This window comes from Streptomyces sp. NPDC007929, from assembly GCF_042959065.1.
Lineage (GTDB): Bacteria > Actinomycetota > Actinomycetes > Streptomycetales > Streptomycetaceae > Streptomyces.
In genome coordinates, this window is the sequence record NZ_JBIBKD010000007.1 from 575,791 (window position 1) to 625,759 (window position 49,969).

Below are 49,969 nucleotides of genomic sequence, written 5' to 3' on the forward strand. Positions count from 1 at the left end.
CTCCGAGGCTAGCATTCCGCTGGCTGTGGTGGTGCAAACCGCTCTTTCGAGTGTCTTCTTCGTGACGCTGCGACTGAGTTCTCTCCTGGTGGCCGGTATCGCCGTCCGGTTCGTGTGGCAGCCTGACGACGTGCCGGCTCACTTGCTGTGGTGGGTGAGCGCCACAGTGCTGGCCGACCGCAGTGCGGTGGCGTACTTGAGGATCCGCAGGAACTGACGCCCCGGCCCGTGAGCCATTTCGGCACCCTTCGCGCCGTCGAGCGGCGCGAAGGGTAGCCCAACCCTCGGCATGCCCAGGCAAGCAAGTGACTTCTCTGTTCCGGTCTGTTGACGGGCGCGGTGGCAGGGGTCGCGCTGTGAGAGCGCTGGTCGGGAGACGAACCGTCAGCGCCGTCGTCGCGGCAACTGTGCGGTGGGCGGGAAAGGTAGGAGACGTGCGAACACCTGTGAGGTCAGGCCAGGTTCGTCGGGCGCCGACACCTGTCCGCACCTGGTCGGAGCTGGATGATGGCTGGATCGCTCGAGCCGGGCCGTCCGGGACCTATGAGGTGTTCTGTAGCGGTTGCTGGCCGGTCTACTGGCGCTACGGCGCCGCCTGCGCCGGATCCGCTGATGTGGGGGTGGCGGTCGCGAGGGCGGTCATGAGGGAATTGGAAGAGCGGTGGCTTGCAGTGCTGAGCAGCCCCTCGGCAGCCGCTGTGGCGTGGGAGCTGCTGGTGGAGCAGACGAGTTCGCGCCGTACCGTGTCCGTTGGCCGGCTGTATCACCTTCTCGAACGCCGGGAGGCGGACGCGTTGCTGCTCCGACACAAACTGGGTTTGTCCATGCTGCAGGGCGGTGAGGTGATGGGGCTCGACGATACGGAGTTCGCCCTGCTGAGCCGACGTGCGCTGCGCAAAATGACCAACCAGATGTGAGCGAATATGCCAGCGGCTGCTGCCTATCGGGAAGTGCGGGCGCGCGCTGGGGCGTGTGAGTGCGCTGGGGCGCCTGATGTGCGTCGGGAATCCTTCCCTAGAAGGTGGACCGCAGTGGCATTCGGCTGTTGAACGCTTCTAACATGGGATTCGTCCGATGGGGCCCCGCGCGTCCCGGGTCGGGGGCGCGGGCAGGAGCGTGGGGAGCGGCTCATCATTGACCTCAGTAGGCCCAGCGTCGCCCGAATGTACGATTTCCTGATCGGTGGTACCGATAATTATCAAGTAGACCGTGATGCGTGTGCCGAGTTGCTGAAGATGGCCCCCAGTACACGGGAGCTGGCGCTCGTCAACCGGGCTTTCCTCGTGCGTGCGGTGCGCTATCTCGCGGCAGAGTGCGGTGTCCGCCGTTTCCTCGACCATGGATCGGGGCTGCCGACCCGGCCGAACGTTCACCAGGTGGCCCAGGAAGTCGATCCCTCCAGCGCAGTCGTCTATGTCGACAACGACCCCGTCGTCCTGGCGCACGGACGGATGATGCTGGCTGAGGATCCCAGCACGACAGCCGTACTCCAGGCTGACATGAGGAACACGGACAGCATCTTCGCCAGCGCCGAGGTCGAGCGGCTGCTTCAAGATGGCCTGTCGGTCGGCGCGCTGTTCGTGTCCGTGCTGCACTGTATCCCGGACGCCGACGATCCCTGGGCCCTGCTCCACAGGGTTGCGCGGCGCCTGCCGTCGGGCAGTTACATGGTCATCTCGCAGCTCGCCTCCGATGACGCCGAACTCCGGGCGCAGATCACCGGCTTCATGGCCGAGATCACCAACAACACCTGGGGGCAGGTGCGGTCCGTCAGCGAAGTCAACCGGTTCTTCGACGGACTGGAACTCGTGGAGGGCATCGAGCCGGTGGAGGTATCCCGCTGGAAACCGGACAGCGACCTCGCCCCCCGGCAGAAGACTGAGGAGTGGATCGAGTACGGCGCCGTTGCGCGGATCCCCTGACTACCGGGGATCGGCCAGCTTGTCGACATAGGTCTGCAGCAGGTCCAGAGTCTTGCTCTTCTCCCCGGTACGCACCCACAGGTCGTCCATACATGCCTGGTAGGGCTCCACCTCACGGGGATCCACCACGTACTCCCCGCCCCGGTTGGTGTTCTCCAGGTAGAGCAGCTGACCCTCATCACTGTCGTAGGGCTTGAACAGCGTCATCGCCGGATGCCGCGCGCCGCCCAGCTCCTGCGCGGCGTTCGGCAGGATCCGGATGTGCACGTTGGGCTTGTTCTCGGCCAAGTTGAACAGATGGCGCAGCTGCTCGCGCATCACGGCCCTGCCGCCCGTCAACTTGGCGATCACGCCTTCCGCGATCAGCGCCTGGAAGGAGGGAGCGTCAGGTTGGTCCAGAAGGTTCTGACGTAGCCGGCGTACTTCCAGACGCCGGTTCATCAGCTGCTCGTTCTTGCGGCGCGTCGTTTCATCGGCCGCGAGACCGTAGTAGTCCTGCATCAGCGCCCGTGTATAAGCGGCGGTCTGCAGCATGCCGGGGATGTTGAACTCGTGGTAGCAGCGAATGCCCTTGGAGATGGCCTCAGTCGCGAAGACGCGCTTGAGGGTGTCGTTGCCCACCACATCGGGGTAGCTCGCCCACCACGTCTCCTGCCGTGACTGCCGCACGAGCAGGACGGTTTCCTCGACGGTCTCCGGTGGAGCCCCGTAGAAAAGGCACAGGGCGACGACAGTATCCTCGTCGAGCTTGCGTGTGGCGTCCCTCTCGTATCGGCACAGGGTGGCTGTGGAATTGACGCCCCGCACCTTGCCGACGACGTCGCTCTGCCGCAGCCCAGCCTGTTTGCGCAGAAGGCGCAGGTAGTTGCCGACCACGCGGGTTGCGGCATTCGGAGTGGTGGGCGGCTCATGACCACCCACCAGAGCCAGAACATTTCCCGGCACGGGCGCCTCTCTGCAGCGAAACGGGCGACGCGTTCCGCGTCGCCCGCCCAGGATCCATATCCGGTCGCTCGGGAGCAAGCCGTGGCCGTGTCGTTTCAGACAGTCAGTCCGTCGAACTCACCCCGGCCCGCACCGTCGAGAAAAGCAGCGAACTCCGCCCGGGTGAATACCAGCGCGGGCCCCTCGGGGAAGCGGGAGTTGCGGAGTGCGACATCGCTTTCATTCACGTGTGCAACCTCGACGCACTCCCCGATCGCGTCACTCGCCGTCGCCTTCACCCATCGAACACCGGAGATCTCATCGACCCTGCCGCCATTGATGACCATGTCCATATTCGCACCTTTCCTTCACGTCTGACCAGCGTCAACGCTGCCGGGGCAGGTCGCGGCACCTTCCCTCCACTGCCCCCTTTTCACCGTCCGTGAAAATTTCACGTGGGGTGAACATATCTCGGCAGCATAGCGATGTTGACCTTCCTTCGGTGTCCCTCGAAGGTGCATACTCTGCCCGCCTGAAAATGCTTATATGACTAACGGTGTGGGGCTGTTGGTGCTCTTGAGGTAGGGGCGGAAAATGGCCGGAGTCGGACGCGTGGCGAAAGGTGGCGTGACGTGGTGATTTCGCGAGCGTCAGCCACGCTGGGAGGACGGCCTGCCGTCCGCAGTTGGAGAGACTTCCGTGTGCTGGGGCACCGGTATCGTGACCGCCGGGGCCGGGGCCGGGGCGGTGCTGCGCGAAAGCGGTACAGCACAGTGTGGTGCAGTCGTGACCGCGGGATACCCTGCCCCTGGGGGCGCCTCGATGTCTTTCGTCAAGCGAGGCATGGGGTTCGGGGTTCGTAGAAGGTGCCGTCGCGGAACATTGCGAACAGCACGTTGATCCGCTGGCGCCAGGCAGAGCAGGGCCTGGGCGTAGGTCTTCCCGCGGACTCGGCATCGTTCGTAGTAGGTGCGGGAGGCGGGATCGTGCAGGGCGCGGCGAACGCGGACAGGAACATCGCCCGTTTCAACTGCCGGTTGCCGTCTCTGGGTGGGTGTTCGCCCCGTGAAGAGGCCACCGGCAACGTTCAGGAGCCGGAAGAAACCGGCAGCGATCACGTGCTGAGCAGGGGGGGAGTATCCGGCTCGGCGGTAGCAGACGTCCACGAGAGGGGTCTCGCCGGGCCGCGGGCCTGGCCGTCGGCTCACGTGGCGCCCTCGGCCGTCGACCTCCTGGCTGGCCTCGCGCCCACACCGAAGCAGGCCACGCAGACCGTGCGAAGAAGGCGTACGTGATCCTCGACGGCACCGTGCTGCCGATCGACCGCCCCGCCGCCGAGCAGCCGTACTACTCGGGAAAGAAGAAGCACCATGGGATGAACGTGCAGGTCCTCGCGGATCCAGTCGGCCGTCTGATCTGGGCCTTGGACGCATTACCCGGAGCCGTACACGACCCGACCGCGGCCCGGACCCACGGCCTTCCCGCCGCCCTGACCGCCGAGGACATCAAGTGCTGGGCATATCAGGGAGCGGTCCCTGCTGTCCGCGTCCCGTTCCTGGGCCAGAACCTGCACGGCTGGCGTCGGCATCACAACCGCGATCCCGCCAGGATCCGCAGCCTCGGCGAACGCGCCATAGCCACCCTCAAATGCTGGCGCCTCCTGCGAAAGCTCCGCTGTAGCACCACCCGGAGCACTGCCGTCGTCCGTGCCGCCGTCGCACTCGAACTCGCCACCTGATCAGCATGGAAACGGCTCACCGGCCCACACGGCAAGGTCAAAGCTCACAGCCGAATGGTCGCAGATGACGTTCGATCGCAACCAGCAGGCCCTATGACCCAGTGAAGGGGGACCGACGAAATGCGGCTCGTGGGGTGACGGAATGCACGGGGCAGGTCAGTCAGCCGGACGGTCGCCGCGTGTTCGACGGCGCTTGCGCGGGCAGCCGTCTGGATCTCGCCCCGCCTGGACGACGATGGCGACTCAAGAGGAACAAGCAGGCTCACGTGAGCTGTTGCTGCTGCATTGCACGATGAGTACTGCCGCCATGCCGGGTCTACAGCACAGTTGAACCAGTCTGGATCGAAACCACGGAGGTCGAAGTGTCCGCATCAGTGCTCGACATGTCTATGTCACTCGACGGATATATCGCCGATCCCAACGATTTCCTAGGCGGCGACGATGGCGAACGACTGCACAAGTGGGCCGGCCCGGAGGACGAGTCTGGCCCGTCGTCCGGGCCGGCCGCGCAATTCCAGGACGAATGGAACAGAGCCGGTGCGGTGCTCGCGGGACGACGCACTGCCGAGCTCATGGATCACTGGGGCGGTGATCACGGTGGTCTCCCGATCTTCGTGCCCAGTCACCGCCCGCCCGGCCCCGCCGCCCGTTGGGGCTATCCGTTGGTGACCTACGTGACCGACGGGATCGAAAGCGCGATGGCACAGGCCAAGGCCGCCGCCGGGGACAAGGACGTGCAGGTGCGTGGTGCGTACACGGCTCAACGGGCTCTTGAGGCCGGGGTGCTGGATGAGGTGCAGATCCATCAGATCCCGGTGCTGCTCGGTGATGGCCGTCGCCTGTTCGACGTCTTGCCGTCGCAGATCGAATTGGAGATCATCCGGGTGATCGACACGCCGGAGGCTACTCACATCCGCTACCGCGTCCGTCGCTGAGCCGGTCGGCCAGCACCTTCTTGGTTGTGGCGGGTCGAGGCGCGTTGTCGCATCGGGCCACGGGCAAGTCCTGATGCCCGAGCAATGCACCCTCATGCCGTTATCCAGCTCCTACGCGTCCAACTGTGATTCTCAGTGTGGCCAACTGGCGTGCGACCACTCGTCGACGTACGGCGGTTCGCCGGGAATCTCCACACCTCTACGCGGGATCACCAACCGGTGACGGTCGCGTGTCAGCCCATTCCGTCGGTTGGCCTGAGGCGGACTACAACCGGCGTGCTACGGCCTGCCGTCGGTCAGCTGGCGGGCAGAGTTCTCGATCCAGAGCAGCGTCCACTCGACTCCGGCCTGTCGGCCGGGCTCCGCGTCGGCGTACCGGCCTTCGGCGTCAGGCGCGGATGCTGGCCGCAAGCGTGCGCAGGTCCTTCTGCCCCCGACCATGGCTCCGACCACGGCTGGTCAGCGGTTCGTGACCAGGGCCTCCAGCGCTACGAGCCGGGCTCCTGGCGAAGGTCGAGGAAGCAGCGCAGCCGTACGCCGGGCTCGCCGGGCTCCCGTGTCGCACGGTCCGCCGGCGCGATCGCGCACCGCGCGGCGAGCAGTTCCTGGACGGCGAAGGCGGTCTCGTCATCGGCGGCCGCGACCTCCACCACGGCCAGGCCCGGTTCTGCCACGTGCGCTTCGTTGATCGGCTTCATACCCGGCACGACGTGTGAGCGTCCGCCGAGGTTTCCCGATCCTGCGCTCTTCACTCGACCGAGTAGAGGCCCGGCATGACGCCCGCACACTGCCTCCGCGTGGAGCCGGGCCGTGTCCGCGCCGGCAGCACCTTACGATCTCTGCACGTGGCACATACCTTCGAAGAACTCGTGCAGATGCAGCGCGCCGCCGATGAGGCACACACCGCCGTCGAACAGCTCCAGGACCAGTACGGTTCACCGACCCGGACCGCCTGGACCGACGATCAGCAGGCATCGTGGTCGACCGCTTGGCGGTCCTGGCGCGACCTCGCCGCCGACGTCCAGGCTGCGGTCACGGGACATGCCAAGGAGCAGGGCGCACCACGCCACCAGGTCGAGGCGGACGTGAAGAAGGCCGCACGCCACCCGGAGCTCGTGGCCGGCGGCTGACCTATGAGTCCTCAGACCAGCTCGCGAACACCCGCTCGTCATCGTCGGCGCGCTCGGCCAAAACGATCCGGGCGCCCTCGATGCTGCCCCACGAGCCGATCCACCACAGGTGCTGGTGCTCGGCCGTGGGCTTCTTGCCCCACCAGCCGTGCATCACCGGCTTCCCGCCCGCGGTCAGGGGGAGGTGGAACCGCTCGGCATCCACGTCACTCGCCCTCCCACCCGCTCTTGTCGGTGTAGGTGCGCAGCTGTAGCTGCGCGTCGGCCGCTACATCGCGCAGCTCCTCGAGGAACCGCCCCGGCGGCACCCGCAGCGTCAGCGGTGTCGCGAGGAAGCACTCCCGGTACCGGTCCAGCCATCGGTTCCCGTGGTCCGGGTCATGGATCACGCCGCTCGTGCGGGACGGCCGGCGGCAGGCGGAGCAGGGCGGCTCCTGCTGCATCCGCGCCCAGGTCTGGGCGAAGCGGGGCGCGGCTGGGGCGGGGGAGAGGGAGGCCGGTTCAACGCCCAGCTTGCGGGTGGCCTCCTCGCTGTTCATGCGTGCTCCTGGGGGTGGGGTGGGCTGTGGGACGCCACGATCATAGAATCGAACGCGTGAACGATACAAAGTTGTCGCGACTCGCGCTGCTCCGCTTCCTGGAGCGTGTACAGGAGCGCGACCTGGCCCGCACCCGCAGGTGGATCGCCGACGAGGAACGCCGAGAGGCGGAGCGGCGCGTCGTCGAAGATCGGCGCCCACCGGCACCCGAGTGGCTGATCGAGCGCGGCCTGGACCGCAACAACACCGTCGCCCTGCACACGGGCAAATGCTGGGACCCGGGCAAGCGGGCGAAGCCTGCGACCCGAGCGCAGGCGCTCGAGGCACTCCGCCATCAGGTACCAGCGTGCTCGAAGTGCCGGCCTGACACCGCGCTCGAGATCGAGGTCTAGGCGCTGCGCGGCCGGCGCCCGGCCGTCTTCTTGGCCGCGACCTTCTTCGTGGTCTTCTTCGCGGTGGTCTTCTTGGCCGGCTGCTTCTTCGCCGCCTTCTTCGGCAGCTCGTGCACCTCGGCGTCCTCGCCCCGCGACGCCCGGGCCTGCTGCACAGACTTGTTCAAGGCGGCCATCAGGTCCACGATCTGCCCCGGCTTCGACTCCGGCTCCTCAAGCTTCGGAGGCTCGCGATCCTCCCGCTTGGCCTCGATGATCTGCGAGAGGGCCTCCGTGTAGGAGTCCTGGAACTCCTTACCCTCAAGATCCTCGCGGGTCATGCTGTCCATCAGCGCGAGCGCGCCGTCGATCTCCTCGTCGCTCACTTCGACCGGCGGCGGCAGCAGCTCCTCCGGCGACCTGACCTCGTCAGGCCACCGCATCGCATGCAGAACAATGACGTCCTCGCGGACCCGGAGCAGGCCCAATCTCTCCCTGCCGCTCCAGGCGTACTTCGCGACGGCCACCTTGCTGCTCCGGGCCAGGGCCATGCGCAGCAGCTTGTACGGCTTCACGGCCACCTGCCCGCTCGGCGCCAGGTAGTAGCCCTCGCCGATCTTCAAAGGGTCGACCGAGTCCAGCGGCACGAACGCGACGATCTCGATCGCCTTCGCTGTCGGCAGCGGCAGGTCCCGCAGCTCCTCGTCGCTGATCGGGATGACCTGCTCCTTGGTCAGCTGGTAGCCCTTGCCGATCTCACCCTGGTCGACCTCACGGTCCTCGATCTCGCAGTACTTGCGCACCCGCACCCGGCCCATGTCCTCCAGGTGGTACTGATGAAACCGGATCGAGTGGTCCTCGGTTGCGCTGGCCACGGAAATCGGCACGGTGACCAAACCGAAACTGATCGCGCCGCTCCAGATGTTTCGGGGCATGACAGACCTCCGTGGCTACCCCGAGCAACACCAGGCTATGAGCGCAACTGCGCCCGCGCACGTGCACGGGCGCGCAGCCCGCAGCTCTTCCGTCCTGTCGGGCGCCTGACTCGCCTCCGACGTGGCGCTTGCGCACTTGGCCCGGTATGACCATTGCACCCACACGGGCGGCGCACTGAACAAACCGGTGATAGCGCCCCGTCACGGGCCGCTATCAACAGCTCATGCTCAAAGCCGTGCTGCGCGGCCTGGCCGCCGCCTCCCTCACTGTCCTGCCCCTCACCGTCTCAGCGCCCGCCCACGCGGCAGAGACGCTTCCCCTGACCGAAGCAGTCGCCGCCCTCCCGGTGGGGACGGAGTCCCGCGACGGTTACGACCGGGACGCCTTCCGCCACTGGAACGCCGGTGCCAACCCCACCGACGGCTGCAACACGCGCGCCGAGGTCCTGATCTCCGAGGCCGTCGAAGCCCCTGCGGTCGGAGCCAACTGCCGACTTACGGGCGGGAGCTGGTGGTCCTACTACGACCAGGTGCGGGTGACGTCAGCCTCCGGCCTGGACATCGACCACATGGTGCCCCTCGCGGAAAGCTGGGACAGCGGCGCGTCGGCCTGGACGGCGCAGCGCCGCGAGGCGTACGCCAACGACCAGGGCGCGGCCACCAGCCTGGTGGCGGTCACCGCCCGCTCGAACCGGTCCAAGGCAGACCAGGACCCCGCCCAGTGGCTGCCGCCTGCCGCCGAGGCGCACTGCCGGTACGCCGCCGAGTGGGTCGCAACCAAGCTCCGCTGGAGCCTCACAGCGGATGAGGCCGAGGTGACGGCTCTGCACGAGGTGGTGGCCGGCTGCCCAGAGCAGACCGTGACATACGAGCCGGCCGTATAGGAGCCCGGCGCGCCGCGCGGTTCACCTCGCCAGCGCCAGGGCGGTCCGCGTAGACGAGACGCGCCCGGCCGGGAAGGCCGGGCGCGTCAACGTTCTATCGCGGCGTGGGTGAGGTGTTCAGTTCACGCACGCGGTGTCGGGTCAGCGGTGGTGACGGGCCTGCTCGTCGAGTACTTCACCCGACGACGCGCAAGCGGTGACCTGTTCTATTCCGGCGCGCACTTCGAGCGCCTGGGCGGGGGCGGGGACGCCGAGCACGTCGCGGACCGCTTCGACAGCAACGACCTGGTGGCCATCACCACGCTCAGTGTCTCCCTCGCGCCTCACGGGGCAATGAATTTGCTGACCGACCCCGACGGGCACTGGATGCGCCTGCTGTCGCTCATCCCTCGTGACGCAAGTTAGGAGAATCCTGGAAGCGATGCCTTCATGGAGGAGGGCGGACCCGCGTGGGAGTTGTGGGAACGCCTGGCTGGCAGCAAGCAGTACCTCAGCAAGCCCTACGGCAGCGGCCCGGCTGTCGCAGGCAAGTTACTGGCCGTAAGCGTCCTCACCTCATTCCCATCTACGACATCCGCATTAAGCAGCTGTTCGAGCGACCGAAGGCAGACCACTCCTTCTGGGCCGCGCTGGCTGCGGCCCTGCGGGCGGTCAACGGAGCCTTTCGCGATCAGTTGGTCTGTCTCCGCGGCAAGGCGAGTATCGGTGAGGACCTCGGTGTCGTGCGTGTGTTCGACGTCATCGCCTGGATGCATCAAGGCCCGCAGCATCAGGTCGCGACGAGCTGAGCTGTGAGGTGGAGCGTGGAGGGGAGCGCATGCGAGGCCGCCGAGGGCGACTATCCGAACCGCTGTCCTCGAGTTTGATGTGCTTCCGATGACGCATCACGTGGAGTGTGTCGCCATCCTCGAACCGGCCGCGAAGGGCTCCTGACCTGCGGTTTTGTGTGTGCGCATTATGTGCGGTGTGGGCGTTACGGGCGATATCTTGACGCTGAAATGACGCTCGTGACGCTCATTCTGATGGGGTGTCAGGCCGGTTGTGTCGCTGCTCAGGCGCTCTGATGGTCACTCTGTGGGGCAGGTTGGCCGCATGGGTCTGACTGACAGTGCGCTGCTACGGGCGGTGACCGGGAACGCCCAGGCAACACTCTGCCGCCTCGAGTCGTACGATGCAGGCGGCGCAGGTGCCCATCGGCTCCTGGGTAGACCTCTCTCACAGGTAGCTGGCATCGGAAGGGTGACAGGCGTATGGCGGCAAACGCCGAGCACCTGAAAGCTCTCGTGCGAGCCCACGCCGAAGCCAACGACGACCTCTTCTATAGCGTCGCCCTGCAGGTGGCGGCAAAGTCCGCTCGCCAGGGGCAGGGGAAGTTCGCTGTAGAACTGCGTGAGCTGGTTGAGACCGCGCAGCAGAAGCAGAGCAGAGCCGGCAGCCGGAATGCCGCAACCCCGGTCGTGCAGCCCCGCGGCGAGCTCACCAGCCTTCTGACAGCGGGCTACCCAGACACCCAACTTGACGACATGACCCTGGACGCGGGGCTACGAGCGTCTCTGGACCGCGTGCTGCACGAGCAGCGTCAGCGCGCCCGGCTGGAGCGTTTCGGCTTCACTCCAGTGCACCGCATCCTGCTGTCCGGCCCTCCAGGAACCGGAAAGAGCATGACCGCCGCAGCATTGGCCGGCGAGCTGAAGCTGCCGTTGTTCACCATCCGTCTGGACGGACTGATCAGCCGGTTTATGGGCGAGACCGCAGCAAAACTGCGCCTGGTTTTCGACGCGGTCGCCCAGACCCGCGCTGTCTACTTGTTCGACGAATTCGATGCCCTCGGCGCCGAGCGAGCGGCAGGCAACGACGTCGGCGAGGCCCGCAGGATTTTGAACTCGTTCCTACTGTTCCTGGACGAGGCTCCCTCTGAGAGCCTGGTCGTCGCCGGCACCAACCACCACCAGCTTCTGGACCGGGCGCTCTTCCGCCGCTTCGACATGATCGCCACGTACGGCCCCCCCACGCCCGAGCAAGCCGTGGAGGTCATGCGCCGACGGCTAGCCGGAATGGATACAGGCACAGTACGGTGGGACGCCGTGACAGACAGTGCATCCGGTCTGAGCCATGCCGAGCTGGTCAAAGCGGCGGAAGCGGCAGCCAAGCGGGCCATCCTGGCCGGCCGAGACGTGGTGGACGAGCAGCTGCTGCTGGAAGCGCTGAGCGAGCGGCACGCCTCCCACCATGCCTGAGCCCGCAAGAGCGACCCCGCACTTGGTGGTGCCTTGGCGGGCCGCCACCCTGACCCCGCGCCCGGAGCCCTCTGGCGGAGGCGGACCTGACCTGGCCCAACGCGAGGACCGTCACGGGCACGCTGCTGCACTGGTGGACGGCCTCGAGAAAGCCGAACGCGAGTCGGCCCAGCTCATCCACGAGACCCCCGACGCGTTCCAACCTGACGGTTTCGCCGTGCGGATCGAAGCAGCGCGTGACCACCCGCTGTCCCTGGAGCGTCTCGACGGCTCGGGCCTGACCCTCATGAGCAGCCATCCGCAGACCGACGACAGTCCGCAGGATGCGCTGCTCTGGGTCCCATTCGACAAGGTCACCTCGTTCACGCAGCGAATCCACGCCTTCACCGAGGACACCGACGGGGGCAACCCCAAGCAAGCCCCCTTGGTGGCCAACATGGAGCAGATCCACCGAGCGCTTCTGGAGCACCTGTGGCAGGAGCGGCAGGACCTGCCGCCCATGGACGAGGAGCGGTGGTGGGAGCTGTGGTTTGATCCGCGGATCTCGCCGACGGATCCGGTTGTCACCCTGCGTGACCTTGCTGGCGAGCGGCAGTGGCGCATGAGCGACCGGGCGATTCATGTGGGTGAGCGCCTTGTCGCGCATGTTGCGACGACCGGCGAGGAGCTCACGGTCCTGCTGGCCACGAACGCCTGCCCTGCCGAGATCCGCAGGCCGACCTTCGCTGAGGGGCTCTACGCCGTCGACCGCGCTTTCCGCGTGGACCTCGTCGAAGATCTCGCCGAGCGCATTGAGCCCGCCGACCCGCAGGCCCCCGCGGTGTGCATCCTGGACACGGGTATAGCCCAGGAACATCTGCTACTCAAGCCGGCACTGCACGAGCGGGCCTACAGCGTGCTGCCAGGCAGTACACCAGCGGACCGCAGCGGACACGGCACGCAGATGGCCGGGCTCGCCCTGTTCGGGGACTTCGCTGCCGCCCTTGAGTCGAAAGGCCCAGTGGTTCTCAGCCACGGTCTGGAGTCCGTGAAGATCCTCGACGACAGCTACGTGCCGGCAAAGTCACCGCGGACCTGCGCCGAGACGACCGCTAACGCTGTAGCGACCGCCGAAATCGGCAATGGTGGGCCCATGCCGTCCGCCCGGGTCTTCTCGATGGCCGTCACCCGACAGTCCGGGGAAGGTGAGAACGGTGTCGACGGCACAGCAACCCTCTGGTCGGCCACCCTGGATGCTCTGGCGGCGGGCACGGACGTGACCGTGCGAGACGACCGCATCGATTTGATTGGAGCACCGGATCCGGAGGCGTCGCGGCTGATCATCGTCAGCGCAGGCAACGTCCGTGGTGCCGTTCCCCATCAGATGCTCACCGATGAAGGCACGCTGGATCCCCTGCTGCTCTCCGACCTATCGCGTATCGAGGAACCTGCCCAGGCGCACAACGTGCTTACCGTCGGGGCCTGCACGCACCTGGATACCGTCCCGGATACTCCCGTGTTCCGTGGGTATCGGCCGCTCGTCGTCCAAGGCGGCCTGTCGCCATTCAGCCGAACCTCCGTGGCGCTCACAAACGCGGCCATCACCAAGCCCGACATCGTCCTGGAAGGCGGCAATATGCTCGTCGCGCCGGACGATAGTTTCCTGGACCAGCACGAACTGGTGAGCGTGGCAACCACCCACCACGACCCCGCGCGTCAGTTGACCTGGACGAACGCCACCAGTGCTGCCACCGCACAGGCGGCAGCACTGGCCGCCACGGCGATGAGTACCTATCCCGGCCTACGGCCGGAGGCGGTCCGCGCCCTGCTCGTCCATGAAGCCCAATGGACGCCGGCCATGGTCGACCAGGGCCTTTTCAAGAGGACCGGAACTCCCAGACTGGCGAAGGGTGAGGTCATGCGGCAGGTGATCCGCCGCTACGGCTGGGGCGTACCCACCGCCGAACGCATACGCAGCAGCGCCTCCAACGCCGTCACGATGATCATTCAAAACACCCTGGTGCCGTTCAAGAGGGTCAAGGGCGGGCAGGTCCGGCTGGCCGAACTCAAGCTGCACGAGCTGCCATGGCCGCTGGAGCAGCTGCGCGAGCTGGCCGAGACCACCGTGGACCTGCGAGTGACGCTCGCCTACATGATCGAACCCAACCCCGGCCGGCGTGGCATGCTCGGCCGTTACAGCTACGCCTCGCACGGCTTGCGCTTCGCCATCAAGGGCCCCACCGAATCAGGCGACGCCTTCCAGAGGCGGTTGGCTGAACAGGCAGAACACGAAAGTGACGGGATCGGCAACCCGAAAGCGTTCGAGTCCCACAGCCACTGGCTGGTCGGCCCCCGATTCCGCAATCTCGGCTCCCTGCACGCAGACATCTGGCGCGGATCAGCGGCCGAACTCGCCGACTGCGGCACGCTCGCGGTCTACCCGGTGGGCGGCTGGTGGAAGGCGAACAAGCGCAATGACCGAATCGGTCTTCCCGTCAGTTACGCCCTCCTGATCTCCCTGCGCACCCCAGAGGTCTCCACCGACCTGTACACCCCTATCGCAACCCAGCTTGGCGTGCCGGTCGAGGTCACTCCACAAGCACAGACCGAGATTGTGGACGGCATCCCCATCCAGATGGAATTCGGCTGGTAGGTGACCAGGCGGGCCCAGCCCAGCGTCGGCGGCCCTGATGGTAACGGGCGCATGCTTCCGGCCATCTTGAGATCATCGGCCGCAGCCCTGCGGCCCGTCCGGTTTCCGTACGCTAGCCCTGTCAGACCTCTCCAGTACGGTGCGAGCAGCCGGGCCCTCGCAGCGGAACAACACAAGAAGGTGGCGTGTGAGCGACAAGAATCAGGAGCTGGCCGACTTCATTTGGTCGGTCGCCGACCTGCTACGGGGCGACTACAAGCGCTCCGAGTACGGCAAGGTCATCCTGCCGATGACGCTTCTACGGCGCATGGACTGCGTGATGAAGGACACCCGCGAGGCCGTATGGGCACGGGCTGAGTCCTTCGCGGGTCAGAACAAGGATGCGGTCCTGCGTGCCACAGCCGGCCGCGACTTCTACAACCTCTCCCGCCAGACCTTCGCCACCATCGGTGCGGACCCGGACACGCAGAAGGTCGAGAAGAACCTCAAGGACTTCATCGGCGGCTTCTCCTCGGAGGCCACTGAGATCCTCGACCACTATGCCTTCCATCTGCAGATTGACCGCTTGGCCAAGGCTGGACTGCTCTACCTCGTGGTCCAGAAGTTCGCTGGCATCGACCTGAGCCTTGAGGCCGTGGACAACCACAACATGGGTTACGTCTTCGAAGAGTTGATCCGCAAGTTCGCGGACGCCTCGAACGAGACCGCCGGTGAGCACTTCACCCCGCGCGAGGTCATCGAGCTGATGGTCGAGCTGCTGCTGGCCCCGGACGGCGAGCGCCTCACTGGAGCCGCCCCGGTGGTCGACATCCTGGACCCGGCCTGCGGCACCGGCGGCATGCTCTCCGCGGCCCAGGACCACATCAAGACGCTCAACCCCAACGCGCGCGTCAACGTCTTCGGACAAGAGCTGAATGCCGAGTCGTACGCGATCTGCCGATCTGACATGCTGCTGAAGGGTCAGACCGCCTCCAATATTCACTTCGGCAATTCCTTCACCCAGGACGGCCATGAGGACGAGCAATTCGAGTACATGCTCGCCAACCCGCCTTTCGGGGTGGAGTGGAAGAAGGTCGAGAAGCAGGTGAAGCAGGAGTACGAGGATCGCGGCTACGACGGCCGCTTCGGCGCCGGGCTGCCCCGGATCAATGATGGCTCGTTCCTCTTCCTGCAGCACATGATCCACAAGATGCGGCCGCTGAAGAAGGACTCCGAGGGGAAGGAGATTGGCGGAAGCCGTATCGCGGTCGTCTTCAACGGCTCTCCGCTCTTCACCGGCGGCCCTGGCTCCGGCGAGTCTGAGATCCGCCGCTGGATCATCGAAAACGATTACCTCGAGGCGATTGTCGGCCTCCCCGATCAACTCTTCTACAACACCGGTATCTCCACTTACTTCTGGATCGTCACCAACCGCAAGCCGAAGAACCTCAAGAACCGGATCATCCTCATCGACGCGCGCGACCAGTGGTCCAAGATGCGCAAGTCACTGAACAACAAGCGTAAGGAGATCACCGAGGAACGGCGCAACCAGATCTGCGCCTGGTACAGAGAGGCGTACCACCTCACGCGCTCCGGTGATGGGTCAGAGCACTCCGTACCGGACAAGGTCAAAATTTTCGACGCGGACGACTTCGGTTACCAGCGCATCACGGTGGACCGCCCGCTCAGGCTCCGCTTCGAGGTCACCGAGGACGCCCTGGACGCGCTGCGGGTAGCCAAGGCGGTGGAGAAGGAACTCGGCGAGGACGGACCGGACAAGCTGGCGGAGGCACTCAAGTCGCTGCTGGGCAGCTCGTGGAAGACCAAGGCGGAAGCGTGGATCGCCTTGGGCGAGGCACTGGACCAGGCCGGCATCACCTGGCCGAAGAGCAAGCCCTTCGACAAGGCGATGCGTGACGCAGTCGGCGTCCCAGCCTCCGAGGGCGAGGTCCAGTACGTCAAGAAAGGACAGGTCGAACACGACCCGGACCTGCGAGATGCGGAGAATGTGCCCCTACGCGAGGCTATCGACGCGTACTTCGAACGCGAGGTAAAGCCTCATGTCGCAGACGCATGGGTCGCCGAGTTCAAGGACCCGAAGACCAAGGAGACAGTGCGCTCCCGGGTAGGGTACGAGATTCCGTTCACGCGACATTTCTACGTGTACAAGCCGCCGAGGCCGCTCGCGGAGATCGACGCGGAGCTGACGGCTCTGGAAGCAGAGATTCAGGCGCTGCTGGGCGAGGTGGTCCGGTGAACGCCTCGGTCTTCGACCCACGTTCACTCAGGCTTCCCGGGGATTACGTGTTGGTGCGGCTTGGGTACGTCGCTCGCTTGCAGAACGGACTGACAGTCGATGCCAAACGCGACATCACAGGCGACGTCGTCACACGGCCCTACCTGCGTGTAGCCAACGTCCAAGCAGGAAGTCTCGACCTCGACTCGGTCGCAGAAATCACCGTGCCGCGAAGCGTGGCCCGCCGCAGCACACTTCGCCCAGGCGACGTCCTGATGACTGAAGGCGGAGACCTAGACAAGTTGGGCCGCGGGACCGTCTGGCAGGGCGAAATGGAAGAGTGCCTGCACCAGAACCACATTTTCGCCATTCGCCCGGACCCACAGCGCCTCAGTGGAAAGTATCTTGCCTATTTGACCCAGTCGCTATACGGGCGCTGTTACTTTGAGAGCACAGGAACGAAGACCACGAACCTGGCTTCCACCAACAGCAGCAAGATCCAGAGCTTCCCCTTGCCGCTGCCGCCACCAGAGAAGCAGCAGCGTATCGTGAATTATCTCGACAACGAGACGTCACGCATCGACAACCTGGTGCGTGCGCAGAGAGAGTTGCTTGACAAGCTCCAAGAGCGCCGTACTGCTGGAGTCGTAGCTGCGGTCTCGGGTGCCATAGGGCCAGATCGTGACCGACGAGAATCGACCCTCGCTTGGCTTGAGACGGTACCCGCGCATTGGCCCGAGGTGGGGATTGGCCTCGTGGCCAGGATGGGAAGTGGGCACACCCCAAGTCGGTCTCACCCCGAGTGGTGGGTGGACTGCACCATCCCGTGGATCACGACTGGCGAAGTCAAGCAGGTTCGTGACGATCGGCAGGAGGTGATCTCCGAAACCCGAGAAAAGATCAGCCAGCTGGGATTGGAGAACTCGGCGGCAGAGCTACATCCTGCCGGCACCGTCGTTCTTTGCCGCACTGCCTCTGCCGGCTATTCGGGAGTCATGGGTAGCGCAATGACCACAAGCCAGGATTTCGCCACCTGGACGTGTGGGCCCAAGCTCGACCCTTACTACCTTCTGTGGTGTCTGCGGGCAATGCGCGACGACCTCCTAGGTCGCCTCGCCATGGGGTCGACGCACAAGACGATCTATGTACCTGACTTGCAAATGCTCCGCATTCCTCTGCCGCCCGTCGAAGAGCAGCGGGAGATTGTCAGCCGCATTCGTCGTCAGAACACGAAGATCGACAACTTGGTGGATGCCGCGAACCATCAGCTTGCCCTCCTCGCCGAGCGTCGCCAGGCCCTCATCACAGCCGCGGTAACCGGTCAGCTCGACGTGACAACTGTTCGCCGGGACGCCCCCGCGTAGCGACCAGTCGCCCGCCGACCAAGAACGGAGCTTCCCGATGTCCACCATCCCGCCCCGCCCGCACCAGGCCCACACCGAGGGCGCTTTCGAGGACGCCGTCGAAGCGGCCCTGCTCCGCAGTAAATGGGAGCGGGGGTCGGCCACGGCCTACAGCCATGAACTCGGCATTGACACCTCGGACTTGTCAGCTTTCCTGCGTGACTCTCAGCTGGATGCTTGGGAGCGACTGATGGACACGTACGGGGAGACGGAGGAACACGCGATAAAGCGGTTCGCCGCGCACGTGGCCAAGCAGATAGACGAGCGCGGACTGCTGGACGTGCTGCGTCACGGGGTGGTCCAGCGCAACATCAAGCTGCGGCTGGCGTACTTCCGGCCCGCCCACACACTGGCCGCGGGAGCGCTGGACGAGTACAACGCGAACCGACTCACCGTGGTGCGACAGTTCCGCTACTCCGCTGCGGAGCCGACCAAGTCCCTGGACCTCGCTTTTTTCGTGAACGGACTGCCCATCGCGTCGGCCGAGCTGAAGAATCCCCTCACCGGCCAGTCGGTCGAGGACGCCAAGCGGCAGTACCGCACCGACCGTGACCCGAACGAGCTGTTCTTCGCCCGTCGCAGTTTGGTGCACTTCGCGGTTGATCCAGCCCTGGTGTTCCTGACCACGCGCCTGGCCGGGGCGAGGACGCGGTTCCTTCCGTTCAACATGGGCACCGGCGGTCCGGGCAGCATCGGAGGCGCAGGAAACCCGCCGGCTGCTCCCGGGACGGAGTACGCGGTCTCCTACCTGTTCGAGCAGGTGATGCAGCGCGACAACTGGCTCGATCTGCTGCATCGGTATCTGCATGTGGAGGACGAGGCGGCCAAGGCCGGCAAAGCCCCCCGCTACCGTCCCGGCTCCGCACACAAGCAGCCGTTGATCTTCCCGCGGTTCCACCAATGGCACGCAGTGCGGAAGCTGACGAACCACGCGGCCACTCACGGTGCGGGCGAAAACTATTTGATCCAGCACTCAGCAGGATCGGGCAAGTCGAACACGATCGCTTGGCTCGCCCATCGTCTGGCCTCCCTGCACACTCCTGAAGACCCCGCGTTCCTGGACCCGGCCGCCGCCCAGGCAAAGGGTCTCGGGCCCAATCAGCCGGTCTTCGACAAGGTCATCGTTATCACCGACCGGCGGGTGCTGGATAAGCAACTTCAGGACACGATCTACCAGTTCGACCACACTCCGGGCGTAGTGCTGCGCGTCGACGATGATTCCCAGCAGCTTGCAGACGCCCTGACTGGGGCGACTGCCCGCATCGTCATCACGACACTCCAAAAGTTCCCGTTCATCCTGGACAAAGCCTCCGGGCTTGGCAGCGAGCGCCGCTACGCGGTCGTCATCGACGAGGCGCACTCATCTCAGGGAGGCAAGGGCACTGACGCGCTGAAGCGGATGCTGGGCAAGCTGGGCGATGGCTCGGTCGATGAGGACGGGGATCCGCTGACTGCGGCCGCGCTGGCCCGCGGAAAGCAGCCCAACCTGTCCTTCTTCGCGTTCACCGCAACCCCGAAGGACAAGACCCTCAAGCTGTTCGGGACCGAGGCAGCCCTCACGGGCCAGATGGAGCCGTTCCACATTTACTCGATGCGGCAGGCCATCGAGGAGGGCTTCATCCTCGACGTGCTCGGTACCTACGTCACTTATGGCACGTACTTCAAGCTGCAGCAGGCCGCCGCGGACGAGGCTGAGCGGCAGGTTGACCCGCGCAAGGCGAAGGCCAAGCTGGTGCGGGCTGCGCTGATGTCCGCGGCATCCCTGGAGTCCAGGGCGAAGATCATTGTGGATCACTTCCGCGCCCACACCGCGAATCGGCTCGGCGGCCGGGCCCGCGCCATGGTCGTCACTCCCAGCCGCGAGCACGCCGTGCGCCTCTACCAGGCGATCCGCGGCTACGTGGAGCGCTGCGGCTACACCGACTGCGGCACTCTGGTGGCGTTCTCCGGGACCCTCACTCTGGACGAGATCGAGTACACCGAGGCGAAGTTGAACGGCTTCCCAGAAGGCAAGCTGCCCGAAGCCTTCGCCTACAGTCGCCTGGACGACCCCAAGCCGCCGTCCGTGCCCCGGCCCGAGTACCGCATCCTGGTCGTCGCCGACAAGTACCAGACCGGCTTCGATCAGCCCCTGCTGACGACGATGTACGTGGACAAGCTACTCGCCGGCCTCGCCGCCGTGCAGACGCTGTCTCGGCTGAATCGCACGCACCCCTTGAAGTCGGCCGAGGACTTGTTCGTGATGGACTTCGCGAACAAACCCGAGGTGATCGAAGAGGCGTTTCAGCAGTACTACGAGGCGTCGATCTCCGAGCCGACTGACCCGGACTTTCTGTTCACCCGGCACGACGAGGTGATGGCCTATCGGCTGTTGATCGAGGCGGAGATGGACGCCTTCGTCACCGCTTACTTCGCCGCCTTCAAGAACGGCACGGCCACCGACGCTGCGGTCTCCAAGGCACACTCGAAGCTTTACGCCTATACCCAGCCCGCCGTGGACCGGTTCAACGCCCTGGCCGAGGACGAGCCGGACGCAGCACAGGAGTTCCGACGCGCCCTGGACTCCTACGTCAAAGCGTACGGCTGGCTCTCCCACGTCATCGGCTTCGAGAACGAGGACCTGGAGCGTCTCTACCAATACGGGAGGTTCCTGGTACGCCGCCTCCGGCTCCCGGTCGGCTCAGCAAGCGCGGACATTGGCGAGGTCACTCCTAGCCACATGAATGTCCGCAAGACCGGAACGGCCGAGCTCAACCTGAAGGCGGAGGGTCTCCAACTGTTGCCCGGTCTTGTCCCACAGCCCGCTGGCGCAGGCCCGGAGGTCGAGGAGAAGTCCCTCGCCCAGGTCATCGAGTCGGTCAACGACGAGTACGGAATCGGTCTGTCCACCACCGACCAGATTCTTCTCGGCCAGCTTGTCGTCGCCGTCTCGGAGGATCCGGACCTGAAGCGGATCGGCCTGCACAACGACGAGGAGACCTTCCGGCGCGAGGTCGACAAGGACATGGACCGCATCGTGATTGACCAGGCGAAGTCCAACGACGCCCTGCTCGTGCGGTACTACGACGACCCTCTCATCAATAAGATCTTCAAGCAGGTCGCTACCCAGCAGGCGTACGGGCTCATTCGCCGGCCCGCCCGCCGGGAAGCGGAGCGACGAGCCACCGCCGAGCGGGCCGCAGCGATCAAATCTGGCGAAGCGGGAACCACCCTGCCGGCCGATGCGTAACCTGCAACGAAAGTCCCGCCTCATGTCGAACTCCGGTGCTGGGCAGGCACCGTGGCCGAAGGGATCGCTGCAGTGCCGCACGATGGGCTCCATGATGCGCTGACCGAGGGCGCCGGAGGGCCGCCGTCCCGCGTGATCGCGGGACGCTACCGGCTCGACCGACCTATCGGCGCCGGCGGCATGGGCGAGGTCTGGCATGCCTACGACGAGCGCCTCGACCGCCGTGTCGCGGTCAAGATGATGCTCACTGACACCCGCGGTCTGCCCGGCATCCCCGGCCTCGGTGCCGCCGAGATGCTGACCAAGCGCCGCGAACGCTTCCTGCGTGAAGTCCGCACCACTGCCGCCCTGGAACACCTCGGCATCCCGGCCATCTACGACACTGGCATCGACGAGACCACACATCAGCTGTACGTGGTCATGCAGCTACTGCGTGGACGCGAAGTGCAGGCCCTCATAGACGACACGGATTACGACGTCTCACCGCTGGCCATCTCCTGGGCCGCAGCAGCAGGCGTGCAGATCGCCTCCGTACTGGACGAGGTGCACCGCAACGACGTCGTGCACCGCGACATCAAACCCGCCAACCTCATGATCACCCCCGACGGCATCGTCAAGGTTCTCGACTTTGGCGTTGCCGCCCTGCGCGGCTCCGGCAACCACCCCCGCCTGACCCAGGAGGGCATGACGGTAGGCACCCCGCCCTACATGTCCCCAGAGCAGAGCCTTGCCAACGAAGTCGGCCCGGCCTCCGACATCTACGCCTTGGCCTGCGTGCTGTACGAACTTCTCACCGGCCGCCCGCCATTCATTGCGGATGCCAACGGTTCCCACGCCTGGCACCACGTGCGTAGCGCTCCACCGCCGATCCGCACGCGGCGCCGCGATCTCCCCCAGGAACTGGAGGATCTCCTCCTGGGCATGCTGAATAAGGAACCCGAACGTCGCCTGGCCGCTTCCCAGGTTTACGACGCGCTGCTGCCCTGGGTCTACATGCACAACGGCTCCGGCACCATGCGGGCCGAGTACGACCCCCGCCAGCCCTTCCACCGCCCCTTCAGCGGGCCGTCCAAGCGCCCAGCCCCGACGGGCTGCTCACCGATGCAGATCGTGAAGGCCGAACCGAATGCTGTCGCTGAGGCCGTCCCCGCCCTCCTCACCGACGCAGAGGCCAACGAAGCTGCAGATCTCGCCGCACAGCTGGCCCAGGACGGCAAGTTCGTCCAAGCAGCAGACCTCCTAGCCGGTGCCATCCGCCGTGCCCAGGACGGCGTCCTGCACGACGACCTCATGTTCTCGCTGGCCCAGGTCCGATTCCTGGCCGGCGCCCACCGGGAAGCCGCCGCGCTCTTTGACGAGGTTGGCGCTGCCTGGTGTGCCCGCTACGGTGCCAACGACGAACAAGCTCTTCTCTGCCTCTACTACGCCGCCCAGTGCCGCATGGTCCTTGGTGAGGCGACAGCCTCGATCGAAGCGTTCCGCACCTACACCGCCCATGCCCCCGAGCCCGACGACACAGAAGCCGTCGACCGCCACTTGGACGCCCTCGCCAACCTCGCCCGCCTCCATGCCGCCCGCGAACGCTTCCCCGAAGCCCGCCGCGCCGTCGCGGAACTGCGTGAAGCAACCGAACGCCTGCGCGGCCCCAACGCCCCGGACCTCGCCGACATCGACGCATTCGAAAAGCGCCTTAACCGCTTCGCAGCTTGAGGTCTCCCTGGGGCCGCCCACAAAAACACAGCGGTGCTGTCCGTTCGGGCAACAATAATGCGCGGATGGATTGGCAGGACTGTGCAATTGCCTCTGACCAGCGAGAATGAGGGTTATCTAGGTTCTTGTTCCCGCACGCTCCCGAGGTGCATCCATGCGAAGAAGGCTATAGGCCGAGGTTAGCGCGCTCTGCGCCCCGTACCGTTCGCGCTTGCATCTGCCCGCTCATCCTTACGGCTGACTGGCACCTGAAGTCCTCGGTCTTTCGCCGGGGACTTTTTTGTCGTGGTCATCTGCTCCACCGGCTCGTCGCCCACCGGGATGCTCAGCTTGACGTCACGCAGGCCCGCAACGCGCGCACGCGTTGCCTGGCCGGTGTCGTAGGTGAGTACGGTCACCTCGCGACCAGACAGCGGTTCTAGCGCAAGCGCCCTGTCGATGATCTCGTCATCGTTGATCGGCAGCCGCGTGTGCCTGGGTGGGTCGAACATGAGCTGAGCGGTTACTTCGCCGCGTCGTAGGCCGGTATGTCGCTGTACCAGGGCGTTCGCCTCGCGCAGTACTGCGTGCTCGGTGTCCTGCTGGAACAACCGGTCGAATACGGCCAGTGTGTACCCCGCCCGCCAGCGTACGTGCCTGTCCTTGCTCTCCTTGAGCTGGTCGAGCTCGTCCACCACGACCATCGGCACCACGAGGTGAACGGGGTGCTGTGTCACATCCAGCAGCATGCCGAAGTCGACCTGCTCCAACTTGTCGGGGTGCTTGATGTAGAAACTGCTGTCGGCCACCACCGGAACCCCGCGCAGTTGCCAGCGCTGCAATTCCTGCGCGAGCGTTTCGACGGCGGCCCCGAACACTTCCATCCGCTGCCGCAGTTCGGTGTACACCAATTGGTTGACGAGCCGCTGGGTCGTCCCGATGGTGAAGTTGTCCAACCCGGCAAGCAACTGGTCGTGCCGTCTCGTGAGGACGAGCCGGTCCAGGTCGGCGCTGCTGATGAGCGTGTCCAGCCGACCAACGGCGTCGGCCGCCCAGTCGAGGTATGCCAAGAGCCGCTCGTAATACTCACGAGGGCCGCTGGTGAAGAGGTTCGAGACGCTTTCCCGCACAGCGTCGAGCGTCTGGTGCAGGTGCTTCCGGTCGACGCCGGGCAGGGGGCTTACGAGCATAGCCATACTGTGGCACTTCGATGACGGCCGTCGCATGTGGATTTGGCCGGCAACTAGCCCGATCTTGCGTAAGCGCCCAATGAGTGACCAGAAACGCGTAGAGCGCGCCTGACCTGCAGCGATGGGACTCGTCCAGGGCAGATGTGGCGCTCGTGGACCCGCTGGGAGGCTACTGCCTGAAGGAGGCCGACGCGTTGAAGGCGCAGTAGGCGCTTAGAAGGCGCCAGCTGTATCCCACGTTGATCCACTCTGACCTGCGCGTTCCCGGCATCGTGACGGGTAGTCAGGCGTTTTGTGGGACGTATGTGGGATCTGGCCGTTCGAGTGACCCGTGGGACGCTGGAACCTTCCCGTGGTCTCGATAGTGCTTCTCACTCCATCTTCACACCCTCGAAGCCTCCTGCGGAAACAATCCCGCACCTCGCCGGCGTTAGTGATCTCCGAGCCGAGGAGGGGAAGGTGTCGGGCCTGAAACTGTTCCGCGCGGACACGAACAATAGCGGCATGACCGAGGTCATACCGCGTCTTGCTGAGATCGAGGCAGATGTGCAGAGCCTGGTCGAGGCGCATATGGAGACGCTGCTGGGCGTCCGGTTCCTGGCGAGCGAGTACAGCACCGGGCCCGTCCACGGGGGCCGGATCGACTCGGTCGGGCTGGACGAGAACGGCTCTCCGGTCATCGTCGAGTTTACCGACCGCCCGTAGTCCTGCCCGTGATGTCCGTCTGGGACTGTGACCAGCACGTCCTGGGCTTGTTTACCGACCGTGTCCGGGACGTCTGTCAGGTTCTGGAGTCGGTACGGAGGACGAGTGGCACGGCATGTGGTGGTCGGGGACTTGCGGGTCCAGCAGATCGAGCGGAAGGGCGGACGGCGGTCGTGGACGATCCTGTGGCCCGAGGGGACGGTCCATGCGGAGGCGGACCGGTTCCTGCGTCTGCATGATGGTTCGGGAACGCAGAGGACGTACGCGTATCTGCTGGTGGACCATCTGCGGTGGCTGGAGCGGGAGTGCCTGGCCTTCGCTGCGGTCCAACTGCAGGACCTGGAACGGTACATGGGCATGGTCGGTGCCGAGGTCCGCATGCCGCTCGGTGAGCCGTGGCGGGTCGGCAAGCGCCCCTACGGCCGCTCCGCGTTGTCGATCGCGGCGGCTTGTCTGAAGGGCTTCTACCTGCATCAGTCCTCCCTCGGTATCAACGGCGAGCTCGGCAGGAAGCTCGATAAGTCGCGGCTGCCGTCGCGGGTGGACCGGCGGCGTTCGTTCCTCGGGCATGTGAAGTCGTCTTTGCCGACCAACCCGCTGGCGCCGAAGGGGCCGCACCGCCGGCATCCAAAGATGCTTCCGGACGGCGCCCGGGAGAGGCTGCTGGAGACGGTGAACGCCGCCCGGGACCGGCTGGTGGTCACCTGGCTCGCCGACGGCGGGCTGCGCATCGGCGAGCTCTGCGGGCTGCACCTGGTCGACCTGCACCTGCGGGAGAACGCGGCCTGCGGCGAGTGCCGCACCCCTCACCTGCACGTCTGTCACCGGCCCGGCAATCCGAACCGGGCCGAGGCCAAGACCAAGCACCCCTGGCGGGTCGAGCACGGGATCGTGACCGGGGGGCTGATCAAAAGGGTCAGCCCGGCGATGGTGCACACCTACTTCGAGTACGTGACCACCGAGTACCCGCGCGGCGCCGGGCACGGCATGCTCCTTGTCCAGTTGCACGGCGCCGATACCGGACAGCCGTGGGCGCCGGTCGGGGCCCGGCGGATGCTCGGCCGGGCCGGGAAGCGCGCTGGACTGGGGGAGGTGAAACCCCATGCTTTCCGGCACTCGTTCACTTCCGCGGTTCTCGACGCCGCCGACGGCAACACGCTGATCGCCCGGGACGCCGGTGGCTGGGCCTCGGCCGCGATGGTGGATGAGGTCTACGGACACGTCGATGTCCACGACCCGGTCTTCGACGCCGCCCTGCGCACGGTCTGGGGTGAGACGAAGTGACGGCGCCATGGCTGCTGCCGCAGCAGGATGCCCGCACGCAGCGGGACCGGCTGGAGGTGCTCTCCGCGTTGATCAACGGGCCCGAGTTCGACCCGGCGCTGCGCGGCGGGGTGCTGAAGATCCCGCCGACGCACCCGGTCTATCCGTGGAGCTGCACGGTCGTCCACTGCGCACGGCCCCGCTGGCGGCGCTACGCGATGTGCTCGGTCCACGCCGAGCAGTGGCAGGAGGCAGAGGCGCGCGGCGCGAGCCGGGCTCAGTTCCTGCGGACCGCTCAGCCGCTGCTGGCTACGGAGATGCCGGAGGCGATGATGTGCCGGATCTGCCCGCAGCGGCCGGCGTTCAGCCTGCAGCTGGCGCTGTGCTTCCGGCACCGCAACCGGTGGCTGAGCCACCTGAAGCGGCACCCCGGCGGGGGTGAGTGGGAGTTCGAACGGTGGCTGGCCGACCAGCCGGCGCTGCCGGGCTACGGTGAGTGCCGCGCGGACGTGTGCGACGAACTGGCCGCCTCGCCGCTGGGGTTGTGCGGTACGCACGAGCGCGGCTACATCCGGGCCGGTCGGCCGGGCGGGGCGACGCTGCCGAAGAACTTCTTCGCCACCTACGAGCGACGCGATCGCCCCGTGCCCGTGACGTGCGAGGACGAGGTCGCCTTCCGCGCCTGGTGCCGCGCACAGCTGCCGGTGCACCGCACCGGAACGGTCAATCTGCGCGGGCTGCGGCCTTTGCTGCGGGCGGAGTTGCAGTGGGGCATGTATGTCCATGGCCTGCAGCCCGTCGCCGTGTGGCACCTGACGTGGGTGCAGTCACTCGCGGACGAGTGCCAGCGCCGCGACGTGGAATCCCTGGCCGGCCTGGATGCGTCCGTCTTCCACCGCGCCTACCACCAGCGCATGGTCCAGGAGATACAACAGGCCCTGAGGAAGATCTACTTCACCCCCTCCGACACCCGGGACACCGGCTACATCGAGACCGAGCACTTCGGAGTGCGCTTCCCCCACCGCTCCAGCTACATCGACCTGACCTGCATCACCCAGCGGTGGCTGCGCGACCTCTTGTGGGACCACATCGCCGACGTGCTGCGCTCGCCCACCTGCCCGCGCAGCGCCCAGCCGGTGGACTTCGTACGCCGTGCCGGCGCCGAACTGTCCGCATTCTTGGAGGCGGAGGCGCCGGGCGGCGGCCACGACCCGTCCGTGCTGCGCGGCGAGCACGTCCACCGCTTCGTCGCGGACCTGCGCAACCGCGAACGCCTCGGCCTTACCTTCCGTGGCCAGGCCCGCCTGGACGGCAAAAAGGCGAAGGTCACCGAGAACTCGCGCCGGATGGTGTTCAACTACGGCCGGGCCCTGCTACGCGGCGCGCTGGACCGCGACAGCGCCGAGAAGATCGGCCTGGACCGCACCTTCATCGCCGCCATGCCACCCGGCGGCCCCGGCACGCCCCGCAGCCGCAACCCCTTCCCCGACGAAGTCGCCCGGGCGCTTGCGGACGAGGCCAACCTGCAGCAGCTCGCAGACGGCTACGACCCGCACGACCGCGGCCTGAGGGACATGTGGGAGACCATCATCGTCACCGGCCGGCGCGCCAGCGAGGTCATCCAGTTGCGCCTGGACTGCGTCGGCCGCTACGGCGGGCTGCCCCTGCTCTGGCACGACCAGACCAAGGTCGGCAACCTGAACGCGGCCGTCCGCATCCCCGACCATCTCCTTCACCGGCTCGAAGAACGCCGCCAAAAGACCCTGACCCACTACGCCGACCGGCACGCCGGCCGCCCGCCCACTGCTGCCGAGCGCGCCCGCCTGGCTCTGTTCCCCACCGACATACTCAACCCCGACGGCCGCCGCCCTTTGTCCTACACCTGGTTCCACACCGGCTTCCGTGCCTGGCTCACCGAGCTTGACCTCGGCGGTCACTACGTCGCCCACCAGGCCCGGCACACGCTGGCCACCCGGCTGCTGCGGCACGGCGCGAGCCTGACGCACATCCGCCGCTACCTCGGCCAGGTTTCCGACCGCATGGCCGAGCACTACGTCCACCTGACCCAGTCGGACCTGGACAACGTCCTCCAGCACGTGTGGGTCGCCGGCCCCGGCACCGCCCACCCCGGCGAACTCCTCACCAGCGACACCACCCCGCTCACCCGAGAGCAGGCTCAGGTCCTGGCCATCGACCTCTCTCGCCGCAGCACTCCCGCCGAGGGCGGGTTCTGCACCTTCCAGCCCGTCGTGAACGGCGGCGCCTGCCCCTTCAACCTCGACTGCCACAACTGCGACAAGTTCGTCCTGTCCGGCGCCGACCTCCTCTACTGGCGCCGCAAGCGCGAGCAGTGGCGACTGCTGGCGGAAGGCGCCCCCGACGATGCCACCGCCGACTACCTCCACCGCTATTTCGAGCCCACCGCCCGCGCCATCGACGGCCTGGAGAGGGCGCTGGCCGGGCTCGGCCTCCTCGACGACGCCCTCGCCTTGGACCTGCGCAAACCTCAGGATTACTTCCATCGCGTGTGGTCCACCGCCTTCCGCGCCGCCGACCTCGCCGAGGCGGGCAGCGACGAGCCGGACGAGTGCAGCGATACGTGCACAGCCGACGGCGACGTCCCCGAACAGGAAGCCGCATGAACACCGTCACTGTTCCCGAACCTCGCACCGCGGCGGCCCTGGCCGCCCGCCGACGCAAGACCGACGCCGCCCTTGAGCGCGTCCACCAGGCCATCGCCCGGCTCCGACGCGAGAAAGCCCAGGCCAGCGTCGCCGCCGTCGCCCGCCAAGCGGACGTCTCGCGCACCTTCATCTACGACAACGCGCAGGCCAGAGCCGCAGTCGCCGCAGCAATGGACCAGGTCGGCGAACAGCGGTCCCGCATGCTCGCTGAACAGGACGACGAGCGAGAGGCGACCTGGCGCGAACGCGCCCTGAACGCGGAAGACGCCCTCAAGGCCGCCCACTCCGAGATCCTTGCCCAGCGCACCCGGATCAGCGAACTCCTCGGCCAGATAAGCGACTTGGAAGCCGAGTGGACCGAGGAGGCCTTCCAGCGGATCACTACCGAGAACACCACCCTCAAACAAAGAGTCCGCCAGCTCACCGCTGACAACCGCACCCTCGACGAGCGACTCAAGGCTGCCCGATCCAACCTCCGCTTCCAGGACCGACGCATCGCCGACCTCGAAGCCCAAATCACCGACCCGTTGCACAAGAGCTAACCGCCGCCGGCCCCGAACTGCCCTCGCACCCCTGCAGATGCCCTCTGCAGGGGTGCACCAAAATGTCGGCGTGGAATCAGACCTGGGAACCGCTCTCATCGCCTTCGTCGCGACACTCGCGGGTGCGATCGTCTCTCTCATCGGCGTCATCTGGCAGCAGAAGCAGAACGAGAAGGCCGCCGAAACGAACCGCCGGACCGCTTTGCGCGAGGCCAGCCTTGAGCGCATCGCGGAAGAGCTCTTCGCTATCGTCCGCGATCAGGAGTCGATTCCGCATCAACACACCCCAGCGCATGAGCACTTGGCCTGGGAGAAGACACTGCGTGAGCACCTGCTCCGCATCCAGCTGACAGCCCTGCGCTTGGATCCTCCAGAACTCCGAGCCAGGATCCGCGACATGTGTTCCTTGCTCAGCGACTGGGACCGTCTGCAACCACACGCCTGGCCGCATGAAGTTGTGACTGGTGCTACCCAACATGCGATCGACAGCATCGAGGCATTCCTACTGAACCCAACCGGGCCCTTGTCCCCGCCAGGCCCTGTCATTCAGAAGCTTCATCAGGCCCGAGAGCGCGCCAACGAGGACGAACGGAATGCCGCAGAAGAGACACGCGCGAACCTTTCAACATGATCCCCCTGCGTTGGCCGACGGAGCCGCTACACAAGGGGGCACCGACGGAATGCGCTGGTGAGCGAAGACGCAGAGACTCCGAAGATCGTTTCCCATGCTCGGGGTGATCGTTTCCCACCGCGCAGGTAACCCCACGTTGGCTCCCGCAGGCGGAGGACCTCCTAGACAGCTGGCGGTCAGAAGCGGCTGACCATCCCCGGGAGGCCCGCCAGTGTCGGGAGCGGCAGCCGGTTGGGGGTGTGGCGTTCGTCCGCGGCCGGAGCGGCCTTGCAGGTCACGTCCTTCGCGGGGAGCTTGCCGGTGGTCAGGTAGGTGGTGGCCGTCTTGCCGGCGCACGACTTGGTGCCGTAGATGCCGTGGCCGACACCTCCGGCGACCGTGACCATCTTTGGAGCCCTTCATGGCGCGGCGCAGGCCCTGGCTGCTGGTCAGCGGCGTCTGCGAATCCCAATCGTTCTGGAGGATCAGCGCGCGCACCTTGTTGGCGATCCTGGTGGCGGGCTCGCTGCCGCTCTTCTCCCAGAAGGCGCAGGGCTTGATGTGGGAGGCAAAGTCACCGTACAGCGGGTACCCGGCGTCGCCGTTGTCCTCGGGCACGGTCCGGCCGAAGGCCGGTGGAACGGGCTCGGGCGTCCTGAGTTCCCGGTCGGCGGACTGGGGAGCTCCGGCGGCGGCCTTCTTCACCTCGGCGACCGCTTCAGCGGCATCGCGCGTGCCGAAGAACATGCCCCGCTAGCCTTGGCGGATGTCGCCGCCGGTCAGCAGCGTGCCGTCGAGGTCGATCGGCTTCGTTCGGCCTGGGCGACCAGGTCGTAGAAGGTTCTCCCGCGCGTGATCAGGGCGCGCGTGGTGACCACGGACGCATCTAAATATCCTGTTATCGATCCTGCGTTAGGGTTAGCAGTTCAGCAAAGAGACCATTAGCGCTAACGAGGGAGTTGTAGTCGCCCTGCTCGACGATGCGGCCGTCCTCCATACAGATGATGCGGTCGGCCATCTTGGTGTTCTCCAAACGGTGCGTCACCACAATTGTGATGCGGCCGTCGGAGTGAGCCTTGATTCTTTCGAAGATGCTGTGCTCTCCTCGCGGGTCCATGTTGGAGGTGGGTTCATCCAGAACGAGGAGCGCAGGCTTGCGGTAGAGCGCTCGCGAGCAAGCCAGGCGTTGCCACTGGCCGCCGGAGAGCTCCACTCCGCCGTAGACCTCGCGGGCGAGGAGCGTATCGAGGGCGTTAGGGAGCTGCTCGACCACCTCACGCATACCGACGGCGTCGATCGCTTCCCACACGCATGCATCGCCGGAGGTGCGAGGTTGACCGAGAGTTACGTTCTCGCGGACCGTCAGCGGCCACTGTGCGAAGAGCTGGGGCACCAGGCCTGTGTTCCGCCATACGCTCGAGGGGTCGGCGAGAGCTAGGTCAGTGCCGTTCCAAGTAACGCGCCCCTCGCCAGCCAGATGAATGCCAGCGATTAGACGGGTCAGCGTCGACTTGCCGGACCCATTCGTTCCGACGATCGCGAGGATCTCACCCCGGCGCAGGGTCAGTGACACTCGGTCGACGGCTGGTGCGCTCCTGCCTGGGTACTGGTAGGACACGTTCTCCAGCCCGATTTTCTCCAGTGGCACAGAGACGTTTAGCTCGCCCCGTCGGGAGGCATGCTGCTCGGCAATGTCCAAAAACGTTTGCATGTCGTTCAAATACAGGCTCGTATGGAATACAGCCGCTCCATTAGTCACAATCTGAGACAGAGCGGCCAGGATCGTCTGTACAGCGACGACTGCCGTGGCGGCGATTGCCGGCGCCACGCGCCCGGTCACCGCCAGCCAGCCGAGCACGGTCCAGGTGGCTATGAGGAGGAGGCCGCCGACTGCCGAGGCCACCAGACCAATGCGCAGCGTGCGGGGAGCAGCGGTGATGGTGCGATGGTCAACCCGCTCGGACAGCGACCGATGCCAGAACAGCAGGTAGTCGGCCATATTGTTGGCACGCACTTCATCGGCGAAATTCGAACTCGTCGCCCACCAGCGCATCATGCCGCGCACATTTCGATCTGCCACATTCGCATAGTGGATCTCGTAGTCCACCCGAGCGGACCGTACGGCCCCTATGCCGGCCGGGAGCACCGCGAGAACCAGCAGCGGGAGCATCAGCGGATGCAGCACTGATAGCACCCCGCTGGCCGTGACCAGACGAATCAGAGCAGTCATGAATCGCTGGGCGTCGTTGATCATGGCATGAGTGCGCGTCACACCCATCTCGGCCGCTTCCTGCCGGTCCGCAAAGCCGTCGACCGCATATGCGTCGGCCTCAACACGGCAGATTGCCTCTACCAAGGCGGCATCCGCTTCAGTGACGAGCCTAGGGGTAATGCGACGCTCACCGTACATCGCCAGGGCGCCGGCGAGACGGGCGAGAGCGGCGGCAGCCGCAACGATCAGCAGAGCGGGCACCGCGTTCCGCAGCCGCTCCTCGACCGGGCCGGAACCGAGGAGAGGCTGCATAACATCGGCCGTGGCGGACAGCAGGACTCCAGCGGCTACGCCGGTCGCTAGCTGGCAAGCTAGCAACAGCAGTACGCCCCACGGATCAATCCGCCAGGCCATCCGCGCAATGCTCCGCATTACAGAGGGAAGTTTCGAGCATAGGTGCTTGAATGACACCTGTTCGAGAGGGTTCCTGAGGTGTTCACTGCTGTACTTGATTTCGGCTGGGGGCGGCGGGGGAAGCGATTCAGGATAGGTTGTGACTGGCGTTGCGGCCTCGGCGTTGACAGGCATCAAGTGGGCTCCTGAAATGGGTTGACTGCGTAGGCTTACGTGTGAAAATGGGCTAGGGATTTTCGTACGCGGTGTACTTTCCTCGCTCATCAGCAAGCCAATATGTCTGCAGCGGCAAACAACTGTAAGTACAAGCCATCGTTTCCGGGCCGCCCACTCGAGTACCCAACTCGCCATTCACACCGGACGGCGACTTGACGATGCACACCGCTCGCCATTGATAGGAAACTCTTCGGTTTCCTCCTTTTAGCTCGCTGACCTGCAGTGTCGCGCGCTAATGGCAGGAACCGCAAGAGTTTTCCATCAATAGGTGCTGCCGCTAGTTCCTTGCAAGTCGGGAGCGATCGGCTAGGGCTTCGGTGATGAGTATTTGCCGGGCGAACTCCAAACCAGCGCGGTTCCAGTGGTAGACGGTGAGGAACGCCGCGGCTTCGCGGGGGCCGATGAGAGCGTGCTCGGCGTGGAAGTAGTCAGGAATCCACTGCTCGCACACCTCGCCGACGGATTGGGCAAACTCGGCGAGGAGTTGACGTGCAGGGATATCGAGCAGCGAGTCGAGGCGGTCGGGGTGCGACCAGAGCGCCGCTATCTTGGTAGCGGAGGCGGTGAAGGCGTCCGACGGAGGGCTTGCGAGGCGGCGGTTTGCGGAACGACGGCAGTGCTCCCATACTTCCAGGTCCTCCCAGCCGGTGATGCCCATGGCTTCGAAGAGGGCGTGAAGCATGTTGAGGGAGACAATCCACGGTGAGGTGGAAGATGTGCTGCTGGCATGGTGGCGCAGCCAGGCGAGTGAGTCGGCGGTGAAGAGGCGATGCACGCCGGTCATGGCGCTCTTACCGCCGAAGAGGTGGGTCTCGGGTTCGTAGACGGCGAAATGCCATGCGTCGATTAAGGCGTCGTGCTGTAGGCGCGCCATGTCCCTGCGGAGACGTTTGGTTAGCTGGCGGATTCCTGCCGGTCCGGCGTGAAATCGTATGCGCAGGCCGGGGGGCTTGGACATAAAGAAGAAGTCCTGAAACAGGTCATTGTCCAGGCCGTTAGTGACTAGGTCCAGCAGCCGTGTCGGCAACTGGCCAGGTCGTGTTGCACCCCCGATGGTCAGGCGGCATTCAACCCATTCGCGCGCTGTGGGTTGCGGCCAACCCTCTATGCTGAGTGCGGTGCCCCCCTCCCGACAGACGTCCATGGCTGGCTGGATGGATTGCGAAACTGGGTCGAGAGCGTCAGCCCAGTTCCGCAGTGTCTGCGCAATTGCTGAACGAGCGGGTTTCATCGGGCGTCCTGTTGGATTCAGTTGACCAAGAGTGCGGTGTCCCACGCGACTGCTTGCGCACGGCCAGCATAGGCGTCAAGGGCAAGGGCTAGACCGGCGGCGCCTTCCAAATATCCGGCAACATCTACGTGAGGGCCGTCGGGGTGGGTAACGCGGAAGGTAGGGATGTTGTCTGCGAAGCGGGAAATGATGCGTTGCGCTACCTGATCACGAGCTTTGCTTACCTGGACGCCGATACGGCTCTTCTCAAAGAACGACAACAGGTGTAAAACGCCGGCTTCGCCATGGCAGATCGACCAGTGCTCGGTCTGCCATCGCGGAGGCGGGGTGTCGAGCATGCCAGCGATCGCGTTCTCGGCGGACGCATGCAAGTGGGTGCTGTCGAGTGCGGTAGCGGCCAGTTGTAGCGCGCGCGCAATCCCGGGAGTTCCATAGCACCATGCGCTTCGACCGCGGCGTCCTGTGGAGGCTCGTCCTTGCCATTGTGCGAGGCTGATGTATGGAGGCCAGTATTGGCCGTATTCGTCCTTGGCCGACTGCGACAGCAGGAGTTCGGCGAGTTCCTCGATGGCCGCGCGCTGCCCTTCCACCTCACAGCCCTCGATGACGGCCAGGGCCATCAAAGCTAGAGGCCCGGCGATGCCGTGGGCCAGGCCGAGGTTGAGATGGCCGGCACTCCAGTCCTGGTCGGGCGGCGCAAACTGCGATGTCGGGGGGGGTGATGACCAGAAGCCGGGAACACGGCTGTTGTTGCGGTAAGGGCGTAGGGCAGTCATCACTACTAGGGCGTCCAAGACCGCCTCTAGATCGGTGCGGCGTTGGCGCAACAAAAGGTAACGACCGATACCGGCAATGCCAGAGATAGTGTCGAAACGCATAACAGAGCCGATCGGGTCGGCGCGGAGCGTTGCGGTCACAGCGCATACGCGCCGACTGATCATCGCGTCTAGGGTTGTGAGGGCACTCGCGTAGTCACCAGTTGCGCGGCAGGTTAACTCCAGGGCGAAGCCGAGACCTTCGAGAGGGCCGTAGATCCCGGACTGGCGCAGTTCCTGTCGGGACAGCCCCTCCCTGGCCCGTTGGAGGAAGCGGTGAGCTGTCGTGATTGCGGTGGGATCCACAAGACTTCGGGCCAGATGCAGCAACGCGATGCCGCTTTGCCCCCGCCCAAGCGAGACCAGCGTGCCCGGCATGGTTGACGCTGATTCCAGGCCTTTCGTCATGTCATTCGGGTCGGTCAGCCTGGCCGTAATTTCATCGGCTAGGGCTGCGGCCACGGCTGCATGCTCGGCGCTCATCCTCGGTCTACCTGAACGTGAGGCCGGCGGCCCAGGGACCGGGAGACGTGGCTCAGCAGCATGAGACTGGATTCCTCGGCGGCCGTGTCTATACCGAACAGCCGATTGTGCTGCATGTGCAACAAACTTTGCAGCGAGTACGCAGCGGCGCTGCCGTCGGCCGGACCGGTTCCTGTCGCGCCAAACGCCTTCCCCAGGCGGCGACCTTCGGACGAGGACTGCCACGCGTCCAGGAAGGACCCGTCACCGTAGGCGTCCTCAAGGAACGCGACGGGAGAGGATGCGGTGAAGATCTGATGAGTCAGCTCGATCTCGTGACGCTCCAACCGTCCGTCATTGCGCAGGCGAAGCGCCCGATGAGACCACTGCCGCCAGTCCCACTCGCCGAGCGCGTCCAACAACAACGCGTAGTTTGCTACGCACAACACGCTACGCGAGAGTCGGCTACGCGCGGCTGCGCGAGACGGGCGCAATTGTTCCACCGCCATCCGGCTATCGAGATGGAACAGATCCTCTGCGAACGACATGACCTCGAGGCTGCCGCCATAGCGGTCCACTTCCGGCTCGTAGGGAAGAATCCGGAATCCGCTGCACAACCCATCATCCTGCCAGGAGTCCAAGGCCCGCAGCAGACGCGGCCACACCGTTTCGGTGACAGAGTCCGAGTGTCCCTGGATCCGCAGCCTTAGGTGATCGTCTGGTACCTGGTAGCGGACGAAATGCCAACGGCGCGCCTGGTCACCTAGGTCGCCCAGGAACGGCGAGATCCGGTCGACCAGGAGGTCGTTTTGTATTGCGGCATCCACAGCGATTTGGACGTAGGCCCAACTACCACCCGGCAAGCGGCGCGGTCGGTGGGCGGTGCGCTGCCAGCGGCGTCCCGGAGCGGTGGCGGGTGTGTGGCTGTCCGCGACGTGTGCCCTGAAGGGCATGACCAGTTCTGTCGCTCTACCCTGGGCCCACCCGAAGGCGTCACCACCGGCCAGGACGTGCGGGCTTTCGGTGATGATTAGTTGAGATCTCGCGGCGACATCACGACGCAACATCTCCGACTGGAAACGGTTGTCGAGATTGATCTCGTAACCGAGGTCCCGATAGCGGACCATGACACGCTCGTGTACGCCGAATTCCTCGCGCCACTCCCCCAAAGCCGCGTGCCACGTCCCTGCGTCCGTACTCTCCGCTGCCCTCCGTAGTTCGGTGCTGATTGCCCAAGTTAGTGGGGAGAGAACTGTACGTCCCATCCTGACACGTGGTAGCACCGGAAGGTGCCTGAATTCGGCCCAGTCCCACGGTCCCCAGGACTTGTGCTTGTCGGTGAAGCGCAAGTCTGTCAACAGACGGGCCACGTCAGGCGCGTGGGTGGCCAGAGTGACGTTACTCAACATCAATGGCAAGACCTCCCGCGAGCCATCGGGAAGGTAACAGCGCAGCCGCTTGCCGTCATCGGCGATCAACAACTCCGGCCATTCCAAAGCTTCCGTGGCATCCGACTCGGCGTATATCCCGACCGGGATGTGCGCCGGGGTGATTATCGCTGTCGACATAACATTGCGGACCCGGCGCTTGGCGGGAAGAAAAGTCACCTGGGCGGGCAGTGCCTGTGGGTGCGCATCCTGGATTCCTCGCAGGATGTCGTCGGCATGGGCACCGAGGTGATGGGTGAAGCGACCAGTCGTGGCACCGGCTAGGTGGGTGCCGGCGGTCGGTGACGGGACGAGGAGATACTCACCGCGATCGATGGCGTGCACGTCCTTCGCGAGCAATTGCACGAACGCCTCGATAGTGTCGAAGGCAGGGTGACCCTTCTCGGTACGCAAGGCGTCCAGTTCCGTCCCGGTCAGGTGGACCTCGCGTGTGGGGGCTGTGAGGCCGCGGTGGACCAAGGCGGCCAGCGCATCGGCCCGCCCGCGGTGTGCTTCCGCTCCGCCCTCATGCCCCCAGTGCTGTCCGGCCGCATTCCGTTCGCGGTAGGAAATGGGGAAGCCTAATCCTCGAGCGGAGTCAACGAGGTCGCCCAATCGCACCGCGCCGAAGGCTCCGTACTTCTCCAAGAACGCTTGGCGGTACGCGCGAAGTGGCGCGTACCGTCCCGCCGGAGCGATTGCCCACAAAACGTTCACGTATCGCTCCACCTCCCGTAGTACGGAATGCGGCAGCGTGACGTGAGCATCGGAGCAGAGGTCGATGTGGAGGTTGGGCTGTACCTGGCCTGGCGAATGGGTTCCGCCCGTCAAGGCCGTCCAGGCTTCGAGACCGCCTCCTACCGGCTTTCGTTCATAAGCGTCACTGAGGGCCAAGACGGCCTTCAGGTCGCACAGGGGTGACGACGGGGACGTGCTCGCCGTCGAGTGGTTCGTCCAGGTCTTCTCGACGCGGCTGGCGAGGTCGTCTAGAAGGACTTCTTGCTCCAGGAGCCCGGACAGGTACCGATCAACTGCATCTTCGGTACTCTGCGGCATCATCTGCTGAAGTCGGGCGCACAGATCGGCGTAGCCGATAGGAGTGCGCGCGGCTTCCAGGGTCGCGCGTAGCACACCCGTCAACTTGATCTTGGTCTGTCGGCCACCCGCCGATTCTCCCGCCTGGGCTCGGACGTAGGGCAACAAGAGACGATCGCCCCGCACCTGAGCCAGGTTGTTCGCAACCACGCGCAGCCCGTCCCGAGCCTGCCGATCACCCCGCCATCGACGCACGAGGTCATCCAACCACTCCCCATCCGGCCTGATGCCCTTGCGTGCCACACCTGTCGTATGGAAAGCGGCCGTCCGCTCAAACCTTGCCCGTCCCACACCGGCGTGCAGGCCAAAGGGCGTTGCCCGTCCCGTGATACGCAAGGCGTACCGGGTCACCGACTGAGCTAGCTTGAGTAGGCGGCGGTAGCTGAGTTGGTGCCCGGCAGTAACCCCCTGTAGCGCCTGCGCGAGCGACGTGCTGGAGACCGCGACGGCTTCGAGGAGAACCGGATCACCAGCCAGTTCGCGTACGTATTTCTCCAACACTGTCCTCGCAGGCCGCGCCTCAGCCGCCAACTGGTCCACGATACGCCGGAATCGTGTATCGGGGAGAGTCGAGGACCTAAACGTGCAGATTCCAAATGGGATGTAATCCGGTGTCAAGGGTTTTCCCCAAAAGCGGTTTCGAAGCATCGGCGATGACCGTGCAGGCCATGCCCAAAGGGGCATGACCTGCACGACAAGACGGTCAATTTTTCAGCAACACGGCGGGTTACATCCCCCGGTTGCCGCCAACGACGTGAATCCGTCGGATTCGCATGTCCAGTTCGTTACGGCCATGTCGGGTGACGACGAAGTCGCAACAATGACCTCTTCAATCTCCAGCTCCAGCTCTGTGAGATCGAAGTCCATGATCGGGGTCGTTGGCGTGGCAGTACTCACATTGACTCCCTGAGATTTGCTGCTCGAATGATGCCGGATCGGTCGGTCGAGTGATCTCGAAGGAGGCTAGGTTGATGTTCGATCAAGCGTCAATAAGATTCCTCAACAGTGGCCGATTTTCGACCGGGTCTATCAGAGTGCGGAATGTGAGTTCTTATCCGTTTCGTGCTTGAGGTTAAGGAAAGACCGCTGGTCGCGAGTGGGAGGTCGTCCTCAGTCGTCGTGCGGGCGAACAGGCCGGGTTCGGTTTCGCCGAGGACGCCTCGGCTGACCCCCGTTTCAGTTCGGGCGGATGTCTTCGGTGTTCTTCGGGAGGATCGGCAGGTCAAGAGCCTGGCAGAGGTCGCGGGCGCACATCGGCCGGTCCCCGTCGGCCAGGGCGGTGAGGTTCTACTGGTAGGGCTCGCAGAGAATTAACTTGTGGGCTCAGGGGCTTGACGTCCCAGGTCAGCGCGATACCCGCCCGCAGGTTGTTCTTCTGCGAGCCCGTAGGCGGGGTGGTCCGAGATGTCCGGCCGCCAGACCAGCACCAGCGGGCTCCAGGAAGACCGCACCGACACCGTCGGCGGCGAGCACGGAGGCCGCACCTTCGGTGTCGGCGGAGGACTGTACCGGCCGGTGAGCGTTATGGCAGGAATCCGAGGTCTAGGAAACGTGCGCTGCACGCGCGGCAACCGCTTCGGCAGCGAGCCTGTGGTCTGCGAGAATCGCACAGGATTTCTCGAGCCCACGCCCCGGCGCGGCCGAGCACCTGCCAGGAAGTCCGAACCCTCTTTACCCCAGCGCACTGGGCCCAGCCCCCAGCCCGCCTGGAAGATCGCCTCCTAGATCCTGGACCGCGAGACTCCAAACGAATTCGCCTCCGCAACACCACAAAGCAGACCGACCATCTCCGGGTCATAGACAAGCGTCTCGGGCCAGCGTGGACGCAACCTGACCCCTGCTGACACGCTGTCGACCGGTGTGCGATGCTCCCGATCACAAGGGAAGGGGTGTGGCGGTGAGGCGTGAGCGTACGGATGGCCCAGGACGGCGCAAGATCGGCGCCGCTCAGGCCAGGTTAACGGCGCTGGTGGTGGGCGGAGCGGCCCTGGGAGCACTGTTGCTGCACCCCGACACGGGCCTCTTAGCCAAGGGCCGCGGGCCGCTCGGCGGCAACCCCGTCCTCGTGGTCGGCCTCGCCCTGCTGTCACTCATTGGCGGCTTGGCGCTGCGCGACAAGTACCAGAGTCAGGTCGGCGCCGCCCGGTCACTCAACCGCGTAGAACAGCGGATGGTTGACGGCGTGAGTCGAGTCCTGCTGGCCGCGACGCTGGTCGTCCCGCTGCTCGTCATAGTCCTGCACCAGTTCAGTTCGTCCGACAGCAGCCACGGTGGCGGCCACGAGTCGTTACCGCTTCCCAGCCCGCGGCAAGACCCGGTACCCACCTCGCTCCCCTCACAGCCTGCCGAGCACGCTGACCACAGCATGCACTTCGGGCTGACGCGCATCCTGCTCGGTCTCGGCATCGCCCTGCTTGCCGTGGTCGTCGTGATCGCCGGGCTGCATCTGTGGCGGTATCTGACCCGGCCACCGGCGCCCGAGGCCCCGGCGACGTACGCGACGCTCGACGACGAGCAGGAGCGCCTGGCCCAGGCCGTGGGCTCCGGGCGCCGTGCCCTACTGGACGGCACCGACGCCCGCGCAGCCGTCATCGCCTGCTATGCCGCCATGGAGAAGTCGCTCGCCGACTCCGGCGTAACCCGGCGCGCCTCGGACAGCCCACAGGACCTGCTGGAGCGGGCCGTCGCCGACGGCCTGCCCACGGGGGCGGCCGCCGCCGCGCTCACAGCGCTGTTCCGCGAGGCCCGATACTCCACGCACCCGATGGACGGCAGCCACCGCGACCGGGCCGCGTTTGCGCTCGCCGAGATCGCCGACGGCCTGCGCTCGCGGACGCCTGGCCCCGAAGCCATGACGGGTACATCATGAGGGCGCCCGTCCGGATACGGGCCATCGTCAACTCCTCACTCGGAGCGCCCGGTTCGGTCCGCCACTCGCTGGCCGTACTGGGCATCGTCGCAGTCGCAACCACAGTGCTGCTCGCCCTGGCCAACGGTGCTGCCGCGGCCGCCACCGGCCTCGCCCTCATCACCGCAGTCGTGCTGGCCCTGGGGCGCTATGCCGTGGGCGGCCCCGCCCAGGACAGCGGCCATCACAAGCCGGTGCGCCTGTTGGACAGCCAGGCCCCGGCTCTCGGCGGATGGCAACGCATCGTGGCCAACACCTTCGCGGACGACGGCGAAGTGCACTTCGACACCGTCATGCGACCGCAGTTGCAGCGGCTTTTCGCCGCTCGGCTGGCCGAACGACACGGCGTCGCAATGTACCGGAACCCGAAGCGGGCCCAGGCGCTGATCGGAGCTGAGCTGTGGCCGTGGATCGATCCTGAGGCGACCGCTCCGCAGCCCACTCTCCCCGAGCCTGTCCTGCGCTCCCTGCTCGACCGTCTGGAAGCCCTGTGACGGTGGCGCTGTGGCCGACCCCGCAGCCCGCGCACCCCCGCCCCCTGCCCCGTGAGGAACTGACTGTGACCAGTCCGCAACCTAGCTCGGACCACGACGCCCTGACTCCCCGACAGGCGGGCGAACGGGCTGCGGCCGTGATCGATGAGATCCGCACTGCTGTGGTCGGCAAGGCGGAACCGCTGGAGCTGGTAATGCTCGGCATCCTCGCCGGTGGCCACGTCCTCATTGAGGACCTGCCGGGACTCGGGAAGACGCTGCTGGCACGTTCCTTCGCCACCACTCTCGGCCTGGACTTCCGCCGCATCCAGTTCACCCCCGACCTGCTGCCCTCCGACGTCACCGGAGCTCCGTTCTACGACCAACGGACTGCCGACATGGTCTTCCGGCCTGGACCGGTCTTCACCCACCTGCTGCTCGCCGACGAGATCAATCGCACCCCGCCCAAGACCCAGGCCGCGCTGCTGGAGGCGATGGCCGAGTCCCAGGTGTCCATCGATGGAAGTACCCGGTCACTGCCGAAGCCCTTTGTGGTCGTCGCCACCGCCAACCCCATCGAGTACGAGGGCACGTACACCTTGCCCGAGGCACAGCTCGACCGGTTCTTGCTGCGGGTTCGCATGGGCTATCTGGCGGCGGCCGAGGAGGCAGGCATGCTGCGCGCGCGTGTCGATCGAGCGGCGCCCGAGGCTGTGCTGCGCACGTTCAGCGGACCGGACGAGATGCTGGCCATGCGGGCCGCCGTTGAACGCGTCGAGGTGGACGACGACCTGCTGGAGTATGTCGTCGCGCTGGTCCACGCCACCCGGGCCCATCCTCATATCCAGGTCGGCGCCTCTCCGCGCGGGGGCCTGGCCCTGGTGCAGCTCGCCCGCGCTCGTGCTGTCCTGGACCTGCGGGACTATGTGACCCCTGAGGACGTCAAGTTTGTGGCGGTGCCGGCCCTCGCGCACCGCGTCACCCTCAAGCCAGAGCTGTGGGTCCGGCAGATCGACGCCGACGACGTGATCCGCGAGATCGTGCAATCCGTGCACGCACCGCAGACCTTGCCGCGCACGCCGATCGCGTCATGACGGAGCCCATGCCGGCCCGCAAAGCGGCCACCGCCATTCAACGGGCCCTGGACGACCGCCACGGCGCAACAACCCAACCCCCGCCGCCACCTCCACCCGGGTGGCGCGCCGGTGAACGCGCGCTGCGGTGGGCCACGTTGGCCGTCGTTGCGCTGGCCGCCGCGCTGGTCACCGGGCACGCCTGGGTACTCGCCCTCGCCGCCACACCCTTGGTGCTGCTCGCCCTCGCCCTGCCGAGCGGGCCGCGACCGGAGACGGTGACGGCCGAGGCCAACGTGGAGCCGCGGCAGTGCTTCGAAGGCGAGCAGGTAACGGTGCGGATCACACTGTCCTACGACGGTGAACCCGCCCGTCTGGATCCCGGAGTCATGCTCGGTCACGGGGTCCGGCTCGATCACCTCGCGGTCGGCCCGCACCGCGTCGATCTCGTCCTGACAGCGCAGCGCTGGGGCCGCTGGACACTCGGCACCGTCGACGTCGACGTCTACGACCCCGGCGGGCTGGCCCTGCGCACCGTGCGAGCCGAACTCGGTGAGATCGCCGTCTTCCCACTGTCCACACACGCCAGCCTCACGCCCATCCCCGTCCGGCTGCCGCAGCGGCTCGGCGAGCACACCGCCGTGCAGCGCGGCGAGGGCGTCGAGGTCATCGGCGTGCACCCGTATGTACGCGGCGAACGGCAGCGGCGGATCCACTGGCCGGCCACCACCCGCCGCGGCGCCCTGCAAGTCCACCAGTTCGCCGCGGAGCGCACCGCCGACACCGTGGTGCTGCTGGATGTGCTCGCCGACGTAGTCGACCCGGTCACCGGTTCGTCCTCGCTCGACGAGACCTTCCGAGCCGCTGCCGGGCTGGTCCGCGCCTACCTGCGCACCCACGACCGGGTCGGCGTCGTGTCGATCGGTGGCGCGACCCGCTGGCTGCAACCCGGAAGCGGCCACGGGTACTTTTACCGCATCGTCGAGAGCGTGCTGGAGGTCCGCAAGAACCGCGCGTACCGCACGGAGGGACTCAGCCTGCTCCCACCACCTGCGTTGCCCGAAGGAGCGCTGGTGTACGTCATCACGCCGTTGACCGACCAGCGGATTTTCGACATCCTGCACCAGGTGCGCGGACGGGCCAACCCGATGGTCGTGGTCGAGATCCCCACTGGCCAGCCGGTCCTGGAACCTGGCGACACCGAGGGCGAACTCGCGCTGCGGCTGTGGCGGGCCGACCGCAATGCTATGCGCTTCGCCTTGGTGAAACGCGGCATCGCGCTCGTCGCCCACCGGCCCGGCGAGACCCTCGACCTCGCCCTTGCGCCGCTGCTGCGCACCCGCATCCACGGGGGGGCCCGATGACCACCGCCCCCGCCCGGATCGTCCGGCCAGGCACACCCCCGGCTGACAGCCGAGCCACCCTCCTCGTCACTCGTCTCACCTCCCGCATCACCGACCGCTTGCTCGGAACGGCCCTTGCCGTCGCCGCCTGCAACCCACCGGCCGCACTGCATGCACCGCTGCCGGTCAGGGTGCTGGTGGTCGGAGCGGCGGCGGCCGCGTGGTGGGCCGCTCCAATGGTCGACGCACGCCCCGTCTCGACCTCCATGCGCTGGCGGACCGTCGCGGCCCGCCGCAGGACGACCGTGCTGCCGGCGGCGGCGATCGCGGTCGCCGCGGCCACCGGCCCCCCGGTCTGGCTGGTCGTCTGCATCGCCGCCCTGCTGCTTGCCTACCTGCTCGTCACCGATGCATGGACAGCCGGTGTCACTGCCCCGCCCGGCCGCCTGCAGGCGACACCCGCACTGGCGGCCGCCGCCGCGACCGCAGTGGTACTGCTCGCCGCTCAGGCGCCGGTCGCGGGCACCTCATGGGCACGTCTGCCCGCCTCACTCGCCGTCGCGGCGACCACGGTTTGCCTGGTACTGGCGCTGCGCACCCGTCGCAGCCCGCCCGGCTGACCGCCGAGCGCGCCTGGCCGTACCGTCGGCATCGTTGAGGGATCGCACACTCAGGCACCGGGGAGTGGTCCTTACGGTTGGAGAGAGGCCACTACGGGCGCTGCGAGGAATGCGGGGAGCCGATCCCGACGGAGCGCGCCTCGAAGTTCGCTCGGCGGCGAAAACCTGCGTGCGCTGCGCTTCCGTAGCTCGTTGAAGGGTGCAGAGTCGAGGACGCGACATATCGTCCTGCCCCAACTCGGCGTGCGGGTAGAAAGGGAGGCGACGTCATCGGCCACAGCTCGACACCTCCACGCGCGCTCCAGCCGACCGAAGAGTTGCGCTACGGCCTGCTGACCCTGCTCTCCCTCGGCTGCGACTGCGGCTGCGAGATCGAACCGCTCATCGCCCGCACCAAGGGCCGCCGCTGCAGCCTCTCGGTGGAAGCACTGCTGGTCGGCATGGCCCTGGCCGCTCAGCGCAACAGCGGAGTCGTCACCTTCACCACTGTCACCAACCTGCTGTACTTCTCCCTCTCCGGCCAGATGCGCGAACAGCTCGGCCTGCACCGCTACCCCGACCACGACCGCGGCTTCGAGGCGGCCTACGCCGTGGTCCGCCGCCGCCTGCACAGCATCCTCGAGGCCATCGACCCGTCCCCGCTGCCGAAGAACCACCGCCTGGCCCGTCGGCACGCCGAAAAAGTCCTGGCCAAGGCCGACCCGGAGACACTCGCTCGCAAGCGCGCCCGCCTGCTGCGCGTGTCCAACATGATCCTCGGCATGTCCTTGCGTGAGGCCCTGCCCCTGCTGGAAGAGCGCTGGGACGGCTCGGTCAGCCTCGACGCCACCGCCATCGGCACCTACGCCAAGGGCCTGCCTCGCCACAGCCCCGTCACCTCCTCCGACCCCGACGCCGGCTGGTACGTCCGCGCCACCCGTCACCAGGACCCGCTCGCTCTGGACGGTCTGACCCTCATCGAGGCTGCCGGCGGCAGGCAGAAGACCAACGGCGAGAAGAAGACCGAGAGGATCAAGAAGCGCCTCTTCGGCTATGACGCCTCCCTCGTCGTCGCTCGCGACCCCGAGCGCCACGGCGCCCCATTGCCCGACGGTTCCGCCAACCCCGACGTGATCCCCGCCCTGATCGTGGCCTTCTCCGTCGACCAGCCAAGCCACCGCCCCGGCCAGGTCGCCGTCGAGGCCCTCCAGCACGTCGACGACCGCTTCCCCCGCGGCTACCTTGCCGGTGACCGCGCCTACAACGGCAGCCCCTCCAGTACGGGTCCGAAGCCTGGCAACGGGTCTACTTCCGGTTCCGCAACAGCGTCGAAGGCATCAACGGCTTCGCCAAGGACCGCCTCCAGGAACGCCTCGAAGACGCCGGCACCCGCCGCATCCGCGGCATCGCGGCCCAGACCCTCCTCCTGGCCTTCCAGCTCGCCCACGCCAACCGCCGCAAACTCGCCTCCTGGGCCGACGCCATCGCCCTGAGCGGCGAACGGCCCCGCCGACGGCCCACACGCCGCCGCAGGACCAAGCCCCTGGGCACGTGGCCCCCCAAGGGCCACATCACCCAGAGCTGAGACCTTCCTCGCAGAGGGCACGCCCAGAGAGCTCTCAAGCAAAAATCACACACGAGCGCGGACCGCCGACGGCCCTCAGCCACCGACGGTCCGCTTCACCATGCCCAGAGACAGACATCACACCGCCAGAAACAGGAGTGGGCGGCATCGCCATCGCGATGCCGCCCATTCCGTCGGTGCAACCCGAGCACTTTCGTCGGTGCTCCACAAGGCCGCCCGGACAAGCGGCAGTAGTCACTCGCCATCGCGGACATGTAATCTATGAGTTGTCGCAGTTCAGAGCCGGTTCGCGAGCTCCTGCGGTCGGTAAAGTCGAGTACAAGCGCGGCACGGATGCCGGCGTGATCAACCAGGGCTTGTTCTACCTCTCGTGGCTGATGGACCACCGGTCGGAGTTCGAGCGCCTGGTCCGCGACCGGCTCGGGGTGACGGCCGCGTCCCAGGTGCTGTGGAGCGGCCCGCGCCTGATCTGCATCGCCGGCGACTTCACCCGCTACGACGTGCATGCCGTGCGCGAGCACCGGCGCTCGATCGACCTGGTCCGCTACCGACTCTTCGGCAGGGACCTGCTCGGGCTTGAGACCGTGGCCTCCGTGAGCGGCGGCATGCAGGTGGTCCGCCGGGCGCGGCGCCGGGCGGTTGCCCGGGCGGCGGCCGACGTCCAGGGCGCGTCGATGGTGGAGCTGGCGGACGCGGTCGACGAGGCCCTGCTCGGGCTCGGGGATGGTGTGCACCGGGTTGAGCGCAAGCAGTACCGGGCGTATCAGCGCCTGCGGAACTTCGCCTGCCTGTGCCCGCCACAGCGCAGCAAGCTGCTGGTCTACCTGAAGGTCGACCCGAAAGACGTCGATCTCGTTCCGGGCTTCACCCGGGACGTGTCCGGTCTCGGTCACCACGGGACGGGTGATCTGGAGGTGCAGCTCCGTACGCCGAGGGATGTGGAGCGGGCGCAGGAGCTGTTCCGGGTGAGCTACGCGGTGGCGTGATCGCCTGGTGCTGCCGGCCTCGTGACGGGCGGCACTACGTGTCGTGTCTTGGGAGGTGGGCGGGAGCCTCTCGACGTGCGGGCAGGGCGCGGCGGTGGACTGTCTATGGTGCGCGGGATCGCAGGTTTGGCCAACCGGCGATCCCGCGCTATGTTGCGCGTCCTTGCCCAGGTCGGTGGACTACGGTTTTGGGCTCGTGTCAGCGCGTCTGCTGGCTAGGTGCGCGGGGATGTGCCGGAAGATCCGACGGCGTGCTTCGTAGTCGTCCAGGCTGTCCTTGTAGCGTTGTGCTCTGTCGCCGGACCGGTGGGAGAAGCGGACTTGAAGTGCGCCCGGCTGCCCGATGCTGCTGCGTGCGTAGAAGCGGCAGCCGCAGTAGTACGCGGCTGAGTTGCCGCAGTAGCAGTCCACGTCGGTGCCCGCGATTGGCAGGCCGCATTCCGGGTCTGTCAGCAGGTTGGTGAAGCCCTGGTGATAGCACGAGGCATCGTCTGCAGGCTCGTTGATGTATTCGATGATCCATTCCGTGCCCCCGTCGTCGGTGAGGTTGGTCCAGGCTGTCGTGCTCAGAGGTACGCCGATGGTCCGGAACAGTGGTGCGCGGCGCAGCAGGCCACTCGCGAGCCAGGCGGAGGGCTGCTTCCGGTAGTGATGCCGGCTGAGGATGGATCCGGTGTCGGGTGTACGGAAGGGCGCTTCGGAGCGGTGCCACTGATGTGGGCTGAGCACGTGGCAGAAGTGTTGGCCATCTCCTTCGTCCTCTTGCCGTTGCCGATCCAACGCGCTGGTCCAGTCCTCGGGCGGGATGCCGAGGATCCGGAGGGCACCTGGTAGGCCGATTCGCTGGATGTGAATACCGTAATTGTCTGTGGTGAAGCGGGCACCGGGGATGCCGTGGACTTCGTTATGTTCGTCGAAGCGGGGGACGAGGGCGCGAACTAGCTCACTGGCCATGGTTTCGCAGCCGACATGTTGCGTGACGTTGTTTTCGAACGTCAGGACGAGGCCGTCGGTGTGGCCGTCTGTAGAACGGATGCCCCAGGGGTGGCGAGTGTCGATGTTTGGCCAGGCCAAGCCCGACAGGACGTAGCTCTCCAGGAGGGCTTGGCTCGAATGGGCCTCGGGGATCAGAGACGACCCTGGGGGGAGGGATTTCACGCGCTTGAGTGCATCGGCCCAGGGCAAACCGGTCGCCAGGCAGAGCTTTTCGGCGCGTCGTTCCAGACGGGTGCTCTTCACGGAAGGCTTTCCGCCGCAACTTCCTGTCCCGACCCAGGATGCGCGGCTGTCTTCCGCGGTGCACAAAACTAAACTGAATCGCGACGCCAGCCGAGTTGGCTCGTCTCAGTGCACTCCGTCGGGTGGGCACACCGCACGTCGGACCTCGCTAGGCCCGTACGACGCACCCTACGGACATGGCATGCAGCGGGCCGAGCCTATGGAACGGACACGCTGATAGATTCACGCGGTCGGGCTACTGCTGCTCACGGCCTGGATTCCACGGTGCCCGCGTGGGCAACTGGCGGCTGCGCATTCTCTATTGCGCGCCCAAGCCGCACAACCCCACGATCGCGCCCGGGGACAGGCTGCTCGTGAATCCTGTCTGGGGCACGCGGCGGAGAATGGCCTGCCAGAGTTCGGGTGCAAGGCGGGAGGGAGGACGCTCGATCGTGGCCCGGAAGTCAAGCACGGCCGTGTTGCCGACGTCGCCGAGGACGAACTGCTGGTCGTGGCCGTAGCTTTCGTCCGTGTCACCGCGAAACCTTTTGAGGAGGAGAGGCAGACCGCAGACCGGGTCCACCAGGGCGGCGATGAAGTTGTGCGGCCCCGGCCCCTGCTCGTGCACATGCGACGAGCGCAGCACCAGCCGGGTCACGTCGAAGGCGGCGCCTCGGTAACCGTCGACCAGGAAGGTGTTGGCGACAGTGTGCAGGAGGCCAGCGCGTCGGAGCAGTCCGCTACTCAACCAGGCCCCACGCTGTGTGACCTGGGTGTAGCGGTCGTTGTCGTCTTCCCATTGAGCGTGATGCTCCCGTTCCACCTGAGTCCAGGACCGTGGTGAGGAACGCCAACACAATTGCATGCTGCCCGGGTCGATCCATTTGTCCAGGGTGCTCGCCTCGGCGCTGCGCCAAAGTCTGGCCGGCAGCCCGAACAGCCGCAGCCGGGCGGGCTCTCCCAGTACCTGCAGTTCGATCGCAGTCCGATCCCGGCGAGTGATGCGTAGGCCGGGCACACCCTGCACCTCTTCGTTGTCTGAGGCGCAGGACGGCAGCAGGTGGAAAAGGATCTCCGACGCCCGCTCCCAGCTCTCAACAGCGAGGGAAATGCCGTGTGGTTCGGGGCGAACCGCGGTGATCCCAAGGGGGAAACGGGTGTAGATGTCGCGGAACTCCAGGAGCGCGAGGAGTACCCGGGCCTCAAGGCGCTGTTGGGCTGGCGAAGCGGCTTCCGGAATAGGTGATTCGCCCCCCTGCAGTCCATCGATCGCCCGGCGGGCCTGTTGGACGCTCTCGCCCGTGTAGAGGCGCCGGAGCAGGGACAGGTCTTGGTGCAGTGCGCTCATGGGTCTCCTGCACGTCTCGGCCCAGGACGTACGGAAGCGAGATCCTGTGGGATGCGCGGAGATTTGTGTGCTGACCGGTTCACCCGAGCGTGGAGGATCAGGGCCGATTCGCCTCCGGGGAGCGGTGGTCAAGCCGCAGTCGCATAGTAGGTCACGCGGAACCTCCTTGGCGGTGACCCGGCCAGATTTCGGGCTCCTATCACCTGGAAGGGCGACCTGTTCTCGCCTTCGCGCCCACCATCGCGCTGCCAGCACCTGATCTCCTACCCGGCCGCACTCTTGAGACCGTCGGCGAGTTTCCTGTCCATGAGGAAGGCGTGCGAGGTCGGCAGATACATATCGTCCCGCCCCTTGATCACCTGAGCGGGACTGCTGCATGATCTGGTGACAGCGGGGTTTATGCAGCCAGAGCTGCGGGTGGGGTCATGATGGTCTCGTACTCGACGGGGGTCAATCGGGCCAGCCGTCTCTGGCGTCGGCGCCGGTGGTAGGTGCGCTCGATCCAGGTCACGATCGCGATCCGCAAGTCCTGCCGGGTGGACCAGACTTGGCGGTCGAGGACGTTCTTTTGCAGCAGTGCGAAGAAGCTCTCCATCGCCGCGTTGTCGCCGGCCGCACCGACCCGGCCCATCGAGCCGACCATGTTGTGCCGGGCGAGAACGGACACGAACTTCCGTGACCGGAATTGCGAGCCGCGATCCGAATGCACAATGCACCCGGCCACCTGGCCACGGCGGGCGACGGCGGATTCCAGCGCGTTCACCGCGAGGCGGGACTTCATCCGGGA

41 protein-coding genes and 4 pseudogenes are annotated in these 49,969 nt (G+C 66.1%); 28 read left to right on the plus strand and 17 right to left on the minus strand.

Annotation, left to right across the window (positions count from 1 at the left end; translation table 11 throughout):
• Positions 1-641: 641 nt before the first annotated feature.
• Both ACFZDE_RS25910 and ACFZDE_RS25915 read left to right on the plus strand, forming a co-directional pair.
• On the plus strand, positions 642-917 hold the full coding sequence (locus ACFZDE_RS25910; protein ID WP_391203575.1) for a hypothetical protein: 276 nt from the start codon (positions 642-644) through the stop codon (positions 915-917).
• A gap of 216 nt (positions 918-1,133) precedes the next feature.
• The gene (locus tag ACFZDE_RS25915; RefSeq protein ID WP_391203707.1) at positions 1,134-1,922 is read left to right on the plus strand and encodes an SAM-dependent methyltransferase; all 789 of its coding nucleotides are present in this window, start codon (positions 1,134-1,136) and stop codon (positions 1,920-1,922) included.
• On the opposite strand, the gene ACFZDE_RS25920 is transcribed toward ACFZDE_RS25915, so the two are convergent.
• The 3 genes and pseudogenes from ACFZDE_RS25920 to ACFZDE_RS25930 all read right to left on the minus strand — a co-directional run.
• Positions 1,923-2,867, minus strand: coding sequence for a Scr1 family TA system antitoxin-like transcriptional regulator (locus ACFZDE_RS25920; RefSeq protein WP_391203577.1), 945 nt, complete (start codon positions 2,865-2,867; stop codon positions 1,923-1,925).
• Positions 2,868-2,962: 95 nt separating this feature from the next.
• Positions 2,963-3,199, minus strand: a complete 237-nt coding sequence (locus ACFZDE_RS25925; protein ID WP_391203580.1) for a DUF397 domain-containing protein — start codon at positions 3,197-3,199, stop codon at positions 2,963-2,965.
• A gap of 479 nt (positions 3,200-3,678) precedes the next feature.
• A pseudogene (locus tag ACFZDE_RS25930) lies at positions 3,679-3,918 on the minus strand (IS110 family transposase); the annotation flags it as partial.
• A gap of 148 nt (positions 3,919-4,066) precedes the next feature.
• On the opposite strand from ACFZDE_RS25930, the pseudogene ACFZDE_RS25935 reads away from it, so the two are divergent.
• Positions 4,067-4,584, plus strand: a pseudogene (locus ACFZDE_RS25935) (transposase family protein); the annotation flags it as partial.
• A 362-nt stretch (positions 4,585-4,946) separates the two neighbouring features.
• On the plus strand, positions 4,947-5,519 hold the full coding sequence (locus ACFZDE_RS25940; RefSeq protein WP_391203583.1) for a dihydrofolate reductase family protein: 573 nt from the start codon (positions 4,947-4,949) through the stop codon (positions 5,517-5,519).
• A 279-nt stretch (positions 5,520-5,798) separates the two neighbouring features.
• On the opposite strand, the gene ACFZDE_RS25945 is transcribed toward ACFZDE_RS25940, so the two are convergent.
• Together ACFZDE_RS25945 and ACFZDE_RS25950 are read right to left on the minus strand one after the other, a co-directional pair.
• Positions 5,799-5,930 (minus strand): hypothetical protein, encoded by a 132-nt coding sequence (locus ACFZDE_RS25945; RefSeq protein ID WP_391203586.1) that lies wholly within the window; start codon positions 5,928-5,930, stop codon positions 5,799-5,801.
• 77 nt (positions 5,931-6,007) lie between these two features.
• On the minus strand, positions 6,008-6,217 hold the full coding sequence (locus ACFZDE_RS25950) for a DUF6207 family protein (protein WP_391203710.1): 210 nt from the start codon (positions 6,215-6,217) through the stop codon (positions 6,008-6,010).
• Positions 6,218-6,364: 147 nt separating this feature from the next.
• On the opposite strand from ACFZDE_RS25950, the gene ACFZDE_RS25955 reads away from it, so the two are divergent.
• On the plus strand, positions 6,365-6,649 hold the full coding sequence (locus tag ACFZDE_RS25955) for a hypothetical protein (protein WP_391203588.1): 285 nt from the start codon (positions 6,365-6,367) through the stop codon (positions 6,647-6,649).
• Position 6,650: 1 nt separating this feature from the next.
• Here ACFZDE_RS25955 and ACFZDE_RS25960 read toward each other — a convergent pair whose 3' ends face one another.
• Positions 6,651-6,854: a hypothetical protein gene (locus ACFZDE_RS25960; protein WP_391203591.1), complete on the minus strand. Its 204-nt coding sequence runs from the start codon at positions 6,852-6,854 to the stop codon at positions 6,651-6,653.
• A gap of 1 nt (position 6,855) precedes the next feature.
• Positions 6,856-7,188, minus strand: a complete 333-nt coding sequence (locus tag ACFZDE_RS25965) for a hypothetical protein (protein ID WP_391203594.1) — start codon at positions 7,186-7,188, stop codon at positions 6,856-6,858.
• 56 nt (positions 7,189-7,244) lie between these two features.
• Between ACFZDE_RS25965 and ACFZDE_RS25970 the strand changes: the two genes are divergently transcribed.
• Positions 7,245-7,580, plus strand: a complete 336-nt coding sequence (locus ACFZDE_RS25970) for a DUF6233 domain-containing protein (RefSeq protein ID WP_391203597.1) — start codon at positions 7,245-7,247, stop codon at positions 7,578-7,580.
• Here the strand turns inward: ACFZDE_RS25970 and ACFZDE_RS25975 are convergent.
• Positions 7,577-8,494 carry a Ku protein gene (locus tag ACFZDE_RS25975; RefSeq protein ID WP_391203600.1) on the minus strand — a complete coding sequence of 306 codons (918 nt, stop codon included), beginning with the start codon at positions 8,492-8,494 and terminating at the stop codon, positions 7,577-7,579. The genes ACFZDE_RS25970 and ACFZDE_RS25975 overlap by 4 nt on opposite strands.
• Before the next feature lie 224 nt (positions 8,495-8,718).
• Between ACFZDE_RS25975 and ACFZDE_RS25980 the strand changes: the two genes are divergently transcribed.
• The 9 genes from ACFZDE_RS25980 to ACFZDE_RS26020 all read left to right on the plus strand — a co-directional run bounded on the left by ACFZDE_RS25980 (position 8,719) and on the right by ACFZDE_RS26020 (position 22,804).
• Positions 8,719-9,378 carry a DUF1524 domain-containing protein gene (locus ACFZDE_RS25980; RefSeq protein ID WP_391203602.1) on the plus strand — a complete coding sequence of 220 codons (660 nt, stop codon included), beginning with the start codon at positions 8,719-8,721 and terminating at the stop codon, positions 9,376-9,378.
• A gap of 150 nt (positions 9,379-9,528) precedes the next feature.
• Positions 9,529-9,783: a DUF6308 family protein gene (locus ACFZDE_RS25985; protein ID WP_391203605.1), complete on the plus strand. Its 255-nt coding sequence runs from the start codon at positions 9,529-9,531 to the stop codon at positions 9,781-9,783.
• A 53-nt stretch (positions 9,784-9,836) separates the two neighbouring features.
• The gene (locus tag ACFZDE_RS25990) at positions 9,837-10,166 is read left to right on the plus strand and encodes a DUF6308 family protein (protein WP_391203713.1); all 330 of its coding nucleotides are present in this window, start codon (positions 9,837-9,839) and stop codon (positions 10,164-10,166) included.
• A 462-nt stretch (positions 10,167-10,628) separates the two neighbouring features.
• Positions 10,629-11,615 (plus strand): AAA family ATPase, encoded by a 987-nt coding sequence (locus ACFZDE_RS25995; RefSeq protein WP_391203608.1) that lies wholly within the window; start codon positions 10,629-10,631, stop codon positions 11,613-11,615.
• Positions 11,616-11,748: 133 nt separating this feature from the next.
• Positions 11,749-14,247, plus strand: coding sequence for a S8 family serine peptidase (locus ACFZDE_RS26000; protein WP_391203611.1), 2,499 nt, complete (start codon positions 11,749-11,751; stop codon positions 14,245-14,247).
• Positions 14,248-14,434: 187 nt separating this feature from the next.
• On the plus strand, positions 14,435-16,483 hold the full coding sequence (locus ACFZDE_RS26005; protein ID WP_391203614.1) for an N-6 DNA methylase: 2,049 nt from the start codon (positions 14,435-14,437) through the stop codon (positions 16,481-16,483).
• A complete protein-coding gene (locus tag ACFZDE_RS26010; RefSeq protein WP_391203617.1) occupies positions 16,480-17,826 on the plus strand; it encodes a restriction endonuclease subunit S in 1,347 nt (448 codons plus the stop codon). The genes ACFZDE_RS26005 and ACFZDE_RS26010 overlap by 4 nt, the downstream gene beginning before the upstream one ends.
• Before the next feature lie 37 nt (positions 17,827-17,863).
• A complete protein-coding gene (locus ACFZDE_RS26015; protein ID WP_391203620.1) occupies positions 17,864-21,094 on the plus strand; it encodes a type I restriction endonuclease in 3,231 nt (1,076 codons plus the stop codon).
• A gap of 51 nt (positions 21,095-21,145) precedes the next feature.
• Positions 21,146-22,804: a protein kinase gene (locus ACFZDE_RS26020; RefSeq protein WP_391203623.1), complete on the plus strand. Its 1,659-nt coding sequence runs from the start codon at positions 21,146-21,148 to the stop codon at positions 22,802-22,804.
• A gap of 179 nt (positions 22,805-22,983) precedes the next feature.
• Here the strand turns inward: ACFZDE_RS26020 and ACFZDE_RS26025 are convergent, their stop codons facing one another.
• A complete protein-coding gene (locus ACFZDE_RS26025) occupies positions 22,984-23,973 on the minus strand; it encodes a PIN domain-containing protein (RefSeq protein ID WP_391203626.1) in 990 nt (329 codons plus the stop codon).
• A gap of 303 nt (positions 23,974-24,276) precedes the next feature.
• Here ACFZDE_RS26025 and ACFZDE_RS26030 point away from each other — a divergent pair.
• The 5 genes and pseudogenes from ACFZDE_RS26030 to ACFZDE_RS26050 all read left to right on the plus strand — a co-directional run.
• Positions 24,277-24,663 (plus strand): annotated as a pseudogene (locus ACFZDE_RS26030) (transporter); the annotation flags it as partial.
• Positions 24,664-24,783: 120 nt separating this feature from the next.
• Positions 24,784-25,962 carry a tyrosine-type recombinase/integrase gene (locus ACFZDE_RS26035; protein ID WP_391203628.1) on the plus strand — a complete coding sequence of 393 codons (1,179 nt, stop codon included), beginning with the start codon at positions 24,784-24,786 and terminating at the stop codon, positions 25,960-25,962.
• On the plus strand, positions 25,959-28,583 hold the full coding sequence (locus ACFZDE_RS26040; RefSeq protein ID WP_391203630.1) for a tyrosine-type recombinase/integrase: 2,625 nt from the start codon (positions 25,959-25,961) through the stop codon (positions 28,581-28,583). The genes ACFZDE_RS26035 and ACFZDE_RS26040 overlap by 4 nt, the downstream gene beginning before the upstream one ends.
• Positions 28,580-29,167: a DUF6262 family protein gene (locus tag ACFZDE_RS26045; RefSeq protein WP_391203633.1), complete on the plus strand. Its 588-nt coding sequence runs from the start codon at positions 28,580-28,582 to the stop codon at positions 29,165-29,167. The genes ACFZDE_RS26040 and ACFZDE_RS26045 overlap by 4 nt, the downstream gene beginning before the upstream one ends.
• A 70-nt stretch (positions 29,168-29,237) precedes the next feature.
• On the plus strand, positions 29,238-29,798 hold the full coding sequence (locus tag ACFZDE_RS26050) for a hypothetical protein (RefSeq protein WP_391203636.1): 561 nt from the start codon (positions 29,238-29,240) through the stop codon (positions 29,796-29,798).
• On the opposite strand, the gene ACFZDE_RS26055 is transcribed toward ACFZDE_RS26050, so the two are convergent.
• The 5 genes from ACFZDE_RS26055 to ACFZDE_RS26075 all read right to left on the minus strand — a co-directional run bounded on the left by ACFZDE_RS26055 (position 29,790) and on the right by ACFZDE_RS26075 (position 38,147).
• Positions 29,790-30,524 carry an alpha/beta hydrolase gene (locus tag ACFZDE_RS26055; RefSeq protein WP_391203639.1) on the minus strand — a complete coding sequence of 245 codons (735 nt, stop codon included), beginning with the start codon at positions 30,522-30,524 and terminating at the stop codon, positions 29,790-29,792. The genes ACFZDE_RS26050 and ACFZDE_RS26055 overlap by 9 nt on opposite strands.
• A 151-nt stretch (positions 30,525-30,675) precedes the next feature.
• Positions 30,676-32,577: an ATP-binding cassette domain-containing protein gene (locus ACFZDE_RS26060; protein WP_391203642.1), complete on the minus strand. Its 1,902-nt coding sequence runs from the start codon at positions 32,575-32,577 to the stop codon at positions 30,676-30,678.
• 319 nt (positions 32,578-32,896) lie between these two features.
• Positions 32,897-33,850, minus strand: coding sequence for a thiopeptide-type bacteriocin biosynthesis protein (locus ACFZDE_RS26065; RefSeq protein WP_391203645.1), 954 nt, complete (start codon positions 33,848-33,850; stop codon positions 32,897-32,899).
• A gap of 17 nt (positions 33,851-33,867) precedes the next feature.
• On the minus strand, positions 33,868-35,148 hold the full coding sequence (locus ACFZDE_RS26070; protein ID WP_391203648.1) for a lanthionine synthetase LanC family protein: 1,281 nt from the start codon (positions 35,146-35,148) through the stop codon (positions 33,868-33,870).
• Positions 35,145-38,147, minus strand: a complete 3,003-nt coding sequence (locus ACFZDE_RS26075) for a thiopeptide-type bacteriocin biosynthesis protein (RefSeq protein ID WP_391203651.1) — start codon at positions 38,145-38,147, stop codon at positions 35,145-35,147. The genes ACFZDE_RS26070 and ACFZDE_RS26075 overlap by 4 nt, the downstream gene beginning before the upstream one ends.
• 1,399 nt (positions 38,148-39,546) lie before the next feature.
• Here ACFZDE_RS26075 and ACFZDE_RS26080 point away from each other — a divergent pair.
• The 8 genes and pseudogenes from ACFZDE_RS26080 to ACFZDE_RS26115 all read left to right on the plus strand — a co-directional run bounded on the left by ACFZDE_RS26080 (position 39,547) and on the right by ACFZDE_RS26115 (position 46,616).
• The gene (locus ACFZDE_RS26080) at positions 39,547-40,518 is read left to right on the plus strand and encodes a DUF4129 domain-containing protein (RefSeq protein WP_391203654.1); all 972 of its coding nucleotides are present in this window, start codon (positions 39,547-39,549) and stop codon (positions 40,516-40,518) included.
• Positions 40,515-41,051: a hypothetical protein gene (locus tag ACFZDE_RS26085; protein WP_391203657.1), complete on the plus strand. Its 537-nt coding sequence runs from the start codon at positions 40,515-40,517 to the stop codon at positions 41,049-41,051. The genes ACFZDE_RS26080 and ACFZDE_RS26085 overlap by 4 nt, the downstream gene beginning before the upstream one ends.
• A gap of 65 nt (positions 41,052-41,116) precedes the next feature.
• On the plus strand, positions 41,117-42,124 hold the full coding sequence (locus ACFZDE_RS26090; RefSeq protein WP_391203660.1) for an AAA family ATPase: 1,008 nt from the start codon (positions 41,117-41,119) through the stop codon (positions 42,122-42,124).
• Complete coding sequence (locus ACFZDE_RS26095) at positions 42,121-43,467, plus strand: DUF58 domain-containing protein (protein WP_391203662.1); 1,347 nt, start codon at positions 42,121-42,123, stop codon at positions 43,465-43,467. The genes ACFZDE_RS26090 and ACFZDE_RS26095 overlap by 4 nt, the downstream gene beginning before the upstream one ends.
• Complete coding sequence (locus ACFZDE_RS26100) at positions 43,464-44,066, plus strand: hypothetical protein (RefSeq protein WP_391203665.1); 603 nt, start codon at positions 43,464-43,466, stop codon at positions 44,064-44,066. Before ACFZDE_RS26095 ends, ACFZDE_RS26100 begins: the two co-directional genes overlap by 4 nt.
• 74 nt (positions 44,067-44,140) lie before the next feature.
• Positions 44,141-44,262: pseudogene (locus ACFZDE_RS26105) on the plus strand (TraR/DksA family transcriptional regulator); the annotation flags it as partial.
• A 121-nt stretch (positions 44,263-44,383) separates the two neighbouring features.
• Complete coding sequence (locus ACFZDE_RS26110) at positions 44,384-45,538, plus strand: hypothetical protein (protein WP_391203667.1); 1,155 nt, start codon at positions 44,384-44,386, stop codon at positions 45,536-45,538.
• A gap of 349 nt (positions 45,539-45,887) precedes the next feature.
• On the plus strand, positions 45,888-46,616 hold the full coding sequence (locus tag ACFZDE_RS26115) for a DUF5655 domain-containing protein (protein WP_391203716.1): 729 nt from the start codon (positions 45,888-45,890) through the stop codon (positions 46,614-46,616).
• A gap of 180 nt (positions 46,617-46,796) precedes the next feature.
• On the opposite strand, the gene ACFZDE_RS26120 is transcribed toward ACFZDE_RS26115, so the two are convergent.
• The 3 genes from ACFZDE_RS26120 to ACFZDE_RS26130 form a co-directional block, all read right to left on the minus strand.
• A complete protein-coding gene (locus tag ACFZDE_RS26120) occupies positions 46,797-47,855 on the minus strand; it encodes a hypothetical protein (RefSeq protein ID WP_391203670.1) in 1,059 nt (352 codons plus the stop codon).
• Between the two features lie 298 nt (positions 47,856-48,153).
• Positions 48,154-49,182: a hypothetical protein gene (locus ACFZDE_RS26125; RefSeq protein ID WP_391203672.1), complete on the minus strand. Its 1,029-nt coding sequence runs from the start codon at positions 49,180-49,182 to the stop codon at positions 48,154-48,156.
• Positions 49,183-49,579: 397 nt separating this feature from the next.
• Positions 49,580-49,969 (minus strand): DDE-type integrase/transposase/recombinase (locus tag ACFZDE_RS26130; RefSeq protein ID WP_391203675.1); only part of this gene is annotated, 390 nt, incomplete at its 5' end.

What these genes read in the sequence shown, in the direction of transcription:
- ACFZDE_RS25950 (WP_391203710.1), bottom strand. Translation starts at nt 6,217, where the DNA reads ATGAAGCCGATCAACGAAGCGCACGTGGCAGAACCGGGCCTGGCCGTG.
- ACFZDE_RS25965 (WP_391203594.1), bottom strand. Translation starts at nt 7,188, where the DNA reads ATGAACAGCGAGGAGGCCACCCGCAAGCTGGGCGTTGAACCGGCCTCC.
- ACFZDE_RS26065 (WP_391203645.1), bottom strand. Translation starts at nt 33,850, where the DNA reads ATGAAACCCGCTCGTTCAGCAATTGCGCAGACACTGCGGAACTGGGCT.
- ACFZDE_RS25975 (WP_391203600.1), bottom strand. Translation starts at nt 8,494, where the DNA reads ATGCCCCGAAACATCTGGAGCGGCGCGATCAGTTTCGGTTTGGTCACC.
- ACFZDE_RS26070 (WP_391203648.1), bottom strand. Translation starts at nt 35,148, where the DNA reads ATGAGCGCCGAGCATGCAGCCGTGGCCGCAGCCCTAGCCGATGAAATT.
- ACFZDE_RS25910 (WP_391203575.1), top strand. Translation starts at nt 642, where the DNA reads ATGAGGGAATTGGAAGAGCGGTGGCTTGCAGTGCTGAGCAGCCCCTCG.
- ACFZDE_RS26045 (WP_391203633.1), top strand. Translation starts at nt 28,580, where the DNA reads ATGAACACCGTCACTGTTCCCGAACCTCGCACCGCGGCGGCCCTGGCC.
- ACFZDE_RS25995 (WP_391203608.1), top strand. Translation starts at nt 10,629, where the DNA reads ATGGCGGCAAACGCCGAGCACCTGAAAGCTCTCGTGCGAGCCCACGCC.
- ACFZDE_RS26125 (WP_391203672.1), bottom strand. Translation starts at nt 49,182, where the DNA reads ATGAGCGCACTGCACCAAGACCTGTCCCTGCTCCGGCGCCTCTACACG.
- ACFZDE_RS26095 (WP_391203662.1), top strand. Translation starts at nt 42,121, where the DNA reads ATGACGGAGCCCATGCCGGCCCGCAAAGCGGCCACCGCCATTCAACGG.
- ACFZDE_RS26055 (WP_391203639.1), bottom strand. Translation starts at nt 30,524, where the DNA reads ATGTTCTTCGGCACGCGCGATGCCGCTGAAGCGGTCGCCGAGGTGAAG.
- ACFZDE_RS26100 (WP_391203665.1), top strand. Translation starts at nt 43,464, where the DNA reads ATGACCACCGCCCCCGCCCGGATCGTCCGGCCAGGCACACCCCCGGCT.
- ACFZDE_RS25980 (WP_391203602.1), top strand. Translation starts at nt 8,719, where the DNA reads ATGCTCAAAGCCGTGCTGCGCGGCCTGGCCGCCGCCTCCCTCACTGTC.
- ACFZDE_RS26025 (WP_391203626.1), bottom strand. Translation starts at nt 23,973, where the DNA reads ATGCTCGTAAGCCCCCTGCCCGGCGTCGACCGGAAGCACCTGCACCAG.
- ACFZDE_RS26060 (WP_391203642.1), bottom strand. Translation starts at nt 32,577, where the DNA reads ATGCCTGTCAACGCCGAGGCCGCAACGCCAGTCACAACCTATCCTGAA.
- ACFZDE_RS26085 (WP_391203657.1), top strand. Translation starts at nt 40,515, where the DNA reads ATGAGGGCGCCCGTCCGGATACGGGCCATCGTCAACTCCTCACTCGGA.
- ACFZDE_RS25925 (WP_391203580.1), bottom strand. Translation starts at nt 3,199, where the DNA reads ATGGACATGGTCATCAATGGCGGCAGGGTCGATGAGATCTCCGGTGTT.
- ACFZDE_RS26015 (WP_391203620.1), top strand. Translation starts at nt 17,864, where the DNA reads ATGTCCACCATCCCGCCCCGCCCGCACCAGGCCCACACCGAGGGCGCT.